Source organism: Sandarakinorhabdus sp. (genome assembly GCF_051860625.1).
Taxonomy (GTDB): Bacteria; Pseudomonadota; Alphaproteobacteria; order Sphingomonadales; family Sphingomonadaceae; genus Sandarakinorhabdus.
In genome coordinates this window covers 1-56,362 of sequence record NZ_JBHYDQ010000018.1, presented here as the reverse complement: position 1 = coordinate 56,362, position 56,362 = coordinate 1, and the positions used below count along the sequence as shown (strand labels likewise).

At 64.1% G+C, this 56,362-nt stretch carries 58 protein-coding genes and 1 tRNA gene (1 of these 59 cut by a window edge); 29 read left to right on the top strand and 30 right to left on the bottom strand.

Annotated features, from left to right (window positions below; all coding sequences use genetic code 11):
• The 3 genes in view from ACTIEZ_RS14540 to ftsY are tightly spaced (at most 9 nt apart) and all read left to right on the top strand, a layout consistent with a single transcriptional unit that may run on beyond the window.
• A protein-coding gene (locus ACTIEZ_RS14540) for a PhzF family phenazine biosynthesis protein (RefSeq protein ID WP_439547413.1) crosses the window boundary here: on the top strand, positions 1-460 show its 3' portion. Its footprint begins 374 nt before the window's first position; only the last 460 of its 834 coding nucleotides appear in the window; its start codon lies beyond the left edge, outside the window; its stop codon occupies positions 458-460.
• 9 nt (positions 461-469) lie between these two features.
• A complete protein-coding gene (dapF, locus tag ACTIEZ_RS14535; protein WP_439547406.1) occupies positions 470-1,291 on the top strand; it encodes a diaminopimelate epimerase in 822 nt (273 codons plus the stop codon).
• Positions 1,288-2,208 (top strand): signal recognition particle-docking protein FtsY, encoded by a 921-nt coding sequence (gene ftsY / locus ACTIEZ_RS14530; protein WP_439547405.1) that lies wholly within the window; start codon positions 1,288-1,290, stop codon positions 2,206-2,208. The genes dapF and ftsY overlap by 4 nt, the downstream gene beginning before the upstream one ends.
• A 7-nt stretch (positions 2,209-2,215) precedes the next feature.
• Here ftsY and ACTIEZ_RS14525 read toward each other — a convergent pair whose 3' ends face one another.
• Positions 2,216-4,549, bottom strand: a complete 2,334-nt coding sequence (locus ACTIEZ_RS14525; RefSeq protein ID WP_439547404.1) for a putative bifunctional diguanylate cyclase/phosphodiesterase — start codon at positions 4,547-4,549, stop codon at positions 2,216-2,218.
• Between the two features lie 269 nt (positions 4,550-4,818).
• On the opposite strand from ACTIEZ_RS14525, the gene ffh reads away from it, so the two are divergent.
• From ffh to ACTIEZ_RS14470, 11 genes are all read left to right on the top strand, one after another.
• The gene (ffh, locus tag ACTIEZ_RS14520) at positions 4,819-6,312 is read left to right on the top strand and encodes a signal recognition particle protein (RefSeq protein ID WP_439547403.1); all 1,494 of its coding nucleotides are present in this window, start codon (positions 4,819-4,821) and stop codon (positions 6,310-6,312) included.
• Between the two features lie 44 nt (positions 6,313-6,356).
• A complete protein-coding gene (rpsP, locus tag ACTIEZ_RS14515; protein ID WP_439547402.1) occupies positions 6,357-6,866 on the top strand; it encodes a 30S ribosomal protein S16 in 510 nt (169 codons plus the stop codon).
• 12 nt (positions 6,867-6,878) lie between these two features.
• Positions 6,879-7,367: a ribosome maturation factor RimM gene (rimM, locus tag ACTIEZ_RS14510; RefSeq protein WP_439547401.1), complete on the top strand. Its 489-nt coding sequence runs from the start codon at positions 6,879-6,881 to the stop codon at positions 7,365-7,367.
• A 35-nt stretch (positions 7,368-7,402) separates the two neighbouring features.
• A complete protein-coding gene (locus tag ACTIEZ_RS14505) occupies positions 7,403-7,678 on the top strand; it encodes an antitoxin (protein ID WP_439547400.1) in 276 nt (91 codons plus the stop codon).
• Positions 7,675-8,052: a type II toxin-antitoxin system VapC family toxin gene (locus ACTIEZ_RS14500; protein ID WP_439547399.1), complete on the top strand. Its 378-nt coding sequence runs from the start codon at positions 7,675-7,677 to the stop codon at positions 8,050-8,052. Before ACTIEZ_RS14505 ends, ACTIEZ_RS14500 begins: the two co-directional genes overlap by 4 nt.
• Positions 8,049-8,780: a tRNA (guanosine(37)-N1)-methyltransferase TrmD gene (trmD, locus tag ACTIEZ_RS14495; RefSeq protein WP_439547398.1), complete on the top strand. Its 732-nt coding sequence runs from the start codon at positions 8,049-8,051 to the stop codon at positions 8,778-8,780. The genes ACTIEZ_RS14500 and trmD overlap by 4 nt, the downstream gene beginning before the upstream one ends.
• Before the next feature lies 1 nt (position 8,781).
• Positions 8,782-9,153, top strand: a complete 372-nt coding sequence (gene rplS / locus ACTIEZ_RS14490; RefSeq protein WP_439547397.1) for a 50S ribosomal protein L19 — start codon at positions 8,782-8,784, stop codon at positions 9,151-9,153.
• Between the two features lie 99 nt (positions 9,154-9,252).
• Complete coding sequence (locus ACTIEZ_RS14485; RefSeq protein WP_439547396.1) at positions 9,253-9,699, top strand: YbgC/FadM family acyl-CoA thioesterase; 447 nt, start codon at positions 9,253-9,255, stop codon at positions 9,697-9,699.
• Entirely contained in the window at positions 9,696-10,406 is a 711-nt protein-coding gene (gene tolQ, locus ACTIEZ_RS14480; protein WP_439547395.1) for a protein TolQ, read from the top strand. Before ACTIEZ_RS14485 ends, tolQ begins: the two co-directional genes overlap by 4 nt.
• On the top strand, positions 10,406-10,870 hold the full coding sequence (tolR, locus tag ACTIEZ_RS14475) for a protein TolR (RefSeq protein WP_439547394.1): 465 nt from the start codon (positions 10,406-10,408) through the stop codon (positions 10,868-10,870). Before tolQ ends, tolR begins: the two co-directional genes overlap by 1 nt.
• On the top strand, positions 10,867-11,670 hold the full coding sequence (locus tag ACTIEZ_RS14470) for a hypothetical protein (RefSeq protein ID WP_439547393.1): 804 nt from the start codon (positions 10,867-10,869) through the stop codon (positions 11,668-11,670). The genes tolR and ACTIEZ_RS14470 overlap by 4 nt, the downstream gene beginning before the upstream one ends.
• A gap of 47 nt (positions 11,671-11,717) precedes the next feature.
• Here ACTIEZ_RS14470 and ACTIEZ_RS14465 read toward each other — a convergent pair whose 3' ends face one another.
• The gene (locus ACTIEZ_RS14465) at positions 11,718-13,121 is read right to left on the bottom strand and encodes a GntP family permease (RefSeq protein WP_439547392.1); all 1,404 of its coding nucleotides are present in this window, start codon (positions 13,119-13,121) and stop codon (positions 11,718-11,720) included.
• 329 nt (positions 13,122-13,450) lie between these two features.
• Here ACTIEZ_RS14465 and tolB point away from each other — a divergent pair, with 329 nt between their 5' ends.
• The 4 genes from tolB (at position 13,451) to truA (ending at position 17,130) form a co-directional block, all read left to right on the top strand.
• On the top strand, positions 13,451-14,794 hold the full coding sequence (gene tolB / locus ACTIEZ_RS14460; protein WP_439547391.1) for a Tol-Pal system beta propeller repeat protein TolB: 1,344 nt from the start codon (positions 13,451-13,453) through the stop codon (positions 14,792-14,794).
• 70 nt (positions 14,795-14,864) lie between these two features.
• Entirely contained in the window at positions 14,865-15,404 is a 540-nt protein-coding gene (pal, locus tag ACTIEZ_RS14455) for a peptidoglycan-associated lipoprotein Pal (protein ID WP_439547390.1), read from the top strand.
• 62 nt (positions 15,405-15,466) lie between these two features.
• The gene (fmt, locus tag ACTIEZ_RS14450; RefSeq protein ID WP_439547389.1) at positions 15,467-16,372 is read left to right on the top strand and encodes a methionyl-tRNA formyltransferase; all 906 of its coding nucleotides are present in this window, start codon (positions 15,467-15,469) and stop codon (positions 16,370-16,372) included.
• On the top strand, positions 16,369-17,130 hold the full coding sequence (gene truA, locus ACTIEZ_RS14445; RefSeq protein ID WP_439547388.1) for a tRNA pseudouridine(38-40) synthase TruA: 762 nt from the start codon (positions 16,369-16,371) through the stop codon (positions 17,128-17,130). The genes fmt and truA overlap by 4 nt, the downstream gene beginning before the upstream one ends.
• A gap of 217 nt (positions 17,131-17,347) precedes the next feature.
• Here the strand turns inward: truA and ACTIEZ_RS14440 are convergent, their stop codons facing one another.
• Positions 17,348-18,850, bottom strand: coding sequence for an alkaline phosphatase (locus ACTIEZ_RS14440; RefSeq protein ID WP_439547387.1), 1,503 nt, complete (start codon positions 18,848-18,850; stop codon positions 17,348-17,350).
• A gap of 26 nt (positions 18,851-18,876) precedes the next feature.
• Positions 18,877-19,815: an isopenicillin N synthase family dioxygenase gene (locus ACTIEZ_RS14435; protein ID WP_439547386.1), complete on the bottom strand. Its 939-nt coding sequence runs from the start codon at positions 19,813-19,815 to the stop codon at positions 18,877-18,879.
• Positions 19,816-19,945: 130 nt separating this feature from the next.
• Between ACTIEZ_RS14435 and ACTIEZ_RS14430 the strand changes: the two genes are divergently transcribed.
• From ACTIEZ_RS14430 to ACTIEZ_RS14420, 3 genes are all read left to right on the top strand, one after another.
• The gene (locus tag ACTIEZ_RS14430; RefSeq protein ID WP_439547385.1) at positions 19,946-20,842 is read left to right on the top strand and encodes a DUF481 domain-containing protein; all 897 of its coding nucleotides are present in this window, start codon (positions 19,946-19,948) and stop codon (positions 20,840-20,842) included.
• An 81-nt stretch (positions 20,843-20,923) separates the two neighbouring features.
• Positions 20,924-21,000, top strand: a tRNA-Met gene (locus ACTIEZ_RS14425).
• 102 nt (positions 21,001-21,102) lie between these two features.
• Positions 21,103-22,065, top strand: a complete 963-nt coding sequence (locus ACTIEZ_RS14420) for an NAD(P)H-dependent flavin oxidoreductase (protein ID WP_439547384.1) — start codon at positions 21,103-21,105, stop codon at positions 22,063-22,065.
• Between the two features lie 135 nt (positions 22,066-22,200).
• Here the strand turns inward: ACTIEZ_RS14420 and secF are convergent, their stop codons facing one another.
• Genes secF through yajC form a run of 3 tightly spaced genes read right to left on the bottom strand, consistent with a single transcriptional unit; the run spans position 22,201 to position 25,155 of the window.
• Complete coding sequence (secF, locus tag ACTIEZ_RS14415) at positions 22,201-23,172, bottom strand: protein translocase subunit SecF (protein ID WP_439547383.1); 972 nt, start codon at positions 23,170-23,172, stop codon at positions 22,201-22,203.
• 21 nt (positions 23,173-23,193) lie between these two features.
• Entirely contained in the window at positions 23,194-24,789 is a 1,596-nt protein-coding gene (gene secD, locus ACTIEZ_RS14410) for a protein translocase subunit SecD (protein ID WP_439547382.1), read from the bottom strand.
• A 6-nt stretch (positions 24,790-24,795) separates the two neighbouring features.
• Positions 24,796-25,155, bottom strand: a complete 360-nt coding sequence (gene yajC / locus ACTIEZ_RS14405; protein ID WP_439547412.1) for a preprotein translocase subunit YajC — start codon at positions 25,153-25,155, stop codon at positions 24,796-24,798.
• A 130-nt stretch (positions 25,156-25,285) separates the two neighbouring features.
• On the opposite strand from yajC, the gene ACTIEZ_RS14400 reads away from it, so the two are divergent.
• The 4 genes from ACTIEZ_RS14400 to sppA all read left to right on the top strand — a co-directional run bounded on the left by ACTIEZ_RS14400 (position 25,286) and on the right by sppA (position 29,788).
• Positions 25,286-26,116 (top strand): DUF815 domain-containing protein, encoded by an 831-nt coding sequence (locus ACTIEZ_RS14400; RefSeq protein ID WP_439547381.1) that lies wholly within the window; start codon positions 25,286-25,288, stop codon positions 26,114-26,116.
• Positions 26,117-26,258: 142 nt separating this feature from the next.
• Positions 26,259-27,029, top strand: a complete 771-nt coding sequence (locus ACTIEZ_RS14395; protein ID WP_439547380.1) for a DUF3011 domain-containing protein — start codon at positions 26,259-26,261, stop codon at positions 27,027-27,029.
• 5 nt (positions 27,030-27,034) lie between these two features.
• A complete protein-coding gene (locus ACTIEZ_RS14390; protein WP_439547379.1) occupies positions 27,035-27,790 on the top strand; it encodes a DUF3011 domain-containing protein in 756 nt (251 codons plus the stop codon).
• Between the two features lie 105 nt (positions 27,791-27,895).
• Positions 27,896-29,788 (top strand): signal peptide peptidase SppA, encoded by a 1,893-nt coding sequence (gene sppA, locus ACTIEZ_RS14385; RefSeq protein ID WP_439547378.1) that lies wholly within the window; start codon positions 27,896-27,898, stop codon positions 29,786-29,788.
• Here the strand turns inward: sppA and ACTIEZ_RS14380 are convergent.
• Entirely contained in the window at positions 29,773-30,402 is a 630-nt protein-coding gene (locus ACTIEZ_RS14380; protein ID WP_439547377.1) for a trimeric intracellular cation channel family protein, read from the bottom strand. The genes sppA and ACTIEZ_RS14380 overlap by 16 nt on opposite strands.
• Positions 30,402-31,058 (bottom strand): hypothetical protein, encoded by a 657-nt coding sequence (locus ACTIEZ_RS14375; protein ID WP_439547376.1) that lies wholly within the window; start codon positions 31,056-31,058, stop codon positions 30,402-30,404. The genes ACTIEZ_RS14380 and ACTIEZ_RS14375 overlap by 1 nt, the downstream gene beginning before the upstream one ends.
• Positions 31,059-31,179: 121 nt before the next feature.
• Between ACTIEZ_RS14375 and ACTIEZ_RS14370 the strand changes: the two genes are divergently transcribed.
• On the top strand, positions 31,180-32,484 hold the full coding sequence (locus tag ACTIEZ_RS14370) for an Hsp70 family protein (RefSeq protein ID WP_439547375.1): 1,305 nt from the start codon (positions 31,180-31,182) through the stop codon (positions 32,482-32,484).
• A 21-nt stretch (positions 32,485-32,505) separates the two neighbouring features.
• Here the strand turns inward: ACTIEZ_RS14370 and lpdA are convergent, their stop codons facing one another.
• The 14 genes from lpdA to ACTIEZ_RS14300 all read right to left on the bottom strand — a co-directional run bounded on the left by lpdA (position 32,506) and on the right by ACTIEZ_RS14300 (position 46,286).
• A complete protein-coding gene (gene lpdA / locus ACTIEZ_RS14365) occupies positions 32,506-33,897 on the bottom strand; it encodes a dihydrolipoyl dehydrogenase (RefSeq protein ID WP_439547374.1) in 1,392 nt (463 codons plus the stop codon).
• Positions 33,894-34,304 carry a type II toxin-antitoxin system VapC family toxin gene (locus tag ACTIEZ_RS14360; RefSeq protein ID WP_439547373.1) on the bottom strand — a complete coding sequence of 137 codons (411 nt, stop codon included), beginning with the start codon at positions 34,302-34,304 and terminating at the stop codon, positions 33,894-33,896. Before ACTIEZ_RS14360 ends, lpdA begins: the two co-directional genes overlap by 4 nt.
• A complete protein-coding gene (locus tag ACTIEZ_RS14355; protein WP_439547372.1) occupies positions 34,301-34,567 on the bottom strand; it encodes a type II toxin-antitoxin system VapB family antitoxin in 267 nt (88 codons plus the stop codon). The genes ACTIEZ_RS14360 and ACTIEZ_RS14355 overlap by 4 nt, the downstream gene beginning before the upstream one ends.
• 52 nt (positions 34,568-34,619) lie before the next feature.
• A complete protein-coding gene (gene odhB / locus ACTIEZ_RS14350) occupies positions 34,620-35,885 on the bottom strand; it encodes a 2-oxoglutarate dehydrogenase complex dihydrolipoyllysine-residue succinyltransferase (RefSeq protein ID WP_439547371.1) in 1,266 nt (421 codons plus the stop codon).
• Between the two features lie 13 nt (positions 35,886-35,898).
• On the bottom strand, positions 35,899-38,712 hold the full coding sequence (locus ACTIEZ_RS14345; RefSeq protein WP_439547370.1) for a 2-oxoglutarate dehydrogenase E1 component: 2,814 nt from the start codon (positions 38,710-38,712) through the stop codon (positions 35,899-35,901).
• A gap of 111 nt (positions 38,713-38,823) precedes the next feature.
• Positions 38,824-39,708, bottom strand: a complete 885-nt coding sequence (sucD, locus tag ACTIEZ_RS14340; RefSeq protein ID WP_439547369.1) for a succinate--CoA ligase subunit alpha — start codon at positions 39,706-39,708, stop codon at positions 38,824-38,826.
• A gap of 1 nt (position 39,709) precedes the next feature.
• Positions 39,710-40,909: an ADP-forming succinate--CoA ligase subunit beta gene (sucC, locus tag ACTIEZ_RS14335; RefSeq protein ID WP_439547368.1), complete on the bottom strand. Its 1,200-nt coding sequence runs from the start codon at positions 40,907-40,909 to the stop codon at positions 39,710-39,712.
• A complete protein-coding gene (gene bioB, locus ACTIEZ_RS14330) occupies positions 40,906-41,919 on the bottom strand; it encodes a biotin synthase BioB (protein WP_439547367.1) in 1,014 nt (337 codons plus the stop codon). Before bioB ends, sucC begins: the two co-directional genes overlap by 4 nt.
• A gap of 65 nt (positions 41,920-41,984) precedes the next feature.
• Complete coding sequence (locus tag ACTIEZ_RS14325) at positions 41,985-42,362, bottom strand: PIN domain-containing protein (protein ID WP_439547366.1); 378 nt, start codon at positions 42,360-42,362, stop codon at positions 41,985-41,987.
• A gap of 2 nt (positions 42,363-42,364) precedes the next feature.
• A complete protein-coding gene (locus tag ACTIEZ_RS14320; protein ID WP_439547365.1) occupies positions 42,365-42,628 on the bottom strand; it encodes an antitoxin in 264 nt (87 codons plus the stop codon).
• Positions 42,629-42,655: 27 nt separating this feature from the next.
• Positions 42,656-43,618 carry a malate dehydrogenase gene (gene mdh / locus ACTIEZ_RS14315; protein WP_439547364.1) on the bottom strand — a complete coding sequence of 321 codons (963 nt, stop codon included), beginning with the start codon at positions 43,616-43,618 and terminating at the stop codon, positions 42,656-42,658.
• A gap of 138 nt (positions 43,619-43,756) precedes the next feature.
• Positions 43,757-44,869, bottom strand: coding sequence for a cell division protein ZapE (zapE, locus tag ACTIEZ_RS14310; RefSeq protein WP_439547363.1), 1,113 nt, complete (start codon positions 44,867-44,869; stop codon positions 43,757-43,759).
• Entirely contained in the window at positions 44,862-45,362 is a 501-nt protein-coding gene (locus tag ACTIEZ_RS14305; RefSeq protein WP_439547362.1) for a PaaI family thioesterase, read from the bottom strand. The genes zapE and ACTIEZ_RS14305 overlap by 8 nt, the downstream gene beginning before the upstream one ends.
• A 45-nt stretch (positions 45,363-45,407) precedes the next feature.
• Positions 45,408-46,286: a glycosyltransferase family 2 protein gene (locus ACTIEZ_RS14300; RefSeq protein ID WP_439547361.1), complete on the bottom strand. Its 879-nt coding sequence runs from the start codon at positions 46,284-46,286 to the stop codon at positions 45,408-45,410.
• A 164-nt stretch (positions 46,287-46,450) separates the two neighbouring features.
• Between ACTIEZ_RS14300 and ACTIEZ_RS14295 the strand changes: the two genes are divergently transcribed.
• Entirely contained in the window at positions 46,451-47,737 is a 1,287-nt protein-coding gene (locus ACTIEZ_RS14295; protein WP_439547360.1) for a right-handed parallel beta-helix repeat-containing protein, read from the top strand.
• Positions 47,738-47,783: 46 nt separating this feature from the next.
• On the opposite strand, the gene ACTIEZ_RS14290 is transcribed toward ACTIEZ_RS14295, so the two are convergent.
• From ACTIEZ_RS14290 to ACTIEZ_RS14260, 7 genes are all read right to left on the bottom strand, one after another.
• Positions 47,784-49,424, bottom strand: a complete 1,641-nt coding sequence (locus ACTIEZ_RS14290; protein ID WP_439547359.1) for an O-antigen ligase family protein — start codon at positions 49,422-49,424, stop codon at positions 47,784-47,786.
• Positions 49,425-49,533: 109 nt separating this feature from the next.
• Positions 49,534-50,319 carry a succinate dehydrogenase iron-sulfur subunit gene (locus ACTIEZ_RS14285; RefSeq protein ID WP_439547358.1) on the bottom strand — a complete coding sequence of 262 codons (786 nt, stop codon included), beginning with the start codon at positions 50,317-50,319 and terminating at the stop codon, positions 49,534-49,536.
• A 9-nt stretch (positions 50,320-50,328) separates the two neighbouring features.
• Positions 50,329-50,679: a hypothetical protein gene (locus ACTIEZ_RS14280; RefSeq protein WP_439547357.1), complete on the bottom strand. Its 351-nt coding sequence runs from the start codon at positions 50,677-50,679 to the stop codon at positions 50,329-50,331.
• Complete coding sequence (sdhA, locus tag ACTIEZ_RS14275) at positions 50,679-52,466, bottom strand: succinate dehydrogenase flavoprotein subunit (protein ID WP_439547356.1); 1,788 nt, start codon at positions 52,464-52,466, stop codon at positions 50,679-50,681. The genes ACTIEZ_RS14280 and sdhA overlap by 1 nt, the downstream gene beginning before the upstream one ends.
• 17 nt (positions 52,467-52,483) lie before the next feature.
• A complete protein-coding gene (gene sdhD, locus ACTIEZ_RS14270) occupies positions 52,484-52,867 on the bottom strand; it encodes a succinate dehydrogenase, hydrophobic membrane anchor protein (RefSeq protein ID WP_439547355.1) in 384 nt (127 codons plus the stop codon).
• Positions 52,868-52,869: 2 nt separating this feature from the next.
• On the bottom strand, positions 52,870-53,280 hold the full coding sequence (gene sdhC, locus ACTIEZ_RS14265) for a succinate dehydrogenase, cytochrome b556 subunit (protein WP_439547354.1): 411 nt from the start codon (positions 53,278-53,280) through the stop codon (positions 52,870-52,872).
• Between the two features lie 98 nt (positions 53,281-53,378).
• Positions 53,379-53,750 (bottom strand): DUF1330 domain-containing protein, encoded by a 372-nt coding sequence (locus ACTIEZ_RS14260; protein WP_439547353.1) that lies wholly within the window; start codon positions 53,748-53,750, stop codon positions 53,379-53,381.
• A 153-nt stretch (positions 53,751-53,903) separates the two neighbouring features.
• Between ACTIEZ_RS14260 and ACTIEZ_RS14255 the strand changes: the two genes are divergently transcribed.
• Complete coding sequence (locus tag ACTIEZ_RS14255) at positions 53,904-55,142, top strand: cytochrome P450 (RefSeq protein ID WP_439547352.1); 1,239 nt, start codon at positions 53,904-53,906, stop codon at positions 55,140-55,142.
• Positions 55,143-55,299: 157 nt separating this feature from the next.
• Positions 55,300-56,289, top strand: coding sequence for a proline iminopeptidase-family hydrolase (locus ACTIEZ_RS14250; RefSeq protein ID WP_439547351.1), 990 nt, complete (start codon positions 55,300-55,302; stop codon positions 56,287-56,289).
• The last annotated feature ends 73 nt before the right edge of the window (positions 56,290-56,362 follow it).

Genomic DNA, 56,362 nt, shown 5'->3' with positions numbered 1-56,362 from the left:
CGCGCTGACCGACCGCGAAGCGGACGCCGTGGCGGCGGCGCTGGGGGCAGCACCGGCGGAGGTCTTTGTTCGCGGCCGGGATTATATGGTGGCGTTGTTCGATTCACCCGATGAAGTGCGCGGCCTGCAGCCTGACATGAAGGCGATCCTGGCACTGGCGCCCGGTATCGATCTGATGTTGATCGCCACCGCACCCGGCGAAGCCACCGACGTGCTGAGCCGTGTATTCGTACCCGGCTGCGGCGTCGATGAAGATCCGGTGACCGGTTCGGCGCATGCGGTGCTGGCGCCATTCTGGGCAGCGCGGTTCAGGCGCAACCATTTTACCGCGCAGCAAGCCAGTGCGCGCGGCGGACGCCTTGTTTGTCAACATGTTGGCGAGCATGTGATCCTGACCGGCAAGGCCCGCACCGTCATTCGCGGCGAGTATGACTTGCCGGAGACCGGGCTTCCCGGCTAACGCCGCCGCATGGCGGACCGCCCCTTCTTCAAGATGCACGGCCTGGGCAATGATTTCCTGGTGCTCGATGCGCGCGATCAGCCGGTCGCGCTGTCAACCACCCAGGTGCGCGGCCTCGCCAATCGCCATACCGGCATCGGCTTTGACCAGTTGATTGTCATCGAACCCAGCATTGTCGCCGACGTCCGCCTGCGCTTCTGGAACAGCGATGGCAGCGAAGTGGGTGCCTGCGGCAATGGCAGCCGGGCAGCGGCAGCGCTGCTTGGTGGGCAGCAACACATTGAAACGGCGGGCGGATTGCTGGCCAGCGATGCCGTGGCCGGCGGTGCCGCAGTCGATATGGGGATGCCGCGCTTTGGCTGGGAAGACGTACCGCTCGCCTATCCGATGGACACCGCCTCGCTGCCGCTGGCGTGGAGTGTTCCGGGGGGCGATCTGGAACATCCGGTCGCCGTATCCGTCGGCAATCCGCATGTGGTGTTCTTCGTCACCTATGCCGCCGCCGTGCCGCTGGAGAGCATCGGGCCACAGATCGAGAACGACCCCGTGTTTCCGGAACGCGTGAATGTGGGCATCGCGCAAGTGGTGTCCCGCAACCATCTGATCTTGCGGGTGTGGGAACGCGGCGCCGGCGCCACGCTGGCGTGCGGCACCGGCGCGGTGGCAGCGGTCGCAGCCGCCCAGCGGCGCGGGCTGGTTGATCATGCCGTGCGCGTTACCCTGCCTGGCGGCGATCTGCTGGTCGAACGCCGCGATGATGGCCATTTGTTGCTGTCTGGCCCGGCCGTCGTGGCCTTCACCGGCCTGGTTGATCTGGAGCACTACGCATGAGCTGGCTGGGCCGCATGACGCAGGGGCTGGCCAAATCGACCAAGCGCCTCACCGACAATATCACCGGTCTGGCGACGGGCACGCTGCCGCTGGACGAGGCGCGGCTGGACGAGATCGAGGAAGCGCTGATCGCTGCCGATCTGGGGCCAGCGGTGGCGGCCCGCATCCGCAATCGCCTGGGCGATCAGAAATTCGCCAAGGGCATCGACGACGCCGGCATCCGCCGCGTGGTCGCCGAAGAAGTGGCACAAGTGCTCGCGCCGGTCGCCAGGCCGCTTGCAATCACGCGGCGGCCGCAGGTGGTGCTGGTTGTCGGCGTCAACGGCAGCGGCAAGACCACGACCATCGCCAAGTTGGCGCGGATGTTCAAGGCCGATGGCCACAAGGTGATGCTGGCCGCAGGCGACACCTTTCGTGCCGCCGCCATCGCCCAATTGCAGATCTGGGCGGACCGGGTCGGCGTGCCGATCGTGGCCGGCGAACAAGGCGGGGACGCCGCCAGCCTGGCCTATGAGGCCGTCAAGCGCGCCCAGGCCGAGGGCATCGACGTGCTGATCATCGATACCGCCGGGCGCCTGCAGAACAAGGCCGGCCTGATGGACGAACTCGCCAAGCTGAAGCGGGTGATCAGCAAGATCGACCCGGCGGCGCCGCATGATGTCATCCTGGTGCTCGATGCCACCACCGGCCAGAATGCCCTGTCGCAGATCGAGGTTTTCCGGGCCGTCGCCGGCGTGACCGGGCTGGTGATGACCAAACTGGATGGCTCCGCCCGCGGCGGTATGCTGGTGGCCGCAGCCGAAGCCTATGGCCTGCCCATCCATGCCATTGGCGTGGGCGAAGGCATGGACGATCTGCGCCCATTTGCTGCTGCCGAGTTCGCGGCCGCGCTGGCCGGGGATTCAAGCGCGGATTGAACGCCGATCAGGCGGCGGCAAGGCCCAGCGCCGCCCGTGCATTGGCCTCGGCCCGCAAAATGCTGAGCGGCAACAGCGCCGCAGACACCGGCGGCGACAGTGCAAAGCCTTGCACGCGCTGGATATTGGCACTGCGCGCCAGCGCCAGTTCTTCGGCGCTTTCCACGCCTTCGGCCACCACCACCAGCCCCATCGATTGGCCAAGCCCGGCGGCAACCCGAAAGATGTCAGCAGCCACTGCATTGTCGGCGGTACCGGTCAGCAGCGATCCCGATATCTTCAACGCATTGATCGGCAACCGCCGCAGCCGATCCAGCGACGAGAAACCGGCCCCGAAATCGTCCATCGCGACTCCTGCCCCCATGTCACACAGGCGCTGCAGCGTCGTCCGGCAGGCGCCTTCATCGGTCATCAGTGCCGTTTCGGTGATCTCCACCGCCAACCGGCCTGGCGACAGGCCAGCGGTCTGCAGCGCGTCCATCATCTCATCGACCATCGCCTCGCTGCGCAGATCGAGCACCGACGCGTTGACCCACAGGCTGATATCACCGGGCAATGCCGCCACGGTCGCTGCGGCCTGAGCCATCACCAGACGCCGCAAGCGCCCGACCAGGCCGCGCGCTTCAGCGATTGCCACCAGACAATCAGCCGACAAGGGCTCACTGCCATCATCCGGCCAGCGCGCCAGGGCTTCGACCGACACCACCCGGCCGGTGGTGATATCGACCATCGGCTGGTAGGCCACGTCGATGGTCCCGGCGCGCAACACCATGCGCACGCGGGCTTCGTTGTTGGCAGCGCTAGTCGATTGTTGCAGCAGTTCGGGCGTGAAGCGGCGCAGGCTGTTGCCCGGCCGCAACTTGGCCGCCAACAGGGCCAGATCAGCGGCGCGCAGCAGGCTTTCGGCCAGCACGCCATCACCGGGCGCCATGGCGATGCCGACGGCGGCGCCAACCTGCACCTCTTCCTCCCCAAAACGCGCGGGAGTATCGACCGTGTCGATCAGACGGTGGCCGAGTGCTTCGGCCGCCTGCACATCGGCAACCTCTGCCAGAATGGCAAATTCATCGCCAACCAGGCGGGCGGCAAACAAGGCCGGATCGGCGGTGCGCAACCGGAACCCGATGCGGGTCATCATCCGATCGCCCACGGCATGGCCATGGCGATCATTGACTTGCTTGAATCCGTCCAGATCGACGAGCAGCAAGGCGAATTCGTCGCCGCGTCCCAGGCGCTTTTCCAGTTCCTCGATGAAGGCGCGGCGGTTGGGCAAGCCGGTGAGTGGACAGCGGCGAATCTCGCGATTGAGTTCGGCAATGGCATTGCGCTCGCCGGTGCTGTCGCGCAGCATGCTGACCCAGCCACCACCGGGAATGGGCAGGCATTCCAGATCGATCACCCGATCATCGTTCAGGCGCAGCACGCCGTTGAACTGCTGCCGCGCCGCGACCAGCATCGCCGCATGCGCAAGAAACTCCTCACGATTTCCCGATGAGCGCGCCAGATTGGGGGCGCCTGCCAGCAATTCCGGGAAAGATGGCGGATTGGCCGTATCGATGGCTTCGATGCCCAGCAGATCGAGCGCCCGCCGATTGACCACCACCACGCGCAAAGCTTCATCAAGAATGGCCATGGCCTGGTTCAGGTGGGCAACCGCCACGTCCATGCGAACGCGTTCCGCCCGGCTGCGTTCGCGGGCATGCAACAACTCGGTCTGGGTGGTAAAGCTGCGGCGCGCGACACTGACGCAGATGATGCCATACACCAGCACACCGATCCCGGCTGCCAGGCCCCAAGGCCACGGCCATTGCACGATGATGGCCAGTGTCATCGGCACGCTGATGCAGATCGCCTGGGCTGCGGCGACTTGCGGTCGGCCTGGCCCGGTGCCATTGGCCACACCCAGCGCCGCCAGCGCCACCATTACCACCACCGTTTGCAGCATCATTGGCGATTCTGCAGCCAACACTGCCAGCACGATGCCGCCCAGACCGGCCGAACCCATGATGCAGCCCAGTGCATAACGCGCCTCCACACCGGGCAACGCATCATCACCGATGGGCGACAAGGCTTCCCGGCAGGCGAGCAGAATGAAACCGAAGCCGACCAGCGCCACCGCCGCAAACGCCAATGCCAAGGTGCTGCCAACCGATACGGCAACTGCAATCGCCAGTGCCGCCGCGACGGGTCCAGCAACCAGGAACGGCGAATAATAGCTGCCGATGGCGCGCGTGAATTCACCCATCAATACCGGCGGCAAGCCCGGCCCGAATAGTCGGTCGCGCCATTTTTGCCAGGCCGTGATCGGCTCCGGAACATTGTTGTCGAACGATAAATTCATTGTATCTGCTGTGCTTCTATCATGCACGAACTGCAAGCTCCAAGCCCGGCCGGCAACTGCGCAGAAAGATGGGACATTGTGGCCCGTTTCGGCAGGCAACACCCTTGAGGACATGCCCGGACTTGACCCTGATGGGACCTCGGCGTAATAGGCAGGCGATTTCCGCAGGGAAGTCACGCGTCCGAGGATGCACGCCGGCCAGCGAGTTTTCGCCCGCCGGCGCGTTTTCATTTGGAAGCAGGCAAATTTGAACCGGGAGGCCACGGCCTTTGTTTGACAGTCTTTCCGAGCGGTTGGGCGGCATTTTCGAACGGTTGCGTGGCCGCGGCGCGCTGACCGAAATCGATGTGCGTGCTGCCATGCGCGAAGTGCGCGTGGCGCTGCTGGAGGCTGACGTCGCACTGCCGGTGGTCAAGCAGTTCGTGGAAGACGCCACCACGCGCGCCATCGGCGCCGAAGTGATCAAGTCGGTCACGCCGGGCCAGCAGGTCGTCAAGATCGTCAATGATTGCCTCGTCGATCTGCTCGGCGGCAGCGAGGAGCCGGCGCCGCTGAAGATCGGCGTGACGCCGCCGGCCGTGATCATGATGGTTGGTCTGCAGGGTTCGGGCAAGACGACCAGCAGCGCCAAATTGGCCGTGTGGTTGGCCACGCGCGAGCGCAAGAAGGTCATGATGGCCAGCCTGGACGTCGCCCGTCCGGCAGCGCAGGAACAGTTGCGCGTGCTGGGTGAGCAGAACAATATCGCCACGCTGCCGATCATCGCCGGCCAGACGCCAGTGCAGATCGCCGAGCGCGCCCGCCAGGCAGCGCGCCTGCAGGGCTTTGATGTGGTTGTGCTCGATACCGCCGGGCGCCTGGGTGTCGACGAAGCGCTGATGGCCGAGATGGCGGCGATCGCTGGCGCCACCACGCCGGATGAAATCCTGCTTGTGGTCGACAGCCTTACCGGCCAGGACGCAGTGAATGTTGCCGCCGCCTTCAAGGCGCGCGTGGCGATTTCGGGCGTGATCCTGACCCGCATGGACGGCGATGCCCGCGGCGGTGCCGCCCTGTCGATGCGGCATGTCACCGGCGCACCGATCCGCTTTGCCGGGGTCGGCGAAAAGATCGATGCGCTGGAATTGTTCGACGCGCGCCGCGTGGCCGGCCGCATTCTGGGCATGGGCGACATCGTTGGCCTCGTTGAAAAGGCCGCCGCCAATTACGAAGCCGATCAGGCCGAAAAAATGGCCGAGAAGCTGGCCAAGGGCCAGTTCGACATGGACGATCTGCGCCAGCAGCTTGGCCAGATGAAGAAGATGGGCGGCCTGTCGGGCCTCGCCGCGATGATGCCGGGGATGGGCGCCGCCAAGAAAGCGATGGACAGCGGTGCCATCGCGCCCAAGCTGCTCGACCGCATGGAGGCGATCATCCTGTCGATGACACCCAAGGAACGCGCCAAGCCGGAAGTGCTGACGGCGAAGCGCAAGATCCGCATCGCCAATGGTTCGGGCACCACCGTGCAGGATGTGAACAAGGTGCTGAAGATGCACCAGGAAATGGCCAATGCCATGAAGCGCATCAAGAAGATGGGCGGCATGAAGGGCATGATGAAGATGCTGGCCGGTGCCGGCGGGCTGGGCGGCGCGCCCGGTGCCGATGCACCCGCGCCCGGCGACGCGCCCGGTGGCCCAATCGATTTGGGGGCGGTTGGCCGGATGTTAGGCCGCCCCGGTTTGGGAAATCTGCCACCCGGCTTCAACAAGTTCGGCAGGAAATGAACGTAACTCCCTCGAAAACCTAGTTTACTGGAAGGAAATACTGAATGTCTCTGGCAATTCGTCTGGCCCGCGGTGGCATGAAGAAGCGTCCCATCTATCGCATCGTGGTGACCGACAGCCGCAACCCGCGTGACGGCAAGTTCCTGGAAAAGCTGGGCACCTACAATCCGCTGCTGCCCAAGGATAGCGACGCCCGCGTGACGCTGGACACCGAACGCGCTGCCTATTGGCTGGGCGTCGGCGCGCAGCCGACCGATCGCGTCGCCCGCTTCCTGGATGCCGCCGGCCTGCGCACCCGCGCCGTCCGCAACAACCCAAACAAGGCGCAGCCGGGCGCCAAGGCCAAGGAACGCGCCGAAATGGCCGCCCAGAAGGCCGCCGAAGCCGAAGAAGCTGCTGCTCTGGCCGCTGCCGAAGCCGCTGAAGCCGCTGAAGCGGCTGCTGCAGCCGCTGCTGCACCGGCCGAAGAAGCCCCGGTTGCTGAAGAGGCTGCTGCCGAAGCCCCCGCTGAAGCTGCGCCCGAGGCCGCTGCTGAAGGCGAAACCGCCCAGTAAGGCGGTGCTGGCATGGCGGCCGACATGATAATGCTGGCCGCCGTCGCCGGCGCCCACGGCATCCGCGGTGAGGTGCGGCTGAAGCTGTTCACCGATGCCGCCGAAAATCTCGCCCGCCACGCCCGCTTCGATGCGGGCGGGCGGGCATTGGTGCTGAAATCCATCCGGCCCGACAAGCCCGGCACGGCCGTCGCGAAATTCGAAAACATCAATGATCGCAATGCCGCCGAGGCTTTGCGCGGTGTGCAGTTGATGGTGCCGCGCACCGCCCTGCCCCCCCTCGAAGACGGCGAATACTATATTGCCGACTATCTGGGCATGGTTGTGGCCGACGAGACCGGCGCCCCCGTCGGCACGGTCCGCGCCATCGAGAATTTCGGCGCGTCCGATATCCTCGACATCACGCTTGATGCGGGCGGCACGGTGATGGTGCCGTTCGTCGCCAATGTGGTGCGCGAAGACGGCGCTCGCCTCCTGATTGACCGCGCCTGGCTCGCCTAGTATATACGTCCCGTATACACACAGGGATGACCGCCATGGCGCGCACCAAGATCTTCAAATCCGGCAACAGCGCCGCCGTCCGCCTGCCCGCAAGCTTCGCACCGCCGCCGGGCACGGTCGTCGAAGTGCGCGAGGAAGGCGGGCGCTGGATCATTGAACCCGCGACCGCGGAAGTGCCGATGATCAACCTTGATGCAATCTACGGCAGCATGCCAGGCATCAGGCCGATCACCGATCGCCGTTTTGATGAACGCCCCTCCGAACGCATGGCGCGTGAAGCGGCCGAGCAGGCGGCGTCCGGCAAGGAATGACGCCTGCCCGCTGGTTGCTCGACAGCAACATCGCCATCTACCTGCTGCAGGGCAATGCGCCCCATGCACTGGCCCGCCTCAACCGCTGCCCCTTGGGCTCGGTGGTCACCTCCAGCATCTGTCTCGGCGAAATGCTGATCGGCTTGCGCCCCAACGAGCAGCCCGGCCTGCAGCCATTGCTATCCATCATTACCGTCGAGCCGTTCGACGAAGCTGCCGCCCGCCTCTACGCCACCCTGCCCTTCCGCCGCGCCAGCTATGATCGCCTGATTGCTGCCCATGCCCTGTCGCGCGGTCTCACCATCGTCACCGCCAATCTCGCCGACTTTTCCGACGTCCCCGGCCTCGCCGTCGAAGACTGGATGCAGCCATGACGTGGCGAGCAACAATCCTCACCCTCTATCCCGACATGTTCCCCGGCCATCTCGGCCACAGCATCGCCGGCCGCGCGCTGGCCAACGCCACCTGGGCCTGCAACGCCGTCAACATCCGCGATTTTGCCACCGATCGCCACCGCACCGTTGACGACACGCCGGCCGGCGGCGGCCCCGGCATGGTGCTGCGCGCCGATGTCGTCGCCGCCGCAATTGATGCCGTCGCCGATGGCCGCCCCGTGCTGGCCATGACCCCGCGCGGCCAGCCGCTCACGCAAGCCCGCGTCCGCACCCTTGCAACCGGCCCCGGCGCCATCCTGCTCTGCGGGCGTTTCGAAGGCTTTGACGAACGCATCTTCCACCGCCGCGCCATCGAAGAAGTCTCGATCGGCGACTATGTCCTGTCCGGCGGCGAGGTCGCGGCGTTGGTGGTGATGGATGCTTGCGTGCGCCTGTTGCCCGGTGTAATGGGCGCGGCTTCCAGTGGGGATGAGGAAAGCCACGAAAGCGGCCTCCTCGAACATCCCCACTATACCAGGCCCGCCTTATGGGAAGGCCTGGCGATCCCCGAAGCGTTGCGATCGGGGGATCACGCGCGCATCGCCCGTTGGCGGCGCACGCGGTCCGAACAGGACACACGGCTACGGCGGCCGGACTTGGTGGATCATCATGCCGATGGTCCGGTCCACTCGCCCTCTGGCGCGCGACAACAGAAGAAGGAGGAATGAGATGAATCTCATCCAGCAGCTCGAAGCCGAACAGATCGCCAAGCTGACCGTGAAGCGTCAGATCCCCAATTTCCGCGCCGGTGACACGCTGCGCGTCGGCGTGCGCGTCGTCGAAGGTGAGCGCACCCGCGTGCAGAATTACGAAGGCGTGTGCATTGCGCGGTCCAACCGCAGCATCAATTCGTCGTTCACCGTCCGCAAGATCAGCTTCGGCGAAGGCGTGGAGCGCGTGTTCCCGCTCTACAGCCCCAGCATCGAAGCCATCGAAGTCGTGCGCCGCGGTGTCGTGCGCCGCGCCAAGCTCTATTATCTGCGTGGCCGCAGCGGCAAATCGGCCCGCATCGTCGAAAAGCGTGACGCGCGTCCGGAATAAGGTCCGCTCACGTTCAGAAAGCCGAAAGGGCGCCGGTGGCACTGCTTCCGGCGCCCTTTTTCATTGCGTCTGCCGACGCGGGGACCCTATCAGTCTGCCATGGCCTCCCTCCCCCCATCCGGCCGACACGAAGGCGGCGTGCATCGGCTGACCATCCGCGTCTATTTCGAAGACACGGATACGGCAGCGATCGTCTATCACGCCAAATATCTGCATTTCCTGGAACGCGGCCGCACCGAATTCCTGCGCGTTGCCGGCATCGATCACGGCGCTGCAGTGCGTGATGGCCTGGGCGCCTACGCCGTCACCCAGATGGACTGCCGCTGGCTGCGCCCGGCCCGGCTGGATGATGTGCTGACGGTTGAAACCCGCCTGATCAGCGTCCGCGCCGCCGCCTGCCGCATCGATCAGGCGATCACCCGCGACGGCGCCCCGATTTTCACCGCCAGCCTCACCGCGGCCTTTCTCGATCCCGCCGGCCGTCCCCGCCGGCAACCGCGCGACTGGCTCGCGCGTTATGACACTCTCATCCAACAGGAAACATGATGGACCCTGATATTGCACTGAAAGGCGCTGCCGAACTGTCGCCGCTCGCGCTGTTCCTCGCCGCCGATATCGTCGTCAAGGCGGTCATGCTCGGGCTCTTGCTGGCCTCGATCTGGAGCTGGGCGATCATCATCGAACGTTCGCGCCGCCTCGGCCGCATGAACGGCGAAGCCGCCAAGTTCGAGGAATGGTTCTGGAAATCCGGCGATCTCGACAAGATGTACGAGCCATCATCGCGCGCCGATCACCCATCGGCCCGCGCCTTCATCGCCGGCATGAACGAATGGCGCCGCAGCTTGGCCAACGGGCGGGCCACGGTGGACCGCGAAGGCCTGCGCGCCCGCCTGGCCAGTGCCATCAATGTCGCCATCGGCCGCGATATCGACGAACTGTCCGATCGCCTGTCGGTGCTGGCCACCATCGGCTCGGTGGCGCCGTTCGTCGGCCTGTTCGGCACGGTGTGGGGCATCATGCGCAGCTTCGCCAGCATCGCCGCCAGCCAAAACACCTCGCTCGCCGTGGTGGCGCCGGGCATCGCAGAGGCGCTGTTTGCCACCGCCATCGGCCTGTTCGCGGCCATCCCTGCGGTGATCGGCTATAACCGCCTGCTGCACCGCGTGAACCGGCTGGAGGCGCGCCTGTCGGCCTTTGCCGAGGAATATCTGAACCTGCTCTCCCGCCAGCTTGATGGCATGGAGGGTCGCTGATGGCGATCAACCTGCCCAATGGTGGCGGCAGGCGCGGGGGTAGAGGCAGCCGCCGCCCGCCGATGTCGGAAATCAACGTCACCCCGCTGGTGGACGTGATGCTGGTGCTGCTGATCATCTTCATGGTCACCGCGCCGCTGCTGGTCACCGGCGTGCCGGTGGACCTGCCCGATGCGCGCGCGCAATCGCTGCCGCAGGATATCACGCCGATCCAGATCAGCCTGGATGCAAAAGGCGAGATCTTCATCGACAAGCTGACCATCACGCCGGCCGCCCTGCCCGCCAAGCTCGCCGCCCTGCGCGAAGCGCGCAGCGATGATGCCCGCGTTTATGTCCGCGCCGATCGCAGCCTGGATTATGGCCGGGTGATGCAGGTGGTGGGGGACGTCAACGCCGCCGGTTTCAAGAAGGTCGCGCTGGTCACCGATGGCAGCCGGCCTGTGCTAACCACGGAAAATCAATGACCCGCACGGAGCGCATCAGCATCGCTGGCGCCGCTGTGGCGCATCTGTTGCTGCTGGTCGGCCTCAGCCTAGCCTGGGCCAACAACGAACGCGTGATGCCGGCCCCCACCGATGCCGTGCCGGTGGAACTGGTGACCATCGCCGACGCCCCGCGCGTGACCGAGCCGCCCAAGCCGTCGATCGAAGCTGCCCCGCAGGAACCCGCCGCCGCCCCCGAACCGACACCCGAAGCCGCGCCTGCGCCGGAGCCGGTCAAGCCCGACGCCGTACCGCCCCCAGAACCTACCAAGCCGCCGACCAAACCCAAGCCCGCCGAGAAACCGAAGGCCGCGCCGACGAAGGCCCCGCCCTCCCCGCTCGACACCTCCACCCTGGCCAATGTGATCGACAAGGCGCTGCCCAAGGCCAAGACCAAACCGCTCGATACCTCCAAGCTCGCCAAGGAACTCAGCACCGCAACCCCGGCCCGCGCCACCATCGATCCCCGCGCTGCCGCCACGCTCGCCCAAGCCATCCGCGCCCAGGTCGCCCCCTGCTGGAACCCGCCGGTGGGCGGCCGCGACGTGCGCAAGATGACCGTGCTGGTGCGCGTGGAATATGGCCGCGACGGCCGCGTCATCGGCCAACCCCAGGCCGGCACCCCCACCGGCGCCACCGCCGCCAACGCGGATTTCGCCCGCACCTTCGCCGAAACCGCCCGCCGCGCCGTCCTGCGCTGCCAGCCACTGAAACTGCCGGCGGATCTTTATGATCTGTGGGCGAATGTGGAGATCAATTTTGATCCGGAGGAGATGACCTGAACGTCCGCGCCGTCATCCGGGCGACCGATCCGATGGCGACGGATCGATCAGAACGTGCCGGCATAGGTGCCAAGCGCAATCAGCGCGACAAGCGCGATGATGGGAATCAAAACCGCGACCACGAATATGTCGGCATAGGATTGACGATGCGTGAGGCCGCAGATCGCCAGCAGCGTGATGACGGCACCATTGTGCGGCAGGGAATCAAGCCCGCCCGTTGCAACCGTGGTAACGCGGTGCATCAAATCCATCGAAATACCGCCCTGCACGGCCATGGCCGCATATTCCGATCCCAGGGTTTGCAGGGCGATGCTCATTCCGCCGGAGGCTGAACCGGTAATGCCGGCGAGCACACTGACCGATACCGCCAGCGAGATCAGCGGATTGGCACCTCCCAAGCCGAGCACGCCGGTTCGCAAGACTTCGAATGCCGAAAGCGAGGCGATGACCGAACCAAAACCAACCTGGCTCGCCGTATTGAATATCGGCAGAACCGACGCGCGGCTCCCCTCATCGACCGACTGTTTCAATTGCGTAAGGCGTCTGCGGTTGAGCAGTATCAACGCGATGATCGACAAGGTCAGAGCGGTGATGATCGCCCAGAGCCCACGCACGGCCTCCAGGGTCGTCGAACCAAATTTCGGATCAGCAAGTATTTCGGGGATCGAGGTCGGAACGATGAGTGCTGAAAACATGAGATTGAAGATGATGACCAGCAAAACCGGCAAGGCTGCGACCCATATGCCAGGCGTGTTTTCAACAGCACAATCCGTACCGGGTTTCGAACAGACACCCGGCGCGCTGCCCGCCTGGCGCGCGTTGTCTGCCGGATATTCGCTCTGCCCAGCATAGGTTTCGCCTGCCGCCCGCGCGCGGGCGCTACGGAAATCAAGCCACAATTGTCCGCCCACCAGCATGATTGCGCCGGTGATCAGCCCCAATCCCGGCGCAGCAAAAGCCGTGGTGCCGAAGAATGGCATCGGTATGGCGTTCTGGATGGCCGGGCTGCCCGGCAGCGCGGTCATGGTGAAGGTGAAGCCGCCAAGCGCTATTGTCGCAGGGATGAGCCGTTTTGGCAGGTCGGCGCGCTTGAACAGCGCCTGCGCGATCGGGAAAACCGCAAAAGCCACCACGAACAGCGAAACGCCGCCGTAAGTAAGCACGGCGCAGGACAACACCACGGCAAGAATTGCCCTTTGGGCGCCAAGCCAGCCGACGGTCCATTCTGCAATCGCCCGTGCCGAGCCGCTGTCGTCCATCAATTTGCCGAACAATGCGCCAAGCAAGAACACCGGGAAAAACTGCACGATGAAATCGCCCGCCGCCTGCATGAACACCTGGGTGTACGAAGCAAGCAGCGGGGCATCCCCCGAGATGGCGACAGCAACGAGGGCCGCAAACGGTGCGAGCAACAAAACGCTATAGCCGCGGTAGGCCAGGACAATCAGCAAACCAAGCGCAATGAAGATTCCAACAAGACCAAGCAATTCGGCACCTCACACGACAAAAGAATCTTTCGATTTTATGCATCCTGAACAGTTGTGAACAACGATCAGCAGCCTTTGGCATAACCCTGGCCGTGACGTTTAGGCGGAGCGCTATCGGTCCCGCAAGCGTCGATCCTTTTGGAATTGTTGATCGCGGCAAATGCTTTCGTTTCCCGGCCATCAAGCGCTCCCTGCCGTCAGGACAATGGTTGCCATAAAACGCAGCCGGAAACCCATGATTCGCTGCGGCAGTTTATCTCCCGTTCAGGCACTTGTGCTGATAAGGTGCCGTCATGCGCCTGATTCCGTTGCTCCTGCTCCTCCCCGCCTCGGTTGCGCTGGCCCAGGTGCCAGAGACCGGTCCGCCCGCCTCTGGCGCGCTCCGGGTCGATATCAACGCTGGCCTCACCCAACCCATGCCGATTGCCGTGCCCAGCTTCGCGCCGGGCAATGGCGGCAGTACCGAGGCGGGCACCACCACGGCGCTGGGCGAACGCGCCGCACAGGTGATTGCGGCGGATCTGAAATCCTCCGGCCTGTTCCGCCCGCTCGATCCGGCCGCCTTCACCACCACGGTGGGCGTCGATGACGTGCTTCGCCCCGATTACGCGGCCTGGCGCACCATCGCGGCGCAGGCGCTGGTCACGGGCACCGTGTCCGCCAATCCCGATGGTGGCATCACGCTCGCCTGCTATGCCTATGATGTCTTCGCCGGCACCGAAATCGCCCGCCAGGGCTTTGTCACCACGGCGGCCGGCTGGCGGCGGGCGGCGCACAAATGCGCCGATCTCGTCTATTCGCGGCTGACCGGCGAAAGCGGCTATTTCGACAGTCGCATCGTCTATGTTTCCGAAACCGGCAATCGCACCAAACGCATCAAGCGGCTGGCGATCATGGATCAGGACGGCGCCAGCCACCGTTTCCTCACCTCGGGCCAGAATCTGGTGCTCACGCCGCGGTTCGCGCCGGGCCAGCAGACGATCACCTACATGAGCTTCGAGAATGACCGGCCGCGGGTGTGGATCTACACGCTGGGCAGTGGGCAGCAGCAGGCCGTCGGCAATTTCCCCAGCATGACCTTCGCGCCGCGCTTCTCACCGGATGGCCAGAATCTGGTGTTCTCGATGGCGGTGGGCGGCAACACCGATATCTATCGCTTCAATCTGGCCTCCCGCCAGACCACACGGCTCACCACCGGGCCCAGCATCGATACTTCGCCGAGCTACTCGCCCGATGGCACCAAGATCGTGTTTGAATCAGATCGCGGCGGCGGCCAGCAGGTCTATGTGATGAACGCCGATGGCAGTGGCCAGAGCCGGATCAGCTTCGGCGAAGGCCGCTCGGCCAGCCCGGTGTGGAGCCCACGCGGCGATTATATCGCCTTCACCCGTATCGGCGGCGGCCGTTTCGGCATCGGCGTGATGCGCCCCGATGGCACTGGCGAACGGCTGCTCACCAACGGCTATCAGGATGAAGGCGCGTCTTGGTCGCCCAATGGCCGGGTGATCCTGTTCTCGCGTTCCGATCGGGGTGGCCGCTCCGGGCTGTGGTCGGTGGACATCTCCGGTTTGAACGAACGTCGCCTGGCAACGCCGCTCGATGCATCCGATCCCGCCTGGTCACCGTTGTTGCCTTGATGGGATTTTCCAGCAATCATTGCATGGTTGTCATGAATCAGTGTCAGTAACGTTTGAAAGGAGATTATTCATGAATTCCACGCCTCTGCGCCTCGCCCTGTTGGCCACGCTCGGCCTGACGCTGGCTTCCTGTGCCAAGAAGGAACCGGTGCAATTGGAAGCGCCGCCGACGGCCGCACGCCCGGAAGCGCCGGCGCCAGCCCCGGCGCCCACTGGAGCCCCAACCCCGTCAGTCGGCACCAGCATCGTGCCGGGCAGCCAGGAAGATCTGCGCGCGCAGGCCGGCGCCGACACGGTATTGTTCGCCTATGACAGCTATGAGCTGGATGGCGATGCCCGCGCCATTCTGGCCCGCCATGCCGATTGGCTGAAGAACAACAACGTCCGCGTGACGCTGGAAGGCCATTGCGATGAGCGTGGCACGCGGGAATATAACCTCGCGTTGGGCGAACGCCGCGCCAATTCGGTGAAGAATTTCCTCGCCAACGCCGGCGTGTCCGTGTCGCGCCTGTCGACCGTGTCGTACGGCAAGGAACGGCCGGCGGTGGACGGCAGCGATGAATCGGCCATGGCACAGAACCGCCGCGCCGTGACGATGGTGATGCGCTGAACGGTTGATGGCGCGCCGAGGGGCCTTCCCCCCGGCGCGCCAAGCCGATAACAGACCTGCCCATGCGGATCATTCACATGGGCACGCCGGGCTTTGCGGTGCCAGCGCTAGACGCCCTGGTTGGTGCGGGGCTCGAGATTGTCGCCGTTTTCACCCGGGCCCCGAAACCGGCCGGGCGCGGCAAGCAGTTGCAGGCCAGCCCGGTGCAGCTGCGGGCGGAAGCGCTGGGCATCCCGGTGTACAGCCCGCGCAGCTTTCGCGATCCGGCGGCAGTTGCGCAGTTTGTCGAGCTGGCCCGTGATGTCGATGTGGCGGTGGTGGCCGCCTATGGCCTGATCCTGCCGGCGGCGGTGCTGGCGGCGCCGCGGATGGGGTGCCTGAATATTCACGGGTCTTTGCTGCCGCGCTGGCGCGGTGCAGCACCAATCCAACGGGCGATCCTGGCCGGCGATGCCGCGACCGGCGTCACCATCATGCAGATGGAAGAAGGGCTCGACACCGGCCCGATGCTGGCGGAGGCGCGGACGCCGGTGGCGGCAAAGACCAGCGGAGACCTGTTTGGCGAACTGGCGACCATGGGGGCCGAATTGCTGCTGGACGTGCTGGCCAATCCACGCGCTGCGGTGCCGCAGCCCGATGCAGGCGTCACGCTGGCGCCGCGGATCGACAAGGCGGAAGCGCATCTCGATACCAGCCTGTCCGCCGTCGAGCTTGAGCGTCGGGTGCGGGCCTTCAATCCAGCGCCGGGCGCGTGGCTGACCATTGGCGGCGAGCGGGTGAAGCTGTTGTCGGCCCTGGTTGAGGACGCCGCTGCAGTACCAGGCGTCACGCTTGATGATCGGCTGCTGATCGGTACCGCCGAAGGCGCGCTGCGGCCCACCATCGTTCAGCGTGCCGGCAAGCCGGCCATGCCGGTGCAGGCGTTGCTCAATGGCTGGCGGGTGCCGGCGGGGACCATCGTGGCGTGACGCGGTTTCGCTTCACGGTGGAATATGATGGCCGGCCGTTCATGGGCTGGCAGCGTCAGGCCCACGGGCCGACCGTGCAGGCCGCCATCGAAGCCGCCATCCACGCCATCACTGGCGAGCAGGCGGAAGTCATGGCCGCCGGCCGCACCGACGCCGGCGTCCACGCCAGCGCCATGCCGGCCCATACGGACATCGCCAAGCCATTCACCCCGTTCAAGCTGATGGAGGCAATCAACGCCCGGTTGCGGCCACAGCCGGTGGCGATCATCGATTGTGCCGAAGCGCCGGGCTGGCACGCCCGCTTCGATTGCCTGGGCCGACGGTACCGATACACGATCATCAACCGGCGCGCCCCGCTGACCGCGTTGACCGGCCTGGCTTGGCGAGTGCCGGTGCCGCTGGATGTCGATGCGATGCAGGCCGCGGCGCGCCTGCTGATCGGCCGGCATGATTTCACCACGTTCCGCTCTGCCCACTGCCAGGCGAGCTCGCCGCTGCGCACCCTTGATCGGCTGGACGTGGTGCGGCGCGGCGAGACCGTGGAGATTTTCGCCGCCGCCCGTTCCTTCCTGCATCATCAGGTGCGATCGATGGTCGGCTGCCTGAAGCTGGTTGGCGAAGGCCAATGGACGGCTGACGATCTCGCAGCGGCGCTGGCGGCCCGCGATCGCGACGCGCTGGGCCTCAATGCGCCGCCCGATGGCCTCTGGTTTGTTGGCGCCATCTACCCCGGCCTGTCGGTGGGATTTACAGGGTGACAGGCAGCCAATGAGCCGGCTGGAGCGATTCCAGCGGCTTGGCAAATGCAAACCCGTTGGCATGACATTTGCATGGTCTGAGTAAAACCACGCAACTACGGATGCCATGCTTCATTGGTTGCAAAATAATGTGCGGTCCGCCCGCCTGCTGTGGATCGCAGGCGTGGTGATGGGCGTGCTCACCGGCTGCGCTGCTGGATGGCTGCTCGCGCGCTGATCAACGCCAGCCGAGCGCTTCGGCCATGATGTGGAAAATCAAATTCTGTTCCATCACGCCGCGCACCAGATCGGCGCGCGGACCTTCGGCGAACAAGACGACATCTTCCCCGGCATGACTTTCGCCGCTGGTGCCATAAGTCTTGTTGGCCAGGTAATTGGGATCATTGGGCGGCAGCAAACGGGACAGGCCGCGCGCGACGAACGGGCCATTGGCATATGACAAGGTCGTCATCGGCTGGCCGCGATCGTCCAGCGCAAAACCTTCGGGACTTGTCGGGCCGGCGCCCTCGCCATCACGGGCCGGCTTGATAAAACCCAGAATATCGTTGCCGCGCTCCGGATAGCCAGCAATCGTCATCACATGGCTGTGATCGGCCGTCACCAGAACCAGCGTTTCATCCAGACTCACCGACTTCAGCACTTCGGCCACCGCAGCACTGAACATCTGCGCTTCCTTCAGCGCGCGGTAGGGATTGCTGGCGTGGTGGGCATGATCGATGCGCCCGCCCTCGATCATCAGATAATAGCCCTTGCCGCCGCGGGCCTTGGCGCCGGCTGCCAGCTTGGTCAGCGCAAAGCGCGTCAGTTCCGGCAAGCTTGGCTCTGCATCATCCTTGCGGTCATGCTCGAAATTCAGATGATCCGGATTGAACAGGCCGAGCACCGGGCCGGTGCCGGTCGCCGCGAGCGCGCGAAAGCCCTTGGAGTCGGCAACAAACTGCCCGGTTGGCCAGCGTTGCTGCCATTCGGTGATCAGATTGCGGCCATCGTCGCGCATGCCACCGCTGCCGGCCGGCAGGAAGCGTGCACCGCCGCCAGCCAGGGTCACGTCGATACCCCCCTTGAAGCTGACGAACTGGCTGGCGAGATCAGCGCAGCCGGATGCGCGGGCGGCAGCCGGATAGGCGCGGTCGGCGCCCTCCCAATCCCGCACCGGCACATGCCCGAACACCGCGGCCGGCGTCGCGTGGGTCAGGCGGGTGGTAGACACGATGCCCACGGCCATGCCTTGCGCCTTGGCAATTTCCGCGAAGCTGCGCGGCAGCTTTTCCGGTGTCTTGCACGCCTCCGGGCCATGATCCTGGCCCATGTTGATCACGCCGATGCGGGTTTTCACGCCGGTGTTCATCGCGCTGGCGGTGCCGGCGCTGTCGGATACCTGGGCGTTGGTGTTGTAGGTTTTCACCAGTGCGGTGTTGGCCATGCGATCCCAGGCCAGATCATTTTCTTCGCCAGGGCCGGGCTTGCGCCCATCGATCGGGTGCTGGCCATCAAAGATGCGGGCCGCGGTCAGCGTGCTGACGCCCATGCCATCGCCGACCATCAGGATGACATTCTTCGCCCGCTTCGGCCGGTTCACCACCTTCATCCGGGCATCCAGCGCAGCGCGGCCACCCTGCCACCACTCATCCTGCACCGGCGTATCGAGGACCGGGGCCGCCGTCACAATCGCAGGCGACATCGCCAGCACCGAAGCCAGCATCATTGAGCGCAATTTCATCATGCTTCCCCCCTGCCCGTGGAATGTTACAGCAATTTGATTTCGCGCAGCCGTTCGCGCAGATAATCGTCTGCCGTGATCGGCGGTTCGTCGCGCGGACCACCCGGCAATGTGCGGATCAGATAGTCCGGACGGAAATGCAGAAAGAATGGCGTCGAATAGCGCGCAACGCCCATCCGCTCCGGCGCTGGATTGACCACGCGGTGGGTGGTCGACGGCAGGCGATGCCCGGTCAGCCGCTGCAGCATGTCGCCCACATTGCACACCAGGCTGCCTGGCGGCGCATCGATGCTGCGCCACTGGCCGGTCTTGTCCAGCAATTGCAACCCGGCTTCCTCGGCGCCGAGCAGCAGCGTGATCACATTGATATCCTCGTGCGCGCCGGCACGAATGGCGCCGGCGGCATCGCCAAGGGACTCCGGCTTCACCGGCGGATAATGCAGCAAACGCAGCACACTGTTGCCGTCACGCACCGGATCCACAAAGAAATCCGCCGGCAGCCCCAGATGCACGGCGATGGCGCGCAGCATGCGATTGCCCGCAGCATCCAGCGCCGCATAAAGCGCACCCACAGCCGCACGAAATTCCGGCACCTCGTCGGGCCACAGATTGTCTGGCATCACCGCCCGATAGGCATGGCCGGGCGGCAGTGTGCGCCCGACATGCCAGAATTCCTTCAGATCGGCCTTCGCCTCACCCTTCGCGGCCTCGATACCGAACGGCGTCAGCCCGCGCTGGCCGCCGCCACCGGGCACGACATAGCGCTGCTTGACGGCCTCGGGCAGCGCAAAAAAGGCCTTGGTCGCAGCCATCGCCGCGTCGATCAGACCCTGATCGATGCCATGGTCCGACACCACAGCAAAGCCGGTGCGGGCAAAGGCATCACCAAAGCCGGCGGCGGCGGCGTCTAGATCGATGTCGATCAGTGACAGCGGAATCGGTGTGATATCGGCAGCCAGGGTCATGCAGCCCCTTTGCCCCGTATCGCCGCCCGCTGCCAGCCCCCTCGGCCCGCTGGGATGGGATTGCCTCAATGCTTGACCGCGCGGGCACCCAAAGGCGAAAGAGCCCCGGCAACAAGAGGGAGCGCACCATATGCGCCAGATCATCATCCATCTTATTGTCGCGGCGTTGGCGGCTGGACCTGCCCTTGCCGAACCCATTCCCCCGCCGGTTGAGCGCATGATCGACGCCGCCGCTGCGACGGGGAAGGCCGATCAGTTGAAAATGCTGGCTGATCTGGCCAAGCAAGCCAATCCCGACAGCGCATCGGAAATCGACGCGAAGCTGGCAAGCATCACCGCAGCGCGTGCCCGTGCGCAGGAAGAAAAGCTGGCCACGCAAGGGCTGTTGGAAGGCTGGTCTGGCCAGGGCGAAGCCGGCGGTTTCATTTCCACCGGCAACACCACCAACCGCGGGCTGGCGGTGGGCGTCAACATGACCAAGGAAACGCTTCACTGGAAACATGTGTTGCGCTCTGTGGTCGATTATCAGGAACAACAGGGCGTCACCTCACGCGAACGCTATTTCGTCGGCTATGAAGGCAACTGGAAATTCACCCGCCGCGGCTTTGTCGTGTTCTCGCTCAGTGCGGAGCAGGATCGATTTACCGGCTTCACCAGCCGCTTTTCGCAAGGCATCGGTGTCGGCTATCGGCTGGTCGATACGCCCAGCCTCAGCATCGCTGCCGATGGCGGCCCGGCGGTTCGGCAAACCCGGTTTACCGACGGCGTCAACGAAACCAGCTTTGCGGCACGCGCGGCACTGAATGCGAAATGGGTGCTCAACCCGCGGTTGACCCTCACCGAAACCGCCACCTATTTTTCTGACGATACCAACAGCTCCCTGCTGTCGCTCACCCAGTTCACAGCCAAGCTGAACGGCCGGCTGTCAGCCCGCGCGTCGTTTCAGTTCAACAACGAAGCCAACCCGCCGCCGGGCCGGGCCAACAGCGATACGGTGACGCGTGCCACGCTGGTCTACAACTTCTGAACGCCACTGTTGACCGCAGCAGAGTGGCGCATTAGAGCGACCTCCCGGTTGCCCGACGCGCTAGCAGCGTTGCAGCAATGTGGCAGCGTAGCTCAGTTGGTGAGAGCGCCGGATTCATAACCCGGAGGTCGGCAGTTCAAATCTGCCCGCTGCTACCATATCACCCACGACCCTGCGACACCCTGCTTCGAGGATGAGGTGGCATTCCAGCGCGACCATCGCTAATCCTTGACCATAGATTTGTCTCGGGGAGTTCCATCATGCCAATGCCTGCCGCCTTTGCTGGCCGCCTGTCGATCCCGGTGATCGGATCGCCCCTGTTCATCATTTCCGTGCCGGAACTGGTGATCGCCCAATGCAAGGCCGGCGTGATCGGCAGCTTCCCCAGCCTGAACGCCCGCCCCATCGAACAGTTCGAAGAATGGCTGCAGCGTCTGAACAGCGAACTCGGGCCCAACGACGCGCCTTATGCCGTCAATCTGATCGTCCACAAATCCAATGATCGCCTGATGGCCGATCTGGAACTGTGCGTGAAATACAAGGTGCCGATGATCATCACGTCGCTGGGTGCGCGCATGGATGTGAACGAAGCCATCCACAGCTATGGCGGCATCGTGATGCACGACATCATCAACAACAAATTTGCCAGGAAGGCCGTGGAAAAGGGTGCCGATGGCCTGATCGCGGTCGCGGCTGGTGCCGGTGGCCATGCCGGCACCACCAGCCCGTTCGCGCTGATCCAGGAAATCCGCGAATGGTTCGATGGCCCGCTGGCGCTTTCAGGGTCGATTGCCACCGGTGATGCTGTGCTGGCCGCGCAGGCGATGGGTGCCGATTTCGGCTATATCGGCAGCGCCTTCATCGCCACCGCCGAAGCCCGCGCCGCGCAAGGGTACAAGGACATGATCGTGGACAGTGCTGCCGACGACATCGTCTATTCCAACCTGTTCACCGGCGTGCACGGCAATTATCTGCGCCCGTCGATCATCAAGGCCGGCATGGATCCGGATGCATTGCCGACCAGCGATCCTTCGGCAATGAACTTCGGCAGCGGCGGCAACACCGAAGCCAAGGCCTGGAAGGATATCTGGGGCTGCGGTCAGGGCATTGGCGCTGTGAAGGAAGTGCTGCCCGCCGCAGACTTTGTTGCCAAGCTGGTGCGCGAATATGATGCCGCAAAGGCCCGGATCGGCATGCACCCGGTCGCCGTGGCAGCGGAGTGAGACCGGTGCAGGTGGAACTGAATGCCCGCACCCGGATGCTCTGGCTGGCCCACGCCATGGTGCTGGGCACGCTCAACCAACGGTGCATGGTCTTCGGGCCGTGCGGCGCACCGCTCTGATCGAACGCAGCGGCGTTTACTTGCGGGTTGGCAGCCGCTCGTTACGCTGAACGCCGTCCTGCCCCGGCTTCGTGACCGCGACGAAACTGTCTGATTTCACGTTCAGCCAGATCAGGATCGGCGCTGCAATCGAGATCGATGAATAGGTGCCGATGCCGATGCCGAGCAGCATCGCCAGCGCAAAGCCGAACAACACCTCACCACCCAGGGCGACCAGGGCGGCCAGCGCGATGATCATCGTCAACGACGTCACGATGGTGCGCGGCAGCGTTTCGTTGATCGACAGATCGAGCAATTGCACAATCTCCATCTTGCGATATTTGCGCAGATTTTCGCGGATGCGGTCATAAACGACAATGGTATCATTCAACGAATAGCCCACGATCGTCAGCACCGCCGCCACGATGTTGAGATCGAAATCGAGCTGGGTCAGCGAGAAAAACCCCATGGTCAGTGCCACGTCATGCGCCAGCGAAAACAGCGCACCGACGCCGAACTGCCATTCGAACCGGAACCAGATGTAGATGGCGATGCCGACCATCGCCAGCAGCACCGCCAGGGCGCCGTTCTGGATCAATTCGCCCGACACCTTGCCCGACACGGTTTCCACCCGGCGGAACTCGGCCCCCGGATAACGCTGGGTGATCAGGCCCTGCACACGGCTCACCACCTGTTGCACGGCCGCTTCATCGCCTGGCGGCAAAGGCAGGCGCACCGACGCGGTATGGCCATCGCCAAAATTCTGAATGGTGGCATTGCCGGCGCGGGCACCGTTGACCACCGCCCGCATCTCATCGGCGCGCAGATTCTGCTCGACCCGCACCTCGATCATCAGGCCGCCGGCGAAATCCACGCCGAAATTCAGGCCACGGGTTGCCACCAGCCCGATCGACGCCAGGATCATCAGGATCGACAAGGCCATGAACGGCAGCCGGAAGCGCAGGAACGGGATGTTGGTGTTGTCAGGCACCAGTTTCAGCAGACGCATGGTCTCAGTTCCCTTCCCGCATCACAGCACCAACTGGGTCGGCCGCGCCGACGTCAGCCAGCGCGACGCCATCAACCGGGTGACGGTGACGGCGGTGAACACCGATGTGATGATGCCGATGGTGAGCACCACGGCAAAGCCCTTCACCGGGCCGGAGCCAAGCGCGAACATGATCGCCGAGGCAATGACATTGGTGACATTGGCGTCGAAAATCGTGCGCCCGGCTTCGCGATAGCCGGTTTCGATGGCGATCAACGGGCTGCGTGACCGGCGCAGTTCCTCGCGGATCCGCTCGTTGATCAGCACGTTGGCATCCACCGCGGCGCCCATCGTGAGCACAAAGCCGGCGATACCCGGCAAGGTGAGTGTGGCGCCCAGCGCCGACATGATGCCCATGATCATGATCGCATTGATGATCAACGCCGCCACCGACCACACGCCAAAGCGGCCATAGGTCATCACCATGAAGATCGAAACCAGGATCACGGCAGCGATGCTGGCCAGCACGCCGGCCCGGATCGAATCGGCGCCCAGATCAGGCCCGACCGTGCGCTCCTCGATCACCTTCAATTCAACCGGCAACTTGCCCGATCGCAGCAGGATGGCGAGTTCATTGGCGGTCTGCACCGTGTAACTGCCGCTGATGATGCCACTGCCGCCCAGGATCGGCTCGTTGATATTGGGCGCCGAAATCACCATGCCATCCAGGATGATGGCGAACGGCCTGCCGACATTCTCCGTGGTGGCCTGGGCAAAGCGCCGGCCGCCGGTGGAATCAAACCGAAACGACACGGCCGGCGCGCCATTCTGATCGGTCGACACCTGGGAATCGACCAACTGGTCGCCCGTGATGATCGCGCGGCGCTTGACCACCAACTGGCTGCCGTCCTGCGATGGCAGGATCTGGCTGCCCGGCGGCGCCCGGCCCTGGGCGACCTCTTCCGGATCAGCACCGACATCGACGAGCTTGAACTCCAGCTTGGCGGTCTTGCCGAGCAGTGCCTTCAACGCATCCGGGTCCTGCAAGCCGGGCACCTGCACGACGATGCGCGTACCGCCCTGGCGCAGGATGGTCGGTTCGCGCGTACCCAGTTCGTCGATGCGTTTGCGGATCACTTCCACGGCCTGGGCCATGGCGCCGTCAACGGCTGCATCGATACCAGCCGCCGTCGGGCGCAGGATGATCTGGCCGGGCAGACTGCCGCGGCTCACGTCGACTTCGCGTGCCGCGCCCACGCCAAGCGGCGCAGTTACCTTGTTCAGGATGGACACGGCCTGATCGACACGCGCCGCGTCCGACACCACGAAACTCAGCCGGCCAGCATTGATCGACAGATCGGAAACCGCAATCGCGCCGCCTTCGGCCACCCGCATTTCGGCGCGCACCGTGTCTTCCAGCCCATCGAGCTTGGCCTTTTGCACATCCGTTGCTGTGGCTTCGAGCATCAGATGCGAGCCACCGCGCAGATCGAGCCCCAGGGGTAACTGGCTTTTCGGAAAGCCATCCGGGATCGCCGCCAGTTGCGACGGCGACAGCGCATTGGGCAACGCCAGCAGCCCAAACAGCAGGATGGTCAGCGCGATCGACCAGATTTTCCACTTGGGAAAGTCAAGCACGTGGGCTTATTCCTTGCCCAAGGAAACGGTGTCGTTGGCGGCGGCAGCCAGGCCGCGCGGTTTCACATCGACCAGCGTGGATTTCAGCACGCGGAATTTCACGGTCGGGCTCGCCTCAACCTCCACTTCGGTGTCGGTCACCCGGATCGCCTTGCCGATGATACCGCCACCAGTAACGACATCGTCGCCCTTCTTGACGCCATCAACCATCGCGCGGTGATCCTTCACCCGGCGTTGTTGCGGGCGGATGATCAGGAAATAGAAAATGCCGAAGATCGCAAGGTATGGCAAAAAACCGATCAGGGCGGCAGTGCCACCAGCAGCGGCAGCGCCTGCCGTCTGCGCATAGGCCGGGGTTGCAAAAATCATCGTCTCACTCTCGGAAAAATCGGCCAAACGGCCTCGTCGCACGCGCTCTAGCGGCTTGCCGGCAACCGCGCAACCACGGCGGATGGACCCGGTTCCCATCACGGCCGCCATTGGCTAACGCAGGCTCATGGACACAACCGCCCAAATGCTCAACCGCATCGCCGCCGCCCTGGAGCGTCTGTCACCCTCTCCCGCTGCGGCGGCCGACCCCACCCACGGCCATTGGTTTGGCTGGGACGGCAATGGGCTGCAGGCCCTGCCCCCGGCCCGCACCACACCACTGGCGCTTTATCAGGGCGTCGCAGCCCAGGCGCACGATCTGCTGGAAAACGCCCGCCGCCACGCGCGCCGCCTGCCCGCCCATGATGTGCTGCTGTGGGGGGCCCGCGGCATGGGCAAATCCAGCCTGGTGCGCAGCGTGGTGACTGATCTGCTGGCATCGGGCCATGATCTGGCGCTGGTGCAGGTCATGCTGCCGGCGCTGCCCAGCCTGCCCGCGCTGTTCCGCGAACTGGCCAGCGCCGACCGGGCGTTCCTGCTCTTCCTTGATGATGTCTCGCTGGGTGCCGATGCCGGCGAAGTCCATGCCCTGCGATCCTTGCTGGATGGCGGTATTCAGGCGCGGCCCGATCATGTCCGCCTGATCGTCACCAGCAATCGCCGCCATCTGGTGCCGCGATCCAGCCAGGAAAATGAAGGTGACGCGATCAACCCGCGCGATGTGGCCGATGATCATCTGGCGCTGGCCGATCGGTTTGGCCTGCGCCTGGGCTTTCACCCCTGCGATCAGGCGCAATATCTGGCGATGTGCCGGGCCTATGCCGATGCCCATGGCCTGGCCTTTGATCCGGCTGCCGCTCTGGCCTGGGCGATGGCCCGCGGCGCACGATCGGGCCGCGTGGCGTGGCAGTTCACCGTCGAACAGGCCGGCGCGCAAGGCGTTCGCCTTTGGACATAACAGTCATCGTCAATATTTTCGTGTCGGGCAGCACGCCTCTTACTTATGTGGACTTTGCCTGCTGCTCTTTCAGCATCAAAATCACAAGAAATGGGCATTGAGGCCTTGAAACGGGGGGAATGTGATGCGGGCCATATCGATCTTGACTGCCACATCCCTGCTGGGTTCGGGCCTGGCCATCGCCCTGCCCGCTGCGCCGGCTGCGGCCCGGAACTGGCAGGAAGTCACCTGCGAAAGCTGGAATTACCGTGAAGCCTCGTGCCCCGCGCCCGGTGCGGTGCGGGTGCAACTGCTGAGGGTGAGGGGCGGCAATTGCGTTGAAGGGCAAAGCTGGATCCACGATGGCCGCGTCATCCGCGTTCGCAACGGTTGCCGGGCGGTTTTCCGCATCGATTCCAACAATGGCTGGGGCCTGGGCGGCGGCGAATGGACGGTCGGCGGGGGCAATGGCGGCGTGCAGTCGCTGCGTTGCGAAAGCTGGAATTATCGTGATCAGCAATGCCCGGTACGCGGCAATATCGGCAGCGCGCGGATCACGCGCGTGATCGCCGGGGATTGCCGCGATGGCGCCACCTGGCGCTGGGATCGCCGCGCCATCTATGTGCGCAACGGCTGCCGTGCCGATTTCGAAGTCCGGCTGGGTTCCAGCGGCTGGGGCGGCAGCGGCGGCAATGGCGGTGGTTTCGGGGGCGGGGGCGGGGGCGGGGGCGGGGGCGGGCAAGCCATCGCCACCATAAATTGCCAGAGTTGGAATTATCAGCAGGCACGCTGCCCGATCCCGCGGGCCAGGCAAGTGCGGCTGAATCGCGTGCTGGCCGGTGATTGCCGCCAGGGCCGCACTTGGGGCTGGGAGGCCGGTTTCATCTGGGTGAATGGTGGCTGCCGCGCCGCCTTCGACGTGCTGGGGCGCTGAACGCCGTGCGCCCGCACCGTACGATCGCCCTGATCGCCGTCTGCATGCTGGCCGCCGGCCCTGGCGGCCTGGCGCAGGCTCAACAATGGCCGTCTGGCAACAATGGCGGTTGGGGCAACGGCAATGGCAGCAACAACGGTGGTTGGGGCGGCAATAATGGCGGCTGGAACAATGGCGCGGGCGGCAATATCCGCTGCGAAAGCTGGAATTACCGCTATGCCCGTTGCAATGCCGATACCGCTGGCGGCGTGCGCCTGTCCCGGGTTATCGCAGGCGATTGCCGAAAGGGCCGCAGTTGGGGTTATTCGCGCGGCTATATTTGGGTCAATCGCGGCTGTCGGGCCGAATTTGAAACCCGCAATGGCAACAATGCCGGCAACAATGGCCCATCCACTGGCGCAGTGATTGCCGGGGTTGCCGTGGCCGCTGGCTTGCTGGCCCTCCTGGCATCCAAGGGGCGCAAGGCCGATCCGGCAAAAACCAGCCCGCAATCGGCCACCATCAACATTGGATCTGATGTGGTGCCGCGCGCCGCGCAACCGGCGTTTCGCCAGTGTGTCGAAGAAGCGGCACGCCAGATCGGCGCCACCGGCGGCAAATCGATCCGGCTGCTCGGCAGTGTCGACGCAAGCCAGCGCGGCAACGATTGGCAATTCCAGTTGCCGCTGGAGGCCAGTTGGCCGGATGACACGCATCCAGCGCCGGCCACCTGCCGCGCGTCGTCCGCAAAGCTGATCGATCTCAGCTTCCAGCCCAGCTGATCACGGGGACGTGCCGCCACTGCGGCATGGTGCGCGCGCCAGTTGCTCCCGGGCGTAGGGGCCTGCTAGAGCACTGGGCTTAACCGGTTGCGAAGGCGCGTCCACTTGAAAACACTTGGTCTGATCTGGCGTATCATTGTCGGCATCAAGGATCTGCTTGTCCTCGCCCTGCTCGCGATTTTCTTCATTGCCGTATCGGCGGCGCTTTCGGGCGCCACTCCCGCCGCGATCCCCAATGGCGCGGCACTGGTGGTCTCGCTGGATGGCGCCATCGTCGATCAGGGCAGCGAAACATCGCCGCTCGACACGGTCAGCGGTAATGTCACCAGCGAAGTGCAACTGCGTGATCTGGTGCGCGGCATCGATCGGGCGGCCGGCGATTCGCGCATCAAGGCACTGGTGCTGGATCTTGATCTGTTTTTTGGCGGCGGTCAGGCCAATGTTGTCGCGGTCAGCGACGCAATCGCCCGTTTCCGCAAGAGCGGAAAGCCAGTGCACGCCTGGGCCACAGCCTACAGCGATGACAGTTGGCTGCTTGCCGCCGGCGCCAGCCGCATCTGGCTGAACCCCTTGGGCGGGGTGATCTTCGCCGGCCCCGGCGGGTCACGCCTCTATTTCGCCCGCGCGCTCGAAAAATTGCAGATCGACGTCAACGTCTTTCGGGTCGGCACCTACAAGAGCTTCGTGGAGCCCTACACCCGCGCCTCGGCCTCGCCCGAAGCCAAGGCCGCCGATCAGGCGCTGGCCGACAGCCTGTGGAACAGTTGGCTGGCCGATGTGAAACGGCTGCGCCCGGCGGCCGATGTGCCGTCCTATATCACGCAATTGCCGCAGCGGATCGGCCAAGCTGGCGGCGACGGCGCCCGCGCAGCGCTGGACGCCAAGCTGGTCGATCAACTCGCCAGCCGTGATGAATTCGATGCCGCGATGGTCAAGCTGGTCGGCGAAGGGGAGCTGAAATATTGGGGTCATTATTCCGGTGTTTCGTTGACCGATTATCTCGGCGCCACGGCGGGCAAGGACAAGACCAGCGGTGACGCGGTCGGCGTCGTCTATGTCAGCGGCAGCATTGTCGATGGCGAAGCACCGCGCGGTACCGCCGGCAGCACCACCATTCGGCAGGCGCTGGAGCAGGCGCTCGATGAAAATGCCGGGATCAAGGCGCTGGTGGTGCGGGTGGATTCCGGCGGCGGGTCGGTGACGGCCTCCGAAGAAATCCGTGCCGCGCTGCTGGCGGCCAAGGCCGATGGCCTGCCGGTGGTGGCCAGTTTCGGCCCGGTGGCGGCCAGTGGCGGCTATTGGGTGGGCACGGCGGCCGACGAGATTTTCGCGCAGCCATCGACGATCACCGGCTCGATTGGCGTGTTCGCCATCCTGCCGAGCTTCCCGCGCGCGCTGAATGAATTGGGCATCAACAGCGACGGCGTGAAAACCACGCCCTACAGCGGTGAGCCCGATGTGGTCGCCGGCCTGTCACCCGAAGTGCGCACCGTGCTGCAAATGGGGGTGGAGGACACATATCGCCGCTTCATCACCATCGTCGCCGAGGCCCGCAAGCTGCCCCCGGCCGAGGTTGACAGCATTGCCCAGGGCCGTGTCTGGGCCGGCACCGAAGCGAAGCGGCTGAAGCTGGTCGATAATCTGGGCGGGCTGGACGCTGCCATCGCTGCCGCAGCGCGCCGCGCCGGCATCAAGGGCGATGTGCGGGTGATCAACATCGAAAAGCCCGAACCGGCCTGGGTGAAGGCACTCAAGAGCTTTGGCGGCAGCGAAACGGAACAACAGGCGCGCGACCCATGGGCGCGGTTGCTGCTCGCTTCCCGCCAGCGGCTGCTCAGCAGCATGGCCGATTTCGCCTTCCTCGCCTCCGGCCAGGGCGCCACCATGCAGGCCGCCTGCCTCGAATGCGCCGCTGCCGGCAGCCCGCGCCCGGCTGCGGCGCGCGCCAGTACGGACAATCTTGCGAAACTCGCCGCCGCCGTTCAATCGTCGCGATAGCCCGGCAGCGCCAGACCGGTGCTGATGGCCAGCCCGCGCAAGCCAAAACCGGCGGCCGCCCCCAACAGCGCCGCCGGCCACAGGCCCAGCCCAAGCAGCGTCAGCCCGACATAAGTCCCCGCCCCCAACGCAGCCGCGGACACATAGATTTCCTTGCGCAGCAATATCGAAGGCTCACCGGCCAGCAGATCGCGCACGATGCCGCCAAAGCTGGCCGTGAGCACACCCATCACCACCGATGGCAGCGCCGGCACGCCATAATTCAGCGCCTTGGCGGCCCCGAGCACGGCATAGGCGCCCAGCCCGACCGCATCGAACCACAGCAGCGCGTTCATCCGCCAGCGATCCGCGCGCAGCAGCCACACCGCGGCCGCCGCCACCAGGCAAATGCCGAGATAATCCGATCGCCCCACCCAGAACACCGGCGCGCCGATCAGCAAATCGCGCAACGTGCCGCCGCCGATGCCGGTGACCGCCGCAAAAAACGCGAAGGTCACGATCGTCTGCTTGATCCGCGCCGCCGCCAGTGCGCCCGACACCGCAAACACCGCGACGCCGGCCATGTCGAGCACGGGCAGCAAGGGTTCCAGCGGCGGAAGCGGGAGCGTGGCCATCAGCGGCGCCGCCAGAAATGCCGCACGGTCAGCAGCGCGCCGGTCAGCACGACGCCCAACGCCAGCAAGGTCGAGGCGATGATCACCGGCCCGTGCGTGTTATCCCGATCCTGCCAATCCATGATGTGCAGGCCCCAGAACAGATCATAAAACCGCCACCATGGCGTGCGTACCGCGCCAATGTCACCCTGCGTGGTGATATAGACACGGGTGTCGTCGGCAAATTCCACCCGGTATCCGGTCGTTTCCCGCCAGTCGCTGGCCGGCTTGGCCGGCGTGATGGCCGTGATGGTCGCCGGTCCGGAGAGCGACGTTCCCGCCCGTGCGATGGCTTCGGCCTGTGCTGGCGTTATGCGGATTGCTTGGCCAGAGGCCGCGTCGAGCAACCGCTTGCCCTGCCCGTCCGTCAGCTTCCACACCGGCTTGCCGAGCAACTGGCCAAGCTCCAGCTTTTCCACGCCCTGCAGTGCCGGCAACCCGGCCGGCACGATCAACGTCGGCATATCCCGCCGCAGCGTCGTGCCGCGCACCTCGTCCAACGGCCGCACCACCATCACCAGGCCGGATGCCACCCACAGGATGATCTGAATGCCGATGATCACGCCGCCCCACAGATGAAGCCAGCGAACCGTGCGGGTGGTGCGAAGAGAGAGCATGGTTCGGCTGTAGCGGCGTGGGTTGCGCCCGTCACCCTCTTGGGAAGCTTGCCGCCCATTGATCCGGACCGATGCCACTGCCATAGCACCGCCCGCCTGCATCGCGAGGCAGGAGACACAGATGAAAAGCGACAGCGCAGGCGCGGTCGGGCTTGATTTTGGCACCACCAACAGCGTTGTGGCGCTGGCGGGCAGTGCCGGCGGCCCACAACTGATCGACTTTGCGGGCCCAAACGGCACGACGGCGGTGTTCCGGTCCGCGCTGTGTTTCTGGGAGGATGAGGCTGCCGCGCGTGGACTTGCCTGCGAAGCCGGCCCGTGGGCCATTGCCGAATATCTGCGCGCGCCGTCTGACAGTCGCTTCCTCCAGTCTTTCAAAACGGTGGCGGCCAACCCGCTGTTCGATCGGGCGACAATCTTCAACAAACCGTTTGCGTTTGAAGATCTGGGCCGGCTGTTTCTGAACCTGCTTGTCCAGCATGCCGGCGGGCAGCTTGATGATCGACCGCGCCGCGTGATTGTGGGCCGGCCGGTGGAATATGCCGGCGCTCAGCCTGATGCGGCCCTCGCCCGCCGGCGATATGATGCCATGCTGCAGGGCTTTGGTGCCGAACTTCATTATGTCTATGAACCACTTGCGGCAGCATTCAGCTATGCGGCGCGGCTTGCCGAACCGGCGACCGTGCTGGTCGCCGATTTTGGCGGCGGCACCACGGATTTCTCGGTTGTTCGTGTGGCCGAACCGGGCACCCCGCAGCGCTGCACGCCGCTGGGTGCCGCCGGCATCGGGATCGCAGGCGACCGGTTCGATCAGCGAATCGTCGACAATCTGGTGCTGCCGATGCTCGGCAAGGGCGGCCTGTACCGCTCGTTCGGTAAGACGCTGGACATTCCGGGTGGCTGGTTTGCCGACTTTGCCGACTGGTCGCGTCTGGCCTTGATGCGCAACCGCCGCACGCTCGACGAACTCAGGCGGTTACAGCGCACGGCGCTGGACCCAGCAGCCATCGGCCGGATGATCCTGTTCATCGAACATGAACAGGGGTTTGCCCTTTACGATGCAGTCGGCGCCCTGAAACGCGCCTTGTCGGCCGAAGATCGTGCTGCGTTCCGCTTTGAAGGCGGCGGCCTGACGATTGCCGCCGAGGTGCGGCGGGTCGATTTCGAAGCCTGGATAGCGCCTGATCTCCAGCGGATCGAGCAGACGTTGAATGAAGCGCTGGCAAGGGCCAGCTTGGCAGCCAATGATATCGATCGAGTGTTCCTGACCGGCGGGTCTTCCCTGATCCCGGCGGTTCGGGCGATGTTCGATGCGCGCTTCGGTGCGGATTGCATCGCCACCGGCAGCGAACTCACGTCGATCGCCCACGGTCTGGCATTGGTCGGCACGGAAGCCGACCTTTCGCCCTGGATTGCCGGAAGCTAGCAGCTTGCCTGCCGGCCGTCATCACATGTGGATCGGTTTTCCGGTAACGGCCATCGCTGCCTCCTTCAACGCCTCCGAATGTGTCGGATGCGCATGGCACGTCAGGGCAATATCTTCTGAAGACGCGCCAAATTCCATCGCCTGCGCGGCCTGGGCGATCATCGTGCCGGCCAGTGCGCCGATGATGTGCACACCCAGCACGCGGTCGGTCTTGGCATCGGCCAGCACTTTCACAAAGCCATCGGTATCGCGGTTGGTCTTGGCGCGGCTGTTGGCGGCGAACAGGAATTTGCCGGATTTATAGGCGACACCTTCGGCCTTCAATTCCTCTTCGGTCTTGCCGACGGTGCCGACTTCCGGGTGGGTGTAGACCACCGCCGGGATCACGGCATGGTTCACATAGCCGGCCAGACCGGCGATATTGTCGGCGCAGGCCAGGCCTTCATCCTCGGCCTTGTGCGCCAGCATCGGGCCTTCCACCACATCGCCGATCGCCCAGATGCCGGGCACCTTCGTGGCGAAATGATGGTCGATGGGCACGCGGCCCTTCGCATCCACCGCCAGCCCGGCCGCGGCCAGATTGAGGCCATCGGTGTTGGGCCGGCGACCGATCGACAGCAGCACGATATCGGCAGCGATGGTCTCGGCCATACCGCCCGCCGCCGGCTCCACCGTCACCACTGCGCCGGCGCCATCCCGCGCCACGCTCACCACCTTGGTTGAAGTCTTCAGGTCAAGGCCCTGTTTCTTCAATATCTTTGCAAAGGCGTCGGCAACCTCGATGTCCATCGCCGGCACGATGCGCGGTGCATATTCCACCACCGTCACCTTCGCGCCGAGCCGCCGCCAGACGCTGCCCATTTCCAGCCCGATGTAGCCGCCGCCGATCACCACCAGATGGCCAGGCACCTTGGGCAGATCCAGCGCTTCGGTAGAAGTGATGATCACTTCCCCGTCCGGCGCGATACCGGGCAGCAGCGCCACTTCCGAACCGGTGGCAATGATGAAATTCTTCGCGGTGATGGTGCGATCCCCGACAGCCACTGATTTGGCATCGATGAAGCTGGCTTCGCCCTTGATCCATTCCACCTTGTTCTTCTTGAACAACATGGCGATGCCGCCGGTCAGTTCCTTCACCGCCTTGTCCTTTTCGGACAACAGCACCGAAAGATCGAAGGACACATTGTCGGCCTTCACACCGAATTTGGTCAGGTGTCCGCCGGCCAGTTCCTCATAATGGTGGCTGCCATTCAACAGCGCCTTGGAGGGGATGCAACCCACATTCAGGCAGGTGCCGCCCAGCGCGGCACGCTTTTCGATGCAGGCCACCTTCAGGCCATGCTGCGCGGCGCGAATGGCAGCGACATAACCACCAGGGCCGCCGCCGATGACGACAACATCATAATCACTCATGCGATTTCTCCTGCCGGCAGTGCCGGGGTAACGTCAGTTTGGGCGAAATCATTGCCCTTGAACAACAGCGGAAGGTTCAGATGGCGGGCCGTGGCATAGACAAGGCAATCGCCGAAATTGAGCGGCCCACCATTGCCGTTGCCATTGCCAAATCGGTTGAAGGCCTGTCGCGCCAGTCGCGCCTGCATTGCGGTCAGGGGTTCGATGGCCAGACCCAGACCCGTCAAAGTCTGATCAAGCACCGGATCAGCATCCAACCGGCGCCCCCGGTCGAGCTTCAGGCTGATTTCCACATAGGCTGATGCTGGCAGTGACCGTTGCTTTGCGGCCAGAATGATGTCGGCAAATGACCGCGCTTCCGGCTCACCGAGCAGGATGGCAAGCAGCGCCGAACTGTCCACGATCATCGCGGCAAGCCGTCTTCATCATACATCCAGGCATCCAGTTGCGCTTGCGTTGGCAGAGGCTTGGGCTGTGCTGCCCGCCATGCCGCCGTGAGTGCGAGGACCTTTTCCAGCCGGGCTTGATGATCCTCCGCAGCCGGAACAGATTGCCGGGCCATCGCAGCCGCCAGTGCGTCCTTCACCACGGATGTGACGCTCTTGCCGGACACGGCCGCAAGCTCGTGGGCCATGCGGACCACTTCCGGATTCTTGATATTCAATTGCATGGCCATCTCCATGGTAGAAAAATATTCTACCCTTTTCGATGTATTGTGTCCATCACAGGTCGATCAGCAGCCGAGCCGGGTCTTCGATCGCCTCTTTCACGCGCACCAGGAACGTCACCGCTTCACGTCCATCGATCAGGCGATGGTCATAGCTCAGCGCCATGTACATCATCGGGCGGACCACGATGGCGCCGTCGCGCACCACGGGCCGGTCCTCGATGCGGTGCAGGCCGAGCACACCCGATTGCGGCGGATTCAGGATCGGCGTGGACAGCAGCGAACCGAACACCCCGCCGTTGGAGATGGTGAAATTGCCGCCCTGCATATCCTCCAGCTTCAGCGTGCCGGCCTGGGCGCGCTTGCCGAAATCGGCGATTTCCTTCTCGATCGCAGCAAAGCTCTTGGCCTGCGCGTCCTTCACGATCGGCACCACCAGCCCGCCGGGGGAGGATACCGCAACGCCAAGATCGGCATAATCCTTGTAGACGATCTCGTCGCCTTCCAGCGCGGCGCCCACCGACGGCACATCATTCAGCGCCAGCACCACGGCCTTGGCAAAGAAGGACATGAACCCCAGGCGAATGCCATGTTTCTTCTCGAACAGATCCTTGTAGCGGGCACGCGCCTCGATCACCGCGCTCATGTCCACATCGTTGAACGTGGTCAGCATGGCAGCGGTGTTCTGCGCTTCCTTCAGGCGGCGCGCGATGGTCTGGCGCAGACGCGACATCCGCACCCGCTCCTCGCGGCGCGCCGCTGGCGCGACAGCCACTTCTGCTCCCCTCCCGCTTGCGGGAGGGGCCGGGGGTGGGCCTGCCTTCACCTTCGCCGTGCCCGCCTCGATCGCAGCCAGCACATCGCCCTTGGTCAGCCGGCCATCCTTGCCGGTGCCGCTGATGCTGCCCGGATCAAGATTATAGCTGTCGATCAGGCCGCGCACCGCCGGGCTGATCGCTTCATGCGTCGCTGCAACCTCAGCAGCATGGCCAGTGGCAATCATTGCATCCGATGCTGCCAGTTCGGGCACCACCGCTTCCACTGTCACTGCTGGCGCTGCCGGCGGCGCACTCGCCACCGCGGTGCCCGCTTCGATCCGCGCGATCAGCGCACCGACCGTCACCGTGTCACCGGGCTGGAACAACTGCTCACCCATCACGCCGGCGACCGGCGATGGCACTTCCACCGCCACCTTGTCCGTCTCCAGCGCGACAATCGGCTCATCGGCCGCCACCGCTTCGCCGGGCGCCTTCAGCCACTGGCCAACGCTGGCTTCGGTGATGGATTCGCCCAGAGCGGGCACAACAACGTCAACGGCCATGGTCTTTGCTTTCTCAACTATCAGCCACGCCGCTGCGGATCGCGGCAGTGATTTCGGCATCGCTGGCACCCAGCGCTTCGGCGACCAGCTTGGCCTGTTCGGCATTGTGGCGTTTCAACAGGCCCGTCGCGGTCGCAGCCGCAGGCGCACGGCCGGCATAAAGCGGCCGGCGGCCCAATTCGGCCTCGATCAACGGCGCCACGAACGTCCAGGCGCCGCCGTTCTGCGGCTCTTCCTGGGCCCACACCACCTGGCTCAAGTTAGGGAATTTCGCGGCATAATCAGCGATCACATCGCCGGGGAAGGGATAGATCTGCTCGACCCGCAACAGATAGACATCGTCGCGCTGTTCCTTTTCACGCGCATCGAGCAGATCGAAATAGACCTTGCCGCTGCACAGCACCAGGCGGCGGATCTTTTCGGGAGCGCACGGCGCGATATCATCCAGGCAGCGATGGAAGCTCGTGCCCGGCCCCATATCGGCCAGAGTCGACACCGCCCGCTTGTGACGCAGCAGCGATTTCGGCGTGAACACCACCAATGGCTTGCGGAAATCGCGCAGCATCTGCCGGCGCAGCATATGGAAGAAATTTGCCGGCGTCGTGCAATTGGCGACCTGGATATTGTCCTCCGCACACAGGCTGAGGAAGCGTTCCATGCGCGCCGAGCTGTGCTCAGGCCCCTGCCCCTCATAACCATGCGGCAGCAGCATCACCAGACCATTGGCGCGCAACCACTTGATTTCGCCCGAAACGATGAACTGATCGATGATGGTCTGCGCACCATTCACGAAATCGCCGAACTGGGCTTCCCACAGCACCAGAGACTTGGGATCGGCACCGGCATAGCCATACTCGAACCCCAGCACGCCAAATTCCGACAGCGGGCTGTCCAGCACTTCAAACCGCGCATCCAATGCCTGCAGCGGGATGTAGCGGCTGGCGTCCTTCTGATCATGCCACACCGAATGGCGCTGGCTGAAGGTGCCGCGGCCGACATCCTGGCCCGACAGGCGCACGCCATAGCCATCGCGCAGCAGGCTGCCGAACGCCAGCGCCTCGCCGGTGGCCCAATCGATGTTGGCACCCGATGCCAGCATCTCGGCCTTGGCATCAAGCACGCGCGCCAGCGTGCGGTGGATATTGAATCCCTCAGGCACGGTCGTCAGCACCTTGCCGATCTCGCGCAGTTCGGTGATCGATTCGCCCGTCATCGCGGCGCGGCGGCTGGCAATGCCTTCCTTCGGCCGGCCAAGCCCGGCCCAACGCCCGCCGAACCAATCGGCTTCATTGGCCTTGAAGCCGGGTGCCGCCTCGAATTCGTCCTCGAGCATGGCCACGTAGGACTCGATCATGCCCTTGTAATCGGTTTCTGCCAGCACGCCTTCGCGGATCAGGCGCTGGGCATAAACCTCGCTGACCGGTGGCTTCTTGCCGATCACCGCATACATCAGCGGCTGGGTGAAGCTCGGCTCGTCGCTCTCGTTGTGGCCGAACCGGCGATAGCACCACATGTCGATCACCACATCGCGGCCAAAGCGCTGGCGGAATTCGGTGGCGACCTTGGTGGCAAAGGTGACGGCTTCGGGATCATCGCCGTTCACATGGAAAATCGGTGCCTGCACGATCTTGGCCATGTCCGACGGATAAGGCGACGAGCGCGCAAACTGCGGCGAAGTGGTGAAGCCGACCTGGTTGTTCACAACAAAATGGATGGTGCCGCCGGTGTTATAGCCGTTCAATCCCGAAAAACCGAAACATTCCGCCACGATGCCCTGCCCGGCAAAAGCCGCATCGCCATGCAGCAGGATCGGCATCACCTGCGTGCGCCTGGTATCGCCGATCATGGTCTGGATGGCGCGCACCTTGCCCAGCACCACGGGGTTCACCGCTTCCAGGTGCGACGGGTTCGGCGCCAGCGACAGATGCACCTTGTTGCCATCGAATTCGCGATCGGTGCTGGTGCCCAGGTGATATTTCACATCACCCGACCCGCCGACGTCATCCGGGTTTGACGATCCCCCGGCAAATTCATGGAAGATGGTGCGGAATGGTTTCTGCAGCACATTGGCCAGCATGTTCAGCCGGCCACGGTGCGGCATGCCGAACACGATTTCGGTGATGCCCAACTGGCCGCCGACCTTGATGATCGATTCCATCGCCGGGATCATCGATTCCCCGCCATCGAGGCCGAACCGCTTGGTGCCGACATATTTGCGGCCCAGGAATTTCTCGAACTGTTCGGCTTCCAGCAATTTGTTGAGAATCGCGCGCTTGCCATTGGACGTGAAGTGAATTTCCTTGTCGCGGCCCTCGAACTTCTCCTGCAGGAAACGCCGCTCCTCCACATCGTTGATGTGCATATATTCCAGGCCGACATTGCCGCAGTAATTGCGCTGCAGGATCGCCACCAGGTCGCGGATCGTCGAGGTTTCCAGGCCGAGCGCGCCGCCCATGTGCACTGGCCGGTCAAGATCATCGGGGCCGAACCCATGCCAGCCCGGCGTGAGATCGGCCGGCAGATCGCGCGTTGCCAGCCCCAGCGGATCAAGATTGGCCGCGAGATGCCCGCGCACGCGATAGGTGCGCAGCAGCATCATCGCACTGATCGAATCCTGCGCGGCGCGCGCCACATCGGCAGGCGATGCGCCACCAGCCGCAGCGGCCCCGGCAGCCTTCGCCGCGACCTTTGCCGGATTCTCCGCAAACATGGCGGCCGCGTCGAGCCCGCGCGTCAGATCATCGCCCGGCAGGATCGGCCAGTTCGGCCGTGCCCAACTTGGCCCAGGCCGATCGTCGGGGCCAGGCAGCAGGGCTTCGATATCCATCGTCACTTCCTCGAACGCGTCGTCATGTCTTTGTAACGGCAGTCGCGCCGCCTGTCATGACAAACTGCCGCATGGCCACCATGTTCCCCCGACATGGCGGCTGCGACAAACTTAGCCTTTCAGCACTTCGATCAACGTCTCACCGAGCAAGGATGGCGACGGCGACACGCGGATACCGGCGGCTTCCATCGCCGCCATCTTCGATGCCGCATCGCCCTTGCCGCCCGAAACGATGGCGCCGGCATGGCCCATGCGCCGGCCCGGCGGTGCCGTAGTGCCGGCGATGAAGCCGACCATCGGCTTCTTGCGGCCGCGCTTGGCTTCGTCGATCAGGAACTGGGCTGCCATTTCCTCGGCATCGCCGCCGATTTCGCCGATCATGATGATGCTTTGCGTGGCATCATCGGCCAAAAACAATTCCAGCATGTCGATGAAGTTGGTGCCGTTCACCGGATCGCCGCCAATGCCGACCGCGGTCGTCTGGCCCAGGCCCACGTTGGTTGTCTGGTGCACGGCTTCGTAGGTGAGCGTGCCCGAACGCGACACGACGCCGACCGATCCTTTGCGGAAAATATTGCCCGGCATGATGCCGATCTTGCATTCGCCCGGCGTCAGCACGCCGGGGCAGTTCGGCCCGATCAGGCGCGTCTTGCTGCCCTGCAGCGCCCGCTTGACGCGGACCATGTCCAGCACCGGAATGCCTTCGGTGATGCACACCACCAGCGGGATTTCCGCAGCAATGGCTTCGCAGATCGCATCAGCTGCGCCGGGCGGCGGCACATAGACCACCGAGGCATCGGCGCCAGTGGCTTCGCGGGCCTGCGCCACGGTATCGAACACCGGCAGGCCCAGATGCGTCTGCCCGCCCTTGCCCGGCGCGGTGCCGCCAACGACATTGGTGCCATAGGCGATGGCCTGTTCGCTGTGGAACGTGCCCTGCTTGCCAGTGAACCCTTGCGTGATGACGCGGGTGTTGCTGTTGACCAAAATGCTCATCTCAGGCGGCCTTCTTCACTTCGGCGACGATCTTGGCCGCCGCATCCCCCAGATTGTCGGCCGACACGATCGGCAGACCGGAATTGGCGAGGATTTCCTTGCCCAGTTCCACATTGGTGCCTTCCAGCCGCACCACCAGCGGCACCGCAAGCTGCACTTCCTTCGCGGCGGCGATGATGCCCTCGGCAATGATATCGCAGCGCATGATGCCGCCGAAGATGTTGACGAGAATGCCCTGCACCGCCGGGTCCTTCAGGATCAGCTTGAAGGCATTGGTCACCTTCTCCTTGTCGGCACCGCCGCCGACATCGAGGAAGTTGGCCGGCTCGGCCCCGTTCAGCTTGATGATGTCCATGGTGGCCATCGCCAACCCGGCACCATTCACCAGGCAGCCGATGTTGCCGTCCAGCTTGATGAAGGCCAGATCATATTTGCTGGCTTCCACCTCGGCCGGGTCTTCCTCGGTCAGGTCGCGCAGCGCCAGCAGATCGGGATGGCGATACAGGGCGTTGGAATCGAACCCGACCTTGGCATCGAGCACCAGCAATTTCCCGTCATCGGTCACGGCGAGCGGGTTGATTTCCATCTGGCTGGCATCGGTGCCAACGAACGCATCATACAGCTTCATGGTCACCAGCTCGGCCTGCTTGGCCAGATCACCGGTCAGGTTCAGCGCCGCGGCAACGGCCCGGCCATGGTGCGGCATGGCGCCGGTGGCCGGATCAATGGTGATGGTGTTAATTTTCTCGGGGTGGTGGTGCGCCACATCCTCGATATCCATGCCGCCTTCAGTGCTGGCGACAATGGCGATGCGCCCCGTCGCACGATCGACCAGCATGGCCAGATAGAGTTCCTTGGCAATGTCCACACCGTCGGTGACATAGAGGCGATTGACCTGCTTGCCGGCCGCGCCGGTCTGGATGGTCACCAGCGTGTTGCCCAGCATGTCGGTGGCTGCGGCCCGCACATCATCGGCACTGCGCGCCAGGCGCACACCGCCCTTGGCTTCGGGCGGCAATTCGACGAATTTGCCCTTGCCGCGCCCGCCGGCGTGGATCTGCGCCTTCACGATATACAGCGGCCCCGGCAGGGTTTCGGTGGCCGCAACAGCCTCCTCCACGCTCATCGCCGCCACGCCGGCCGGCACCGGCACGCCAAATTTGGCCAACAGTTCCTTGGCCTGATATTCATGGATGTTCATGCTATTGCCTCCATCGGCACCAGGCCGAGTTTGTCGAACAGGGCGTCGTCGCGGCCGCGGCCGGGGTTGTTGGTCGTGAGCAGTCGATCGCCCACAAAGATCGAATTGGCACCGGCCACAAAGCACAGGGCCTGCGCCTCGTCGCTCATGGCTTCACGCCCGGCCGAAAGGCGCACCACGGCGTGCGGCATGGTGATCCGCGCCACGGCGATGGTGCGGGCGAATTCGATGCCGTCGACCGCCGGCGCCTGTTGTTGCAGCACCGCATCGCCAATCGGCGTGCCGGCAATCGGCACCAGGCCGTTGATCGGCACGCTGCCCGGATGCGCCGGCATGGTGGCCAGGGTGTGGATCAGCCCGATGCGATCTTCGCGGCTTTCGCCCATGCCGATGATGCCACCGCAGCATACCGAAACGCCGGCGTTGCGCACATGCGCCAGCGTGTCGAGCCGCGCATCCTGGCCGCGCGTGGTCGCGACATCGCCGTAAAACTCCGGCGAGGTATCGATATTGTGGTTGTAAAAATCGAGGCCGGCCTCGCCCAATTGCCGGGCCTGGCCTTCGGTCAACATCCCCAGCGTCATGCAGGTTTCCAACCCGAGCGCACGCACGCCGGCGACCATTTCGATCAATTGCGGCATGTCGCGGTCCTTCGGGCTGCGCCATGCCGCCCCCATGCAGAACCGCGATGCGCCGCCGGCCTTCGCGGCAGCAGCCGCCGCAACCACTTCGGCGGCGGTCATCAACTTGTCGGCCTTCACGCCGGTTTGGTAACGGGCGGCCTGGGCGCAATAGCCACAATCTTCCGGGCAGCCGCCGGTCTTGATCGACAGCAGTTGCGACATCTGCACGGCATTGCTGGCAAACACGGCGCGATGCACGCCTTGCGCCTGATACAGAAGATCGGCGAACGGCAACGCGAACAGCGCGGCAATTTCCAGCCGTGTCCAGTCGTGCCTTGGGGCCACGACCGCCGCGCGTTCACCGGCCTGATAGTCGTCAATTCGCAAAACTTTTCCCCAATAATGACTCGCAGCCGGGCGGTTATGGCGCTGCAACATGGCTGCGGCAAGCTTTACCAAGCGATCAGTTTCAGCCCATCGATATCGGCAAAATCGGCCGTGTTGGCGGTCACCAGACTGGCAGTGCGTGTAAGCGCCTGGGCTGCGATCAGCCGATCGAGGATGCGGCGTCGATCAAAACCATTGGCTTCGACAATGCGACCATAGCTGGCAATATCGTCGTCGTTAAGGTTGATGACCGGAAATCGCGCAAGCAAGCCATCCAGCAGGGCGCGGCGCACGGCAACCAACTGCGGGTTCCGAAAAACGCCGCCCTCCAATTCGATCCGGGTCATCTGTCCAAACATCGGACGTTCGGGCAACATGGCCACCTTCCTTGCAATGACGTCGTTGCCATCACGCAGTTCGATGGCGATATTGGTATCGAGCAAGATCAAAGCCCTGGCCGATCCGGCCACCAGTCGGTGTCACGTTCCTCCCGCTCAATCTGATCGACACCGCGGATCGCTCGCAGGTCGTCAACCAGTCTGGCTGCATCGCGCCGCCAGCTTTCTGCATCATCGACTGCCGTCAGCACGAGGCGCCCGCCCTCCCGCTCGATCCGTACCTGCGTGCCCGGCCCAAAACCAAAGCCCTTTGGCAGGCGCACAGCTTCGCTATTGCCGGATTTGAAGGTGCGGACAGTGATCGCGTTCATAACCGGGATATACTGTATATCCCGGGTTTATACCAGCGACGGATCAATCGCCCGGCACGCGGCCAGCAGTTCCTTCACCGCATCCACGCTCACCGTGAAATTGGCCTGGGCTTCGTCTGACAGGGCGATTTCCACCACGCGCTCCACGCCGCCGGCACCGATCACCACCGGCACGCCGACATAAAGATCATTCACGCCATATTGGCCGGACAGGTGCACCGCGCAGGGCAGCAGGCGCTTCTGGTCGTACAGATAGGCTTCGGCCATCTCGATGCCGCTGGTCGCTGGCGCGTAAAAGGCGCTGCCGGTTTTCAGCAGCGCAACGATCTCGCCGCCACCCGAACGGGTGCGCTGCACGATCGCATCGATACGCTCCTTGGTGGACCAACCCATCTTGATCAGATCAGGGACCGGGATGCCGGCCACCGTGCTATACTCGATCACCGGCACCATCGTGTCGCCATGGCCGCCGAGCACGAAGGCATTCACATCGCGCACGCTGACGTTGAACTCGTCGGCCAGGAAATGCCGGAAGCGCGCCGAATCGAGCACGCCGGCCATGCCGACCACCATGTGATGCGGCAGCCCAGAAAACTCGCGCAGCGCCCACACCATCGCATCCAGTGGATTGGTGATGCAGATCACGAAGGCGCCCGGCGCGTTGGCCTTGATGCCCTCACCCACCGCCTTCATCACCTTCAGGTTGATGCCCAGCAGATCGTCGCGGCTCATCCCCGGCTTGCGGGCGACACCGGCGGTGACGATAATCACGTCGGCGCCGGCGATATCGGCATAATCATTGCTGCCCTTCAGGCTGACATCAAAGCCTTCGACCGGGCCACACTGCGCCAGATCGAGCGCCTTGCCCTGCGGCACGCCATCAACCACGTCGAACAGCACAATATCACCCAGCGCGCGCTGGGCCGCGATATGGGCCAACGTGCCACCGATGTTACCGGCGCCGATCAGAGCGATTTTCTTGCGAGCCATGAGGATGGGCCTTTCCGTTGTGATGGTCAGATTGTCGCAGGCTGGATAGAGCGGCGCGGCGCCGTGTGCAACCGCAGCAAACACGTATCCACGCAAATGTGCGAGGCGGTTGCCGGTCGCAGCCTCATTGCCGCCGCATCATTGGCCATGCCCCAGCGCCAGATAGGCGGCCGACTGCATCTCCATCAGCCGGCTCACCGTCCGTTCGAACTCGAAACTCGAATCCCCCGCCACATAAAGGGCCGCCGGCTCGGCATCGGCCGCCGCAATCAATTTGACCCGCTGTTCATAAAGCGCATCGATCAGGTGGATGAACCGGATCGCCTCGTTGCGCCGCTCCGGCCCCAGCACCGGTATGCCGACAATCAACACCGTGTGATAATGGCGGGCAATGGCAAGATAATCGGCCGCCCCCATCGGATTGCGACACAGCCGGGCAAAGCTGAACACGGCGGCGCCCTTCAGCGATTTCGGCACATGCAGCGTGCGCCCGCCCGGCAGTTCAAGTTCGGCGCTTGGCACATGCGCGCGATCTTCGGGTGGATAGTCCGTCATCCGGAAAAACGCCGCCGACAGCGCGGCGCTGGCCTCTGGCCCGTTCGGCACATGCCAGGTCTGCGTGCCGGCCAGGCGCGCCAGCCGATAATCGGTCGGGCCATCCAGCGTGATGATCTGCATGCGCGCAGCGATCAGATCGATGAATGGCAGGAACAGATGCCGGTTCAGCCCATCCTTATAAAGGTCGCCGGGCGGCCGGTTGCTGGTGGTCACCACCGTCACGCCGCGGGCAAGCAAGGCCGTGAACAGGCGAGACAGGATTGCTGCGTCGGCAATATCCTTCACCTGCATCTCGTCGAAACACAGCAGCCGCGCGCCGTCGGCAATCGTGCCGGCCACGCTCATCAACGGATCGCCATCGCCGGCCTGGCGCCGCGCGTGGATGGCGCCGTGCACATCCGCCATGAATTCGTGAAAATGCGCCCGCCGCTTGGGGCTGACCGCAGAGGCCGCGTAAAATAAATCCATCAACATGGATTTGCCGCGCCCCACCCCGCCCCAGATATAAAGCCCCATTGGCGGAGCCGGCGGCGCCTTGCCGAACATGCGGCCCAACAGGCCCGGCGTGCTGACCGGCTGCGCCAGCGCGGTTTCCAGCGCCGACAATTGCCCCACCACTTCGGCCTGCGCCGCGTCGGCCTTCAGTTCGCCCGCCGCCAGCAGTGCCTGATAGCGGGCGGCAACCTCAATCAACCTGGGTTTCCCCCAATGGCTGTTCATCGGGCCGCGTCGCATGGCCTTCGCCGCGCGGCCGTGCCACTCGCGGGATCTTGCGCATCGTGCCGGTGAAACTGGCCAGATTGACGCCATCCTGCGTGACCAGCCCACGCACAAACAGCATCTTGCCGGTTTCCTTCAGGATTTCGCCATGCGCTTCGATCGGCTTGCCGACGATGCCCGCCGACAGGAAATCGGTCGCGCAACTCAGCGTCACTGCCGCGCTATTCTCCAATTGGCGGAAGATGAAGGCAAACATTGCCATGTCGATGAACGACATGATGAAACCGCCGTGCAGATAACCCAGGCCATTCGAATGCTTGCGCGCAGTTTCCATGCGGCACTCCACGCCGCGCGTGCCTTCCCGGAAGAAGAAATCGCCGAGCATGGACGCGAACCGTCCATCGGGATCACGGCGCCAGCAGGTCCAGCCGGCATTGGGGCCATCAGTGAAGGTTTCGCGTGCCATGTTGCTGGGGTTAGCGCCGGGGCCCGCTCGCTGTCCAGCGCCTTCCTATCGCCCCAGGCTGGCCAGCAGCCACTGTGCCGCCGATTTCCACTCACCGGGATCGAGCCGCACTGCTGCAGCAAAGTGCCGGCGCGCGGCGGCGTGTTCGCCGATGCGCCGCAGCAGCGACCCCATCACATGATGGTGACGCGCCAGCAGGCGCGGTCGCTGCGCATAAAGCGCCGGATGCTTGGCCAGCAACCGCTCGCGGCCGGCGATCCCCTTGCGCACACTGCGGGTCAGGCTGTCCGGGCTGTCGAAGGCCACCGCCAGCGGCCGATCGATATAGCCGAACGAACATCCCGCCACCGCCAGCCGCAACACCAGATCCCAATCCTGAAAGCGTGGCATCGCCGGATCAAAGCCGCCCACCGCAGCGAACGCCGCCCGGCGTACGGCCAGTGTCTGCGTGGAAATATGGTTGGTTGCCAGCAATTCATCCAGCATGTTGGCCGGCAAGGCCCAACCTGCCGGCGGATACAGCGTCGCCGTATCGCCATAGCATTGTTCCAACTGGCAGAAACTGACATCGCGCGTCGCCAGCATCGCGACATGGGCGGCCAGCAATCCCGGTCGCCACTCGTCATCACTGTCCTGAAACGCGATCAACGGGCTGCGCGCCAGCCCCACACCGGCATTGCGCGCCGCGGGCGCGCCGGCATTGCGCGCCAATTGATAGATGCCCAATCGCGGATCATCGATCGCCTGCACCACGGCCAACGTGTCGTCGCTGGAGCCATCATCAACCACCAGCAGTTCGAACCGATCGACATCCTGCATCAGCACGGATTGAATCGCCCTGCCGATCACGGTGGCGCGGTTATAGCTGGGGATCACCACCGAAATCGCCGGATCGGTCACCGTCGCCGTTCGCAGGGTCCGCACGTCTGTCACCTGTTACCCCTGCCCTGGCCCTTCCCATCGCAACCCGGGCCGCCGGTCATGTGGCAGACAGGCATATATGCTATCAAGCGACAATGTACTGTCTGTTCGCTCTCCGCCCCGCCCTTTGCGTTCTCCTGGCGGCGACCGCGCTCACGCAGCCGGCAATGGCGCAGGCGATCGATGTCAGCGATGTCGCCGGTCTGCGCGCTGCCATCACCAGCGCCGCGCCGGGCAGCACGATCCGCCTTGCGCCGGGCGATTATGCCGGCATCGACGTCAATCGCGCGATTGACGGCGCGCCGGTCGCGATCAGCGGCCCGCGCGACGCCCGGTTGATCCAGATGAAATTCACGGCCCCGGCGCGGAACTGGCATTTGCGCGGTGTCACCCTGCTTGCCGGCAAGCCCGATGTCGGCCCGTACGGCGGCTCGGCCGTCACCTTCACCCGCGCCCAGGATGTCGCCCTGGACGATGTGCTGATCCATGGTGTGGCGCCCGGACCGGATTCCTGGAACGAAGGCAGCAAGGGCCTGGCGCTCACCCAGGCCCAGGGCATCGTGCTGGCCAACAGCCAGGTTCGCCATGTCCGCCTGCTCGCTGCCTTGCAGGACAGCCGGGGGGTCGTTCTGGTCAACAATGATTTTCAGGATGCCCGCGATGGCGTGCTGGTCAGCAATGTCCAGGGGCTGCTCATTCGCAACAATCTATTCCAGGGCTGGCTGCCGCGCTATGATCTGAAGGAGCATCCCGACATGATCCAGTTCTGGACGCGGCATCGCCCCCATGGTTCGGCGCGCGTGGAAATCAGCAACAATCTGATGGATGCCGGCGAAAATCGCGCCGTTCAGGGTATCTTCGCCCGCGCCGAGGACATGGAGTATAACAAGGCGCCGCAGGGCTTTCACCGTGATTGGGTGATCCGCAACAACATCTATTTCGGATCGTCAAAACACGGCATCTCGCTCAGCGACGTGCAGGGTGTGCTGGTAGAAAACAACAGCGTGCTGGCCTCCCCACACGCCTTCGTCGGCCGGCAACCGATCAGCCCGGACGGCCGTTCGGGCACGGGTTACAAGCCGTTCATCCTGCTGCTGCGCACCACAAAGGGCGAGGTGCGGGGCAATATTGCGCCGTTCATCGCGACCGCCAAGACAGCCACCGTACTGACGGACAATAATCTGATCTTCCAACCGGCCAAGCCCGCCGACGCCGTCAATCCCAAGGGCAGCTTTGCCGCCCCGATTGGCGCGGGCAAGCATGACGTGAAGGATTTCCTGATCGTCGCCGGTTCCGAAGCCCAGCGCACCGGTCGCGGCGCCGATGCCAGCCAGGTTGGGCCACGAGCCCAGCCTGAGGCGCTGGCGGGCCTGCAAGCCACCGCGCGCGCCCTTGCCGATGTGGTTGATGAATATTTGAATCAGCCTGCCGAGCCGGCACCTGCGCCCCGATAGCCGTCAGGCCCCGCGACGCAACGGATAGCCCGCGACAATCGTGCAATCAACGCGTCGCCAGCGCCTTGCCCGGGTTGTCGATCAGCGCCGGTTCCGCCGCCTGCATTTCGGCCGCGATCGCCGCCTGCTGGCGCCGGTGCAACAGCAATATGCCGACCCCGAACATCATGGCCAGGTAATTATTGTCCGTGAAACTGATCACATAATCGGTCACGACCAGGCCAATCAGACCCAGGGTGACGTGACCAGTGACCTCATCGAGCGCATCGCGCCCACGCACATAAACCACGAGGCCAAGCCAGATCAGCCGCAGATACAGCCCGAAGAACGCAATGAAGCCGATCGGCCCGACATCAACAAGCATGTTGATATAAAGACTGTCCACAACCTGATTGGCACGGCCCTTCGTACCGACAAAGTCTGGCGAATTGCCAAGACCAACCCCGATGGGATTGCTGGCCACCTGTGCCCAGGTATTGTCCCACTGGCGATCGCGGGTGATATTGCTGGCGGCATGCTGGTCGCCGCCGATCGTGTACATCTGCGCCTGGTGACTGGATGCGATGGCAGCACCCAGCAATCCGACCACAGCCAACAGCATCACCGATTGGAACAGGGTCTTGAACGGATCACCGCCGCGGCGATTGATCAGACTGCGCAACAGAACCAGACCAGCCGAACCGAATACCGACAACAACATGGCGAGGCTGGCCGTGCGGGCATTGGCAAACCAGACCGTGTGCAGGATCAGGACGCCAACCAGCGGCCAGACGATCAACCGCGCCGACCCCTTCATCCGCAGCAGGAAATAGGTCAAGATCGGCAACACCAGGCACAGATACTGGGTGTAATAAAGCACGATGCCGAAGGTGCTGCGAATGCGGTAACGGGGATCGCCCATCCGCGCCTGGGATGATGTATAGGACGCCAGCAGTTCCTCGTCGATTTTCATGAAGCTGGGAATATAATCGAGCCACGGCGGCTGTTGCATGATGTTCTCCACCACACCAACCACCATGGTGAGAATGCAGGTCAACGATACCAGCAGCAGGAACCGCGGAAACAGTTCGATATCCTTGTGCAGCACCCACGCCAGCGCCAGCGCCGGTGCGAAGGCCAGGATTTCCTGATTGATGGCATATTTCAGCGTATCAAAGGGCGAAGGCGCGAACGGCAAGGAAAGCAGCGCCATCACCACAAACGCAAGATAGAAGCGAACGGCCATTCGATCATACAGAAAGACTTCGCCGATCCGTTTGCGAATATCGGCATATTGCGAGGCCTGCATGGCCAGGACGACCAGCAGGATACCCAGCACGAAGCGTGGCGGCGTGATCCACGGCAAGCCAGGCAGCGCGACAGCGACATAGCCCGGCCAGCCGACCATCAGCACGACATAGCCAAGCACCAGCTTGTAAAAAGGCGGGTGTGTAGGGCGCTGCACATCGGGCAGCAGCCACAGGCACAATCCGGCCATGATCCCGATCGGCGCACCCACCAGGCCGATGGCTTGCGTGCCGCCAACCGTGATGAACAGGCCCGTGAAGATCGACAAGCCCACCAGCAACACGACGACGGCCACCTTGGCCCACTGCCACCAGCCTTGATATTCCATGCTGGAATATTGCGGCAGGATGCGTTGCCCCCGCCGCAGCTGCGCTGTTCGTGTGGCCAGAGCCGTCGTCACGTCGCCACCCTTCCTGCACCAGGTCGCTGCCTGATAAACAACGGCAGCATAACAATCAGCTTGATTGCCCTACCAAAGCCGATGCTGCGCTGCAAGACGCGGGCTTTGCTCAGCCGGCACGCTCCAGCATCATCAACTTGATCTCGGCAATCGCCTTGGCCGGGTTCAGGCCCTTGGGGCAGACATTGGCGCAGTTCATGATGGTGTGGCAGCGATAGACGCGGAACGGATCTTCCAGCGCATCGAGCCGTTCGCCGGTCATCTCGTCGCGGCTGTCGGCCAGCCAGCGATAGGCCTGCAGCAGGATGGCAGGGCCCAGGAACTTGTCACTGTTCCACCAATAGGATGGGCAGGCCGTGGAGCAGCAGGCGCACAGGATGCATTCATACAGCCCATCCAGCTTTTCACGCTGTTCCGGCGATTGCACGCGCTCCTCGCCCGAAGGCGCCGCCGTCACCGTCTGCAACCAGGGCTTGATGGAGGCATATTGGGCGTAGAAATGCTTGAAATCGGGCACCAGGTCCTTGATGACCTCCATGTGCGGCAGCGGCGTGATCACCACCTCGCCCTTCACATCCTCGATCGGCATCGTGCACGCCAGCGTGTTGGTGCCATCGATGTTCATCGAACACGACCCGCAAATGCCTTCCCGGCACGACCGGCGGAAGGTCAGTGTCGCGTCCACCTCGTTCTTGATCTTGATCAGCGCGTCCAGCACCATCGGCCCGGTGGCATCCAGATCGAGACTATAGGTGTCGTAACGCGGATTCTGCCCATCATCAGGGTTCCAGCGATACACCTTGAACGATTTGGTGCGCGTCGCATCCTTGGGCGCCGGATAGGACTTGCCGCCACCCTTGATGACGCTGTTCGGGGGGAGTGAGAATTCAGCCATTTACGTATCTCATCGCAGGAAGAGGGCCAGTATCAACCCGCCGTTGACCAGCCCGAGGATAACAAGAATCATCAGGGTTCGTTGCTGACCAGCCCTGATTTCTGCTTGCATGGCAGCAAACGCGTTTGCCATTTCATGGTCGGTCGGCACATTTGCCAGCCGACCCTCTATTGCATCCAGCCGATCGAGCACCAGCGTCTCGGTTCGCGCCATTGGCTGTGCTTCGATATATTTGCTGGCCGAATTGGCTGAGCCATTCTTGAAAATGCGCGAATAGACCGTGTCGAACGCGCGCACGGCAAGCCCCTGCACCCGATCGTTCATCGCAAAGTCAAGCAACAAGGCCGCCGGCAATGCCATCAATAGGTCCGCGCCTTAGGCTTGATATACTCGATTTCGTTCGACAGCGTGTAGGTGTGCACCGGCCGCGCGGCCAGTTCCACCGAACCATCGCGGAACCAGCCCAGCGAGTGCACCATCCACTTGTCGTCATCGCGCGCCGGGAAATCCTCGTGCATGTGGGCACCGCGGCTTTCGTGGCGGGCCTGGCCCATGTGCACGGTCAGCACAGCCTGGCCGATCATGTTGTCCAACTCCAGCGTCTCGATCAGATCGGTGTTGAACACCATCGAACGATCGGTGGTGCCGATATCGGCCATGCGCTGATAGATGGCGTCGATCTTGCGCACGCCTTCGTCCAGGATTTCGCTGGTACGGAACACGCCGGCATTGGCCTGCATCGTCTTCTGCATGGCCAGGCGCACTTCGGCAGTGCTTGAGCCACCCTTGGCGTGGCGGAAACCATCGAGGCGGCCAAGTGCGAAATCGGCATTGTCCTTCGGCAGCGTCTGATGCTTGGCGTCGGCCTTCTGGATGGCGGCCACGCGGTGGGCGGTGGCGCGGCCGAACACGACCAGATCGATCAGGCTGTTCGAACCCAGGCGGTTGGCACCGTGCACCGAAACACAGGCGGCTTCGCCCACCGCGAACAGGCCGGGCACCACGCTGTCGGGATTGCCATCCTTCAAGGTGACGACTTCGCCGTGATAATTGGTCGGGATGCCGCCCATGTTGTAATGCACCGTCGGCACCACCGGGATTGGCGCCTTGGTCACATCCACGCCAGCGAACACCTTGGCGGTTTCGGAAATGCCCGGCAGGCGCTGGTGCAGCACGGCCGGATCGATGTGGTTGAGGTGCAGGTGGATATGATCGCCTTCCGCCCCCACGCCGCGACCTTCACGGATTTCCATCGCCATCGAACGGGACACGACATCACGCGACGCCAGATCCTTGGCTGACGGCGCATAGCGTTCCATGAAGCGTTCACCGGCCGAGTTGGTCAGGTAACCGCCCTCCCCGCGCGCGCCTTCGGTGATCAGCACGCCGGCACCATAGATGCCGGTCGGGTGGAACTGCACGAATTCCATGTCCTGCATGGCCACGCCAGCGCGGATCGCCATGCCGCCGCCGTCACCTGTGCTGGTGTGGGCGCTGGTGGCCGAGAAATAGCAGCGGCCATAGCCACCTGTGGCCAGCACCGTCTGGTGGCTGCGGAAGCGGTGAATGCTGCCGTCTTCCATGTTGAGCGCGATCACGCCCTTGCACTCGCCATCCTGCATGATCAGATCGATCGCGAAATATTCGATATAGAAATCGGTGCTGTACTTCAGGCTCTGTTGATAGAGCGCGTGCAGCATCGCGTGGCCGGTGCGATCGGCAGCGGCGCAGGTGCGCTGCGCTGGCGGGCCACGTCCCATGTCCTGCATCATGCCGCCGAACGGCCGCTGATAGATGCGACCGGCTTCGGTGCGGCTGAACGGCACGCCGAAATGCTCCAGCTCGTAAACCGCCGCCGGGGCTTCCTTGCAGAGATATTCGATCGCGTCCTGATCGCCGAGCCAGTCACTGCCCTTCACCGTGTCATACATGTGCCAGGTCCAGTGATCCGGCCCCATGTTGCCTAGCGCTGCCGCGATGCCGCCCTGCGCCGCCACCGTGTGGCTGCGGGTCGGGAACACCTTGGTGATGCAGGCGGTTTTCAGGCCGGCCTCGGCGATGCCCATCGCGGCACGCAGGCCGGAACCGCCGGCCCCCACCACGACGGCATCATAAACATGGTCGATAATCTGATAGGCTTCAGCCACGTGTATTTCCCATCAACTCAAGCAGCGCCGAGCGCCACCTTCAGCACCGAAAACAGTGCGAGGGCAGCGACGGCGAAGGTGTAGAAATTAAGCGCGAGCATGGCGATGACGCGCTTTGACCCATGCAGATAATCTTCCAGCATCACCTGCACGCCCATGCGGAAATGCCAGAACACCGTCACGATCAGCAGGCACATCGGCACCGCCACCAACGGCTGGCGCAGCCACAGCACCGTGCTGGCGTAATCCAGGCTGGGCAGCCTCGCCAGGCTGATGACGAACCACAACACCAGGAACAGATTGCCCACCGCCGTGACACGCTGCATCCACCAGTGGTGGACAATACCGCCGCCGGCTGCACCCAGCCCGCGCACCTTGCCCAATTGTGTGCCGTTGCCCATCGTTACAGCCCCTTGCCCAGGATGATGAAGCCCCACAGCAGCACCGTGGCGATGACGGAAAAGATCATCGTCGCCCACGCCGTGCGCCTGGAGGTGACAAGATCAAAGCCTTCGCCGGCATCCATGATGAAGTGGCGCAGGCCGTTGCCCATATGCTGGAACATCACCCAGGTCAGGCCGATGCCGACAACGGCGCCGAACGGCGAAACCACGATCGACTGGAAGAATCGGAAATACTCCGGCCCGCTCGCCAGCGCCGCCAGCCACCAGGCGAAGATCACCACCGCACCAAAGGCCAGCGCATGGCCGGTGACGCGGTGCAGGATCGACACCAGCATATGCACCTTCCATTTCCAGATGGACAGGTGCGGCGATGTTGGCCGGGGAACCGGCGCGATCGGACGAGAAGCCATTCAACCCCCTTGCGCCAACCCATGCCGGGCGGCGTGCTGCGTTGCGATATTCATACGCCTCTGGCGCTGCGGTGCAACAGGCGCGACATGAACAACCATCAACCTGCGCATTGGATCAGTATCGTCCGTTCCAGCCCGGCATAACGATGCACCAGCGCCGCGCGATAGCCGGTATCGGCCATCATGTTGAGAAAATTCAGCCGCGACGGGTAACGCACCAGCAAGGCCTTGTCCCAATCCGTTTCCGGCGCGCCGGCCAGCCCAATGAAAACTTGTTCACATGGCCCGTCATAAAGCACTTCGGCCTGGCTGATATCACCAACCGCCACAGTGAAGGCGTGTTGATAACGCGCATACGCCGCTTCTCCGCTGCACGGCGGCTCGTTCAGTTCAGGCGGATAATTGGCAAGTTCTCGGAATTTCAGCAGGTTCAGCATCACCACCGGCCCATCGCGGCCCTCGTCGCGCAAGCGGCGCACCTGATCGCGGCTTGGGTCGATACTTGTATCAACATTTCCGAGCGTTGGAATCGCCATTTCTGCGGGGCTTTCGGTAAAAGAGGAACGGGGTTAGCATCGCACGAACGACCGCCAAAAGGCGGCAGCCTTTTTGGGGAGGATCATATGGCTACCATCGCACCTGCTTTCGGCCTCGACGTACCGCTTGCTGCAATCGACCCGTCCGATGCCACGCTTTATGCCAACGACTCATGGCGGCCGGTGTTCTCCCGGCTGCGCGCCGAAGCGCCGGTGCACCACCAGCCCGACAGCCCGTTCGGCCCTTATTGGTCGGTCAACCGCCATGCCGACATCATGGCCGTCGAAGCCCGGCCCGACATTTTTTCCAGCAGCCATGAATTCGGCGGCATCACGGTTGTCGATCTGTTCGGCGAATATAACCTGCCGCAGTTCATCGCGATGGACCGGCCGCGCCACAGCGATCAGCGCCGCGTGGTGGCGCCGGCCTTTGGCCCGTCCGAAATCGCCCGCATGGCCGTCGAAGTGCGCAGCCGCACCAAGGAACTGCTCGACGGGCTGCCCGTTGGCGAGGAATTCGACTGGGTGGACCGGGTTTCCATCGAACTGACCACCGGCATGCTGGCGATCCTGTTCGATTATCCCTGGGCCAAGCGCCGCGACCTTACCCTGTGGTCGGATTGGGGCGGCGATATCGAAGCCGCGCTGAACCCGGCCACCAAAGATATCCGCCAGCAGCATCTGATCGACATGACTCACGCGCTCGATGCGCTGATGGCGGAGCGCAAGGCCAAGCCGCCCAGCGGCGACCTGATCAGCGCGATGGCGCACAGCGACGCCATGGGCGACATGCCGTTTCAGGAACGCACCGGCAATTATATCCTGCTGATCGTTGGCGGCAACGACACCACCCGCAATTCGATGTCTGGCCTCGTTGAAGCCTTCAACCGCTATGATGGCGAATGGGCGAAATTGCAGGCCGACCACGGCCTGATTTCCAACGCCATTTCCGAAGTGCTGCGCTGGCAGACCCCGCTGGCGCACATGCGCCGCACCGCGAATCAGGATGCCGACATCGCCGGCGTGCCGGTGAAGGCCGGCGACAAGATCGTGCTGTGGTATATCAGCGGCAACCGCGATGAGGCGGTGTTCCCGGATGCGGAACGCTTCGACATCGCCCGCACCAACGCCCGCCGCCACTTGTCGTTCGGCTTTGGCGTTCACCGCTGCGTCGGCGCCCGCCTTGCCGAACTGCAGATTGCCGTCCTGTTCGAGGAACTGCTGGCCCGCGGGCTGTTCCCGCGCCAGGTCGGCCCGGCCGAATATGTCGCGCAATGTTTCGTGCATGGTTTCCGCAAGCTGCCGGTTGTGCTTGAACGGCGCTGATGCCCAAGATCACTCCATCGCCCCTGCGCGGCTGCACCGATGTGCCGCCCGTGGCCGGTGCGGTGGCCGCCGCAGCGACCATCGCCCCAAGCCATCCTGATCACGACTTGCGCCTCGACCCCACGGGCTTCCGGCGCAGGACGGACGCACAGCAGTGATGGCCCGCCGTGATCTGATTGCCGCGGGCCTTGCCAGCCTGCTGCCGGCGCGGCTTGCAGCGCAAGGCCTGCCGCAGGGTACCACCGCCGCCGGCATCCGCATCGCGCCGGATCGCGAAGCGATGGTGCCCGTCCAGGGCGGCAATATCTATGTGCGCATCAACGGCGCGCTTGATGGCAAGCGTCCGCCGATCCTGTTCATCCACGGCGGGCCAGGCAGTTCGCACTGGGGCTGGCTGAACGCCACGGCGCTGGCCGATGAGCGCGCGGTGATCCTCTATGATCAACTCGACTGCGGTCGCTCCGATCGGCCGGGCGATCCCGCATATTGGACCGTGGCGCGCTTCCTCAGCGAAATCGAAGCGATCCGCAGCCATTTCGGCATCGCGCGCTGGCATGTGCTGGGCGGCAGTTGGGGCGGCACACTGGCACTGGAATATGGCGCCACCCGGCCGGCGCCGCTCGCCAGCCTGATCCTGCAATCACCTCTGGTGGCTACCGATGTCTGGCTGCAGGACGCCGCGCTGTTGAAGGCCGGCATGCCCGCCGAGGTGCGCGATCTGCTGGACCGTTGCGACGTGGCCGGCGCGGCGCCGCAAAAGGCCTGCGACGCCGCCACCGACGCCTTCTACGCCCGCCACGTCCGCCGCGTGGCGCCGCCAAAGGCCTTCGCCGTCTATCGCGACGCCCTGCCGGTGCCGTTCGCCGCCAATCTCTACAACCACATGTGGGGCCGCGCCGAATTCACCTGCACCGGCACGCTGAAGGATTACGACGGCCGGCCGTTGCTGACCAAACTCGACGGCCGCCGCACGCTGTTCGTCGCCGGCGAGCATGACGAGGCCCGCCCGGAAACCATCACGCGCTTTGCCGGCGCCGCGGGCGCCATGATGGCGACCGCACCCGACGCCGCCCACAGCATCATGCTGGACAATCCCGGCTGGTATCTGGCGCTGCTCCGGCAGTGGCTGGCCCGGCAGGACGGCTAGGCTCCGTACTCAATAAGGTCTGGCGCTGACTGATGTTTGCTGATTCAAGGCTGTTGGAAGGGAGCCTTGGATG

Coding starts and splice junctions, on each gene's coding strand:
- dapF (WP_439547406.1), top strand. CDS start 470: ATGGCGGACCGCCCCTTCTTCAAGATGCACGGCCTGGGCAATGATTTC.
- ftsY (WP_439547405.1), top strand. CDS start 1,288: ATGAGCTGGCTGGGCCGCATGACGCAGGGGCTGGCCAAATCGACCAAG.
- ACTIEZ_RS14525 (WP_439547404.1), bottom strand. CDS start 4,549: ATGAATTTATCGTTCGACAACAATGTTCCGGAGCCGATCACGGCCTGG.
- rpsP (WP_439547402.1), top strand. CDS start 6,357: ATGTCTCTGGCAATTCGTCTGGCCCGCGGTGGCATGAAGAAGCGTCCC.
- rimM (WP_439547401.1), top strand. CDS start 6,879: ATGGCGGCCGACATGATAATGCTGGCCGCCGTCGCCGGCGCCCACGGC.
- ACTIEZ_RS14505 (WP_439547400.1), top strand. CDS start 7,403: ATGGCGCGCACCAAGATCTTCAAATCCGGCAACAGCGCCGCCGTCCGC.
- ACTIEZ_RS14500 (WP_439547399.1), top strand. CDS start 7,675: ATGACGCCTGCCCGCTGGTTGCTCGACAGCAACATCGCCATCTACCTG.
- trmD (WP_439547398.1), top strand. CDS start 8,049: ATGACGTGGCGAGCAACAATCCTCACCCTCTATCCCGACATGTTCCCC.
- rplS (WP_439547397.1), top strand. CDS start 8,782: ATGAATCTCATCCAGCAGCTCGAAGCCGAACAGATCGCCAAGCTGACC.
- ACTIEZ_RS14485 (WP_439547396.1), top strand. CDS start 9,253: ATGGCCTCCCTCCCCCCATCCGGCCGACACGAAGGCGGCGTGCATCGG.
- tolQ (WP_439547395.1), top strand. CDS start 9,696: ATGATGGACCCTGATATTGCACTGAAAGGCGCTGCCGAACTGTCGCCG.
- tolR (WP_439547394.1), top strand. CDS start 10,406: ATGGCGATCAACCTGCCCAATGGTGGCGGCAGGCGCGGGGGTAGAGGC.
- ACTIEZ_RS14470 (WP_439547393.1), top strand. CDS start 10,867: ATGACCCGCACGGAGCGCATCAGCATCGCTGGCGCCGCTGTGGCGCAT.
- tolB (WP_439547391.1), top strand. CDS start 13,451: ATGCGCCTGATTCCGTTGCTCCTGCTCCTCCCCGCCTCGGTTGCGCTG.
- pal (WP_439547390.1), top strand. CDS start 14,865: ATGAATTCCACGCCTCTGCGCCTCGCCCTGTTGGCCACGCTCGGCCTG.
- fmt (WP_439547389.1), top strand. CDS start 15,467: ATGCGGATCATTCACATGGGCACGCCGGGCTTTGCGGTGCCAGCGCTA.
- ACTIEZ_RS14440 (WP_439547387.1), bottom strand. CDS start 18,850: ATGAAATTGCGCTCAATGATGCTGGCTTCGGTGCTGGCGATGTCGCCT.
- ACTIEZ_RS14435 (WP_439547386.1), bottom strand. CDS start 19,815: ATGACCCTGGCTGCCGATATCACACCGATTCCGCTGTCACTGATCGAC.
- ACTIEZ_RS14430 (WP_439547385.1), top strand. CDS start 19,946: ATGCGCCAGATCATCATCCATCTTATTGTCGCGGCGTTGGCGGCTGGA.
- ACTIEZ_RS14420 (WP_439547384.1), top strand. CDS start 21,103: ATGCCAATGCCTGCCGCCTTTGCTGGCCGCCTGTCGATCCCGGTGATC.
- secF (WP_439547383.1), bottom strand. CDS start 23,172: ATGCGTCTGCTGAAACTGGTGCCTGACAACACCAACATCCCGTTCCTG.
- ACTIEZ_RS14400 (WP_439547381.1), top strand. CDS start 25,286: ATGGACACAACCGCCCAAATGCTCAACCGCATCGCCGCCGCCCTGGAG.
- ACTIEZ_RS14380 (WP_439547377.1), bottom strand. CDS start 30,402: ATGGCCACGCTCCCGCTTCCGCCGCTGGAACCCTTGCTGCCCGTGCTC.
- ACTIEZ_RS14375 (WP_439547376.1), bottom strand. CDS start 31,058: ATGCTCTCTCTTCGCACCACCCGCACGGTTCGCTGGCTTCATCTGTGG.
- ACTIEZ_RS14370 (WP_439547375.1), top strand. CDS start 31,180: ATGAAAAGCGACAGCGCAGGCGCGGTCGGGCTTGATTTTGGCACCACC.
- lpdA (WP_439547374.1), bottom strand. CDS start 33,897: ATGAGTGATTATGATGTTGTCGTCATCGGCGGCGGCCCTGGTGGTTAT.
- ACTIEZ_RS14360 (WP_439547373.1), bottom strand. CDS start 34,304: ATGATCGTGGACAGTTCGGCGCTGCTTGCCATCCTGCTCGGTGAGCCG.
- ACTIEZ_RS14355 (WP_439547372.1), bottom strand. CDS start 34,567: ATGCAATTGAATATCAAGAATCCGGAAGTGGTCCGCATGGCCCACGAG.
- odhB (WP_439547371.1), bottom strand. CDS start 35,885: ATGGCCGTTGACGTTGTTGTGCCCGCTCTGGGCGAATCCATCACCGAA.
- ACTIEZ_RS14345 (WP_439547370.1), bottom strand. CDS start 38,712: ATGGATATCGAAGCCCTGCTGCCTGGCCCCGACGATCGGCCTGGGCCA.
- sucD (WP_439547369.1), bottom strand. CDS start 39,708: ATGAGCATTTTGGTCAACAGCAACACCCGCGTCATCACGCAAGGGTTC.
- sucC (WP_439547368.1), bottom strand. CDS start 40,909: ATGAACATCCATGAATATCAGGCCAAGGAACTGTTGGCCAAATTTGGC.
- ACTIEZ_RS14320 (WP_439547365.1), bottom strand. CDS start 42,628: ATGAACGCGATCACTGTCCGCACCTTCAAATCCGGCAATAGCGAAGCT.
- mdh (WP_439547364.1), bottom strand. CDS start 43,618: ATGGCTCGCAAGAAAATCGCTCTGATCGGCGCCGGTAACATCGGTGGC.
- ACTIEZ_RS14305 (WP_439547362.1), bottom strand. CDS start 45,362: ATGGCACGCGAAACCTTCACTGATGGCCCCAATGCCGGCTGGACCTGC.
- ACTIEZ_RS14295 (WP_439547360.1), top strand. CDS start 46,451: ATGGCGCAGGCGATCGATGTCAGCGATGTCGCCGGTCTGCGCGCTGCC.
- ACTIEZ_RS14285 (WP_439547358.1), bottom strand. CDS start 50,319: ATGGCTGAATTCTCACTCCCCCCGAACAGCGTCATCAAGGGTGGCGGC.
- ACTIEZ_RS14280 (WP_439547357.1), bottom strand. CDS start 50,679: ATGGCATTGCCGGCGGCCTTGTTGCTTGACTTTGCGATGAACGATCGG.
- sdhD (WP_439547355.1), bottom strand. CDS start 52,867: ATGGGCAACGGCACACAATTGGGCAAGGTGCGCGGGCTGGGTGCAGCC.
- sdhC (WP_439547354.1), bottom strand. CDS start 53,280: ATGGCTTCTCGTCCGATCGCGCCGGTTCCCCGGCCAACATCGCCGCAC.
- ACTIEZ_RS14255 (WP_439547352.1), top strand. CDS start 53,904: ATGGCTACCATCGCACCTGCTTTCGGCCTCGACGTACCGCTTGCTGCA.
- ACTIEZ_RS14250 (WP_439547351.1), top strand. CDS start 55,300: ATGGCCCGCCGTGATCTGATTGCCGCGGGCCTTGCCAGCCTGCTGCCG.